56 protein-coding genes and 2 pseudogenes (2 of these 58 running past the window's edge) are annotated in these 55,441 nt (G+C 67.9%); 17 read left to right on the forward strand and 41 right to left on the reverse strand.

Annotated features, from left to right (window positions below; genetic code table 11):
* The 27 genes and pseudogenes from ASG25_RS03315 to ASG25_RS03440 all read right to left on the reverse strand — a co-directional run.
* Positions 1–45, reverse strand: the beginning of a protein-coding gene (locus ASG25_RS03315; protein ID WP_062469211.1) for a HAMP domain-containing sensor histidine kinase. The gene continues 1,368 nt to the left of window position 1, outside the view; 45 of the gene's 1,413 nt are visible here — the first part of the coding sequence; the start codon lies at positions 43–45; its stop codon lies beyond the left edge, outside the window.
* The gene (locus tag ASG25_RS03320; RefSeq protein WP_156379841.1) at positions 42–755 is read right to left on the reverse strand and encodes a response regulator transcription factor; all 714 of its coding nucleotides are present in this window, start codon (positions 753–755) and stop codon (positions 42–44) included. Before ASG25_RS03320 ends, ASG25_RS03315 begins: the two co-directional genes overlap by 4 nt.
* Positions 756–944: 189 nt before the next feature.
* Positions 945–2,522 (reverse strand): Do family serine endopeptidase, encoded by a 1,578-nt coding sequence (locus ASG25_RS03325; RefSeq protein ID WP_062469217.1) that lies wholly within the window; start codon positions 2,520–2,522, stop codon positions 945–947.
* 266 nt (positions 2,523–2,788) lie between these two features.
* Positions 2,789–3,310, reverse strand: coding sequence for a cytochrome c-type biogenesis protein (locus tag ASG25_RS03330; protein ID WP_062469220.1), 522 nt, complete (start codon positions 3,308–3,310; stop codon positions 2,789–2,791).
* Positions 3,307–5,295, reverse strand: coding sequence for a heme lyase CcmF/NrfE family subunit (locus ASG25_RS03335; protein ID WP_062469224.1), 1,989 nt, complete (start codon positions 5,293–5,295; stop codon positions 3,307–3,309). Before ASG25_RS03335 ends, ASG25_RS03330 begins: the two co-directional genes overlap by 4 nt.
* Entirely contained in the window at positions 5,292–5,741 is a 450-nt protein-coding gene (ccmE, locus tag ASG25_RS03340; protein ID WP_062469227.1) for a cytochrome c maturation protein CcmE, read from the reverse strand. Before ccmE ends, ASG25_RS03335 begins: the two co-directional genes overlap by 4 nt.
* Before the next feature lie 56 nt (positions 5,742–5,797).
* Positions 5,798–6,985, reverse strand: a complete 1,188-nt coding sequence (ccmI, locus tag ASG25_RS03345) for a c-type cytochrome biogenesis protein CcmI (protein WP_062469231.1) — start codon at positions 6,983–6,985, stop codon at positions 5,798–5,800.
* Positions 6,986–7,331: 346 nt separating this feature from the next.
* Positions 7,332–7,763 carry a hypothetical protein gene (locus tag ASG25_RS03350; RefSeq protein WP_062469233.1) on the reverse strand — a complete coding sequence of 144 codons (432 nt, stop codon included), beginning with the start codon at positions 7,761–7,763 and terminating at the stop codon, positions 7,332–7,334.
* A 183-nt stretch (positions 7,764–7,946) separates the two neighbouring features.
* Entirely contained in the window at positions 7,947–9,335 is a 1,389-nt protein-coding gene (locus ASG25_RS03355) for a HAMP domain-containing sensor histidine kinase (protein ID WP_062472032.1), read from the reverse strand.
* Positions 9,336–9,369: 34 nt separating this feature from the next.
* A complete protein-coding gene (locus ASG25_RS03360) occupies positions 9,370–10,071 on the reverse strand; it encodes a response regulator transcription factor (protein WP_062469235.1) in 702 nt (233 codons plus the stop codon).
* A gap of 131 nt (positions 10,072–10,202) precedes the next feature.
* Positions 10,203–10,397: a hypothetical protein gene (locus tag ASG25_RS03365; RefSeq protein WP_062472034.1), complete on the reverse strand. Its 195-nt coding sequence runs from the start codon at positions 10,395–10,397 to the stop codon at positions 10,203–10,205.
* 270 nt (positions 10,398–10,667) lie between these two features.
* Positions 10,668–14,528 (reverse strand): glycoside hydrolase/phage tail family protein, encoded by a 3,861-nt coding sequence (locus tag ASG25_RS03370; RefSeq protein WP_062469238.1) that lies wholly within the window; start codon positions 14,526–14,528, stop codon positions 10,668–10,670.
* 2 nt (positions 14,529–14,530) lie between these two features.
* Entirely contained in the window at positions 14,531–14,983 is a 453-nt protein-coding gene (locus tag ASG25_RS03375) for an NlpC/P60 family protein (protein ID WP_062472037.1), read from the reverse strand.
* A 19-nt stretch (positions 14,984–15,002) separates the two neighbouring features.
* Positions 15,003–15,893: a DUF2163 domain-containing protein gene (locus tag ASG25_RS03380; protein WP_062469241.1), complete on the reverse strand. Its 891-nt coding sequence runs from the start codon at positions 15,891–15,893 to the stop codon at positions 15,003–15,005.
* Positions 15,890–16,515, reverse strand: a pseudogene (locus ASG25_RS03385) (DUF2460 domain-containing protein). Before ASG25_RS03385 ends, ASG25_RS03380 begins: the two are co-directional and overlap by 4 nt.
* 60 nt (positions 16,516–16,575) lie before the next feature.
* A complete protein-coding gene (locus ASG25_RS03390; RefSeq protein ID WP_244479301.1) occupies positions 16,576–17,151 on the reverse strand; it encodes a phage tail tape measure protein in 576 nt (191 codons plus the stop codon).
* Between the two features lie 27 nt (positions 17,152–17,178).
* On the reverse strand, positions 17,179–17,403 hold the full coding sequence (locus ASG25_RS22100) for a rcc01693 family protein (protein WP_082475490.1): 225 nt from the start codon (positions 17,401–17,403) through the stop codon (positions 17,179–17,181).
* A complete protein-coding gene (locus ASG25_RS03395) occupies positions 17,400–17,768 on the reverse strand; it encodes a gene transfer agent family protein (protein ID WP_062469244.1) in 369 nt (122 codons plus the stop codon). The genes ASG25_RS22100 and ASG25_RS03395 overlap by 4 nt, the downstream gene beginning before the upstream one ends.
* Complete coding sequence (locus tag ASG25_RS03400) at positions 17,768–18,175, reverse strand: phage major tail protein, TP901-1 family (protein ID WP_062469247.1); 408 nt, start codon at positions 18,173–18,175, stop codon at positions 17,768–17,770. Before ASG25_RS03400 ends, ASG25_RS03395 begins: the two co-directional genes overlap by 1 nt.
* Positions 18,176–18,245: 70 nt before the next feature.
* Positions 18,246–18,677 (reverse strand): DUF3168 domain-containing protein, encoded by a 432-nt coding sequence (locus ASG25_RS03405; RefSeq protein WP_062469253.1) that lies wholly within the window; start codon positions 18,675–18,677, stop codon positions 18,246–18,248.
* Entirely contained in the window at positions 18,674–19,009 is a 336-nt protein-coding gene (locus ASG25_RS03410; RefSeq protein ID WP_062469257.1) for a phage head closure protein, read from the reverse strand. Before ASG25_RS03410 ends, ASG25_RS03405 begins: the two co-directional genes overlap by 4 nt.
* A gap of 2 nt (positions 19,010–19,011) precedes the next feature.
* Positions 19,012–19,581, reverse strand: coding sequence for a hypothetical protein (locus ASG25_RS03415; RefSeq protein ID WP_062469260.1), 570 nt, complete (start codon positions 19,579–19,581; stop codon positions 19,012–19,014).
* 70 nt (positions 19,582–19,651) lie between these two features.
* Positions 19,652–20,920, reverse strand: coding sequence for a phage major capsid protein (locus tag ASG25_RS03420; RefSeq protein ID WP_062469263.1), 1,269 nt, complete (start codon positions 20,918–20,920; stop codon positions 19,652–19,654).
* Positions 20,917–21,492: an HK97 family phage prohead protease gene (locus tag ASG25_RS03425; protein ID WP_062469265.1), complete on the reverse strand. Its 576-nt coding sequence runs from the start codon at positions 21,490–21,492 to the stop codon at positions 20,917–20,919. The genes ASG25_RS03420 and ASG25_RS03425 overlap by 4 nt, the downstream gene beginning before the upstream one ends.
* A gap of 167 nt (positions 21,493–21,659) precedes the next feature.
* Positions 21,660–21,962: a DUF6107 family protein gene (locus tag ASG25_RS03430; protein WP_062469268.1), complete on the reverse strand. Its 303-nt coding sequence runs from the start codon at positions 21,960–21,962 to the stop codon at positions 21,660–21,662.
* A 118-nt stretch (positions 21,963–22,080) separates the two neighbouring features.
* Positions 22,081–23,268, reverse strand: coding sequence for a phage portal protein (locus tag ASG25_RS03435; protein WP_082479874.1), 1,188 nt, complete (start codon positions 23,266–23,268; stop codon positions 22,081–22,083).
* Positions 23,265–23,936, reverse strand: a complete 672-nt coding sequence (locus tag ASG25_RS03440; protein WP_244479302.1) for a glycoside hydrolase family 19 protein — start codon at positions 23,934–23,936, stop codon at positions 23,265–23,267. Before ASG25_RS03440 ends, ASG25_RS03435 begins: the two co-directional genes overlap by 4 nt.
* A gap of 225 nt (positions 23,937–24,161) precedes the next feature.
* Here ASG25_RS03440 and ASG25_RS22565 point away from each other — a divergent pair, with 225 nt between their 5' ends.
* Positions 24,162–24,338, forward strand: a complete 177-nt coding sequence (locus ASG25_RS22565; RefSeq protein ID WP_156379840.1) for a hypothetical protein — start codon at positions 24,162–24,164, stop codon at positions 24,336–24,338.
* 1,151 nt (positions 24,339–25,489) lie between these two features.
* Here the strand turns inward: ASG25_RS22565 and ASG25_RS03445 are convergent.
* The 3 genes from ASG25_RS03445 to ASG25_RS03455 all read right to left on the reverse strand — a co-directional run bounded on the left by ASG25_RS03445 (position 25,490) and on the right by ASG25_RS03455 (position 28,336).
* Positions 25,490–27,094 (reverse strand): terminase family protein, encoded by a 1,605-nt coding sequence (locus tag ASG25_RS03445; protein WP_244479303.1) that lies wholly within the window; start codon positions 27,092–27,094, stop codon positions 25,490–25,492.
* The gene (locus ASG25_RS03450) at positions 27,063–27,707 is read right to left on the reverse strand and encodes a hypothetical protein (protein ID WP_062469272.1); all 645 of its coding nucleotides are present in this window, start codon (positions 27,705–27,707) and stop codon (positions 27,063–27,065) included. The genes ASG25_RS03445 and ASG25_RS03450 overlap by 32 nt, the downstream gene beginning before the upstream one ends.
* Before the next feature lie 161 nt (positions 27,708–27,868).
* Complete coding sequence (locus ASG25_RS03455; RefSeq protein WP_062469275.1) at positions 27,869–28,336, reverse strand: YcgN family cysteine cluster protein; 468 nt, start codon at positions 28,334–28,336, stop codon at positions 27,869–27,871.
* Between the two features lie 273 nt (positions 28,337–28,609).
* On the opposite strand from ASG25_RS03455, the gene ASG25_RS03460 reads away from it, so the two are divergent.
* The 5 genes from ASG25_RS03460 to ASG25_RS03480 all read left to right on the forward strand — a co-directional run bounded on the left by ASG25_RS03460 (position 28,610) and on the right by ASG25_RS03480 (position 33,384).
* On the forward strand, positions 28,610–30,928 hold the full coding sequence (locus ASG25_RS03460; RefSeq protein ID WP_082479990.1) for a PBP1A family penicillin-binding protein: 2,319 nt from the start codon (positions 28,610–28,612) through the stop codon (positions 30,926–30,928).
* A gap of 115 nt (positions 30,929–31,043) precedes the next feature.
* A complete protein-coding gene (locus ASG25_RS03465) occupies positions 31,044–31,400 on the forward strand; it encodes a hypothetical protein (RefSeq protein ID WP_062469276.1) in 357 nt (118 codons plus the stop codon).
* A 2-nt stretch (positions 31,401–31,402) separates the two neighbouring features.
* Complete coding sequence (locus ASG25_RS03470; protein WP_062469278.1) at positions 31,403–32,044, forward strand: PIN domain-containing protein; 642 nt, start codon at positions 31,403–31,405, stop codon at positions 32,042–32,044.
* 148 nt (positions 32,045–32,192) lie between these two features.
* On the forward strand, positions 32,193–32,846 hold the full coding sequence (locus ASG25_RS03475; protein WP_062469281.1) for a DUF1214 domain-containing protein: 654 nt from the start codon (positions 32,193–32,195) through the stop codon (positions 32,844–32,846).
* Positions 32,839–33,384: a hypothetical protein gene (locus tag ASG25_RS03480; RefSeq protein WP_062469284.1), complete on the forward strand. Its 546-nt coding sequence runs from the start codon at positions 32,839–32,841 to the stop codon at positions 33,382–33,384. Before ASG25_RS03475 ends, ASG25_RS03480 begins: the two co-directional genes overlap by 8 nt.
* Positions 33,385–33,598: 214 nt before the next feature.
* Here the strand turns inward: ASG25_RS03480 and ASG25_RS22570 are convergent, their stop codons facing one another.
* Together ASG25_RS22570 and ASG25_RS03490 are read right to left on the reverse strand one after the other, a co-directional pair.
* Positions 33,599–33,799 carry a hypothetical protein gene (locus ASG25_RS22570; RefSeq protein WP_156379839.1) on the reverse strand — a complete coding sequence of 67 codons (201 nt, stop codon included), beginning with the start codon at positions 33,797–33,799 and terminating at the stop codon, positions 33,599–33,601.
* A 423-nt stretch (positions 33,800–34,222) separates the two neighbouring features.
* Entirely contained in the window at positions 34,223–34,504 is a 282-nt protein-coding gene (locus ASG25_RS03490; protein ID WP_062469287.1) for a hypothetical protein, read from the reverse strand.
* A gap of 419 nt (positions 34,505–34,923) precedes the next feature.
* On the opposite strand from ASG25_RS03490, the gene ASG25_RS03495 reads away from it, so the two are divergent.
* On the forward strand, positions 34,924–35,901 hold the full coding sequence (locus tag ASG25_RS03495; RefSeq protein WP_082479877.1) for an SH3 domain-containing protein: 978 nt from the start codon (positions 34,924–34,926) through the stop codon (positions 35,899–35,901).
* A 573-nt stretch (positions 35,902–36,474) separates the two neighbouring features.
* On the forward strand, positions 36,475–37,530 hold the full coding sequence (locus tag ASG25_RS03500) for a DUF2336 domain-containing protein (RefSeq protein WP_156379838.1): 1,056 nt from the start codon (positions 36,475–36,477) through the stop codon (positions 37,528–37,530).
* A 16-nt stretch (positions 37,531–37,546) separates the two neighbouring features.
* On the opposite strand, the gene ASG25_RS03505 is transcribed toward ASG25_RS03500, so the two are convergent.
* From ASG25_RS03505 to ASG25_RS23595, 4 genes are all read right to left on the reverse strand, one after another.
* Positions 37,547–37,894, reverse strand: a complete 348-nt coding sequence (locus ASG25_RS03505) for a DUF1491 family protein (protein WP_062469292.1) — start codon at positions 37,892–37,894, stop codon at positions 37,547–37,549.
* A gap of 155 nt (positions 37,895–38,049) precedes the next feature.
* On the reverse strand, positions 38,050–39,270 hold the full coding sequence (locus tag ASG25_RS03510) for a peptidoglycan-binding protein (protein ID WP_062469296.1): 1,221 nt from the start codon (positions 39,268–39,270) through the stop codon (positions 38,050–38,052).
* The gene (locus tag ASG25_RS03515; protein ID WP_156379837.1) at positions 39,242–40,864 is read right to left on the reverse strand and encodes a HAMP domain-containing sensor histidine kinase; all 1,623 of its coding nucleotides are present in this window, start codon (positions 40,862–40,864) and stop codon (positions 39,242–39,244) included. The genes ASG25_RS03510 and ASG25_RS03515 overlap by 29 nt, the downstream gene beginning before the upstream one ends.
* A gap of 432 nt (positions 40,865–41,296) precedes the next feature.
* Positions 41,297–41,419 carry a hypothetical protein gene (locus ASG25_RS23595; RefSeq protein ID WP_280136445.1) on the reverse strand — a complete coding sequence of 41 codons (123 nt, stop codon included), beginning with the start codon at positions 41,417–41,419 and terminating at the stop codon, positions 41,297–41,299.
* Here ASG25_RS23595 and ASG25_RS23655 point away from each other — a divergent pair.
* Both ASG25_RS23655 and ASG25_RS03525 read left to right on the forward strand, forming a co-directional pair.
* Positions 41,418–41,759, forward strand: a pseudogene (locus ASG25_RS23655) (DUF5330 domain-containing protein); the annotation flags it as partial. The gene ASG25_RS23595 and the pseudogene ASG25_RS23655 overlap by 2 nt on opposite strands.
* 382 nt (positions 41,760–42,141) lie before the next feature.
* Positions 42,142–42,585: a SufE family protein gene (locus ASG25_RS03525; protein ID WP_062469301.1), complete on the forward strand. Its 444-nt coding sequence runs from the start codon at positions 42,142–42,144 to the stop codon at positions 42,583–42,585.
* Between the two features lie 106 nt (positions 42,586–42,691).
* Here the strand turns inward: ASG25_RS03525 and ASG25_RS03530 are convergent, their stop codons facing one another.
* The 3 genes from ASG25_RS03530 to ASG25_RS03540 form a co-directional block, all read right to left on the reverse strand.
* Positions 42,692–43,582, reverse strand: a complete 891-nt coding sequence (locus tag ASG25_RS03530; RefSeq protein ID WP_062469304.1) for a DUF6456 domain-containing protein — start codon at positions 43,580–43,582, stop codon at positions 42,692–42,694.
* On the reverse strand, positions 43,579–44,211 hold the full coding sequence (locus ASG25_RS23375; protein WP_244479304.1) for a helix-turn-helix domain-containing protein: 633 nt from the start codon (positions 44,209–44,211) through the stop codon (positions 43,579–43,581). The genes ASG25_RS03530 and ASG25_RS23375 overlap by 4 nt, the downstream gene beginning before the upstream one ends.
* A 362-nt stretch (positions 44,212–44,573) precedes the next feature.
* Positions 44,574–45,050, reverse strand: coding sequence for a MucR family transcriptional regulator (locus ASG25_RS03540; RefSeq protein WP_082475492.1), 477 nt, complete (start codon positions 45,048–45,050; stop codon positions 44,574–44,576).
* A 656-nt stretch (positions 45,051–45,706) separates the two neighbouring features.
* Between ASG25_RS03540 and msrB the strand changes: the two genes are divergently transcribed.
* On the forward strand, positions 45,707–46,144 hold the full coding sequence (msrB, locus tag ASG25_RS03545; protein ID WP_062469307.1) for a peptide-methionine (R)-S-oxide reductase MsrB: 438 nt from the start codon (positions 45,707–45,709) through the stop codon (positions 46,142–46,144).
* Between the two features lie 188 nt (positions 46,145–46,332).
* Here the strand turns inward: msrB and ASG25_RS03550 are convergent, their stop codons facing one another.
* Positions 46,333–46,992 carry a hemolysin III family protein gene (locus ASG25_RS03550; protein ID WP_062469309.1) on the reverse strand — a complete coding sequence of 220 codons (660 nt, stop codon included), beginning with the start codon at positions 46,990–46,992 and terminating at the stop codon, positions 46,333–46,335.
* A 373-nt stretch (positions 46,993–47,365) separates the two neighbouring features.
* Between ASG25_RS03550 and ASG25_RS03555 the strand changes: the two genes are divergently transcribed.
* Positions 47,366–48,298, forward strand: a complete 933-nt coding sequence (locus ASG25_RS03555; protein WP_062469312.1) for a VOC family protein — start codon at positions 47,366–47,368, stop codon at positions 48,296–48,298.
* Between the two features lie 6 nt (positions 48,299–48,304).
* Here ASG25_RS03555 and ASG25_RS22105 read toward each other — a convergent pair whose 3' ends face one another.
* Entirely contained in the window at positions 48,305–48,667 is a 363-nt protein-coding gene (locus ASG25_RS22105; protein ID WP_082475493.1) for a DUF2798 domain-containing protein, read from the reverse strand.
* 137 nt (positions 48,668–48,804) lie between these two features.
* Here ASG25_RS22105 and ASG25_RS03565 point away from each other — a divergent pair, with 137 nt between their 5' ends.
* The 5 genes from ASG25_RS03565 to ASG25_RS03585 all read left to right on the forward strand — a co-directional run.
* A complete protein-coding gene (locus ASG25_RS03565; RefSeq protein ID WP_062469315.1) occupies positions 48,805–49,815 on the forward strand; it encodes a LysR family transcriptional regulator in 1,011 nt (336 codons plus the stop codon).
* Positions 49,816–49,950: 135 nt separating this feature from the next.
* On the forward strand, positions 49,951–52,056 hold the full coding sequence (locus tag ASG25_RS03570) for a S9 family peptidase (protein ID WP_062469319.1): 2,106 nt from the start codon (positions 49,951–49,953) through the stop codon (positions 52,054–52,056).
* A gap of 130 nt (positions 52,057–52,186) precedes the next feature.
* Positions 52,187–53,470, forward strand: coding sequence for a DUF2254 domain-containing protein (locus tag ASG25_RS03575; RefSeq protein WP_062472064.1), 1,284 nt, complete (start codon positions 52,187–52,189; stop codon positions 53,468–53,470).
* Between the two features lie 170 nt (positions 53,471–53,640).
* Complete coding sequence (locus ASG25_RS03580) at positions 53,641–55,143, forward strand: protein adenylyltransferase SelO (protein WP_244479339.1); 1,503 nt, start codon at positions 53,641–53,643, stop codon at positions 55,141–55,143.
* A 263-nt stretch (positions 55,144–55,406) separates the two neighbouring features.
* Positions 55,407–55,441, forward strand: partial view of a glucose/quinate/shikimate family membrane-bound PQQ-dependent dehydrogenase gene (locus tag ASG25_RS03585; RefSeq protein WP_062469324.1) — the 5' end (the start) only. It continues 2,290 nt past the right edge of the window; the window shows 35 of its 2,325 coding nt (coding positions 1–35); the start codon lies at positions 55,407–55,409; its stop codon lies beyond the right edge, outside the window.

Consider the following 55,441-nt stretch of genomic DNA (forward strand, 5'->3'; position numbering starts at 1 on the left):
CAGCCGCACGGCGGTCGTGCGCATCAGGATGCCGACGCGGCTCATGCCTCGGCGCGCCCTTCGGCCTTGGGCTCGTCCTTGATCATGTAGCCGGCGCCGCGAACAGTCCGCAGCAGCGGCTGGTCGAAGTCCTTCTCGATCTTGGCGCGCAGCCGCGACACATGCACGTCGATGACATTAGTCTGAGGATCGAAATGATAGTCCCAGACATTCTCCAGCAGCATGGTGCGCGTCACCACCTGGCCGGCATTCTTCATGAGATACTCGAGCAGCCGGAACTCGCGGGGCTGCAGCAGAAGCTCCCGGCCCTGGCGCTTGACCGTGTGGGACAGCCGGTCGAGCTCGAGATCGCCGACTCGGTAGATCATATCCTGTTCCGGCGCACCCTTGCGGCGGCCCAGCACCTCGATGCGGGCAAGAAGCTCGTTGAAGGCATAGGGTTTCGGCAGATAGTCGTCGCCGCCGGCGCGCAGGCCCGTCACGCGGTCGTCCACCTGGCCGAGCGCGGAGAGAATGAGGACCGGCGTGTGGATGCCGCGGGCGCGCAGCTCGGTGATGACGGAAATGCCGTCCCGCCGCGGCAGCATGCGGTCGATGACCAGGACGTCGTAGCTGTTCTCGCTCGCCATGAACAAGCCGCTCTCGCCATCGCTTGCATGGTCGCTGACGATGCCGGCCTCGCGGAAGGCCTTGGAGAGATAGGCGGCAGCTTCGAGGTCGTCCTCGACGATCAATATCTTCATATGGCTGACCATAATGCCGGTCCCGTCACTTTCACAATGTTTCCTTGAAAACATCCGGTTTTCCCTGGAAACATCCGGGGTTCCTTGAAACCGTCAGGGTCTCCTCGAAACCATCAGGCTTCGGATGTGGGCTCCTCCAAACGGCAACGCCGCGAAACCTCGTCGATTTCGCGGCGCTGCCTTGCATGTTCGAACGCCGGATCAGCCCTGGTCGATCGGCAGCGCGATGAAGCGGCTGGCATTGTCGGCCTGGATCTGGAACAGCGCCTTAGTGCGACCGTCCTTCTTCGCCTGGCTGATCACCTTCAGGATGTCGTCCGCGGACTTGACTTCCTGATTGTTGACCGAGACGATCTTCTCGCCTTCCTTCAAGCCGCGATCGCTCGCGTCGCTGTCCGGATCGACCTGCGAGATCGTCACGCCTTGGCCGTCCTCGGACGGCGCAACCGTTACGCCCAGGTCCGCCAGGGCCTTCTCGCTTGCCGGCTGCGAAGGCTCTTCCGGCTGAGCCGGGTCGGCGGCTGCTTCCTGCTTGTCGTCCGGCAGGGTGCCGATGACCAGCTTGACGCTCTGCGACTTGCCGTCACGCCACAGCGAGACATCCACCGAGCTGCCCGGCTTCATCGCGCCGATCTTGCGGGCGAGTTCGCGCGGTCCCTTGATCGGGTCGCCGTCAACAGCCGTCACGACATCGCCCTTCTTGATGCCGGCCTTTTCGCCCGGCGATCCCGGCTGCGGCTCGACCACCAGCGCGCCGCTAGCTTCCGCAAGGCCGAGGCTGTCGGCGATGTCCTTGTTGACGGGCTGGATCTGGACGCCGAGCCAGCCGCGCGACACGCTCCCGTCCTTCATCAGATCCTCGACCACGTCCTTGGCCACGGAGGCGGGAATGGCGAAGGCGATGCCGACATTGCCGCCGGAGGGCGAGAAGATCGCCGTGTTGATGCCGACCACCTGGCCTTCGAGGTTGAAGGTCGGGCCGCCGGAATTGCCGCGGTTCACCGCCGCATCCACCTGGAGGTAATCGTCATAGGGGCCGGAGCCGATGTCGCGACCGCGGGCCGAGACGATGCCGGAGGTCACCGTGCCGCCGAGACCGAACGGATTGCCGACGGCCACGACCCAGTCGCCGACGCGGACCTTGCTGTCGTCCGCAAAGCTGACATAGGTGAACTTGCGCTTGTCATCGACCTTGAGCACCGCGAGATCGGTGCGGCTGTCCTTACCGACGAGCTTGGCATCCAGTTCGGTGCCGTCGTTCAGCACGACCGTGAAGGCCGAGCCGTCGCTGACCACGTGGTTGTTGGTGACGAGGTAGCCGTCTTCGGTGATGAAGAAGCCGGAGCCCTGCGAGGTCGGACGCAGGCGGCCTTCGCCCTTGCCATGCGGACCGCGCTCGGCGCGCGGACCGTTCGGACCATGCTGCGGGCCGCCGTTCTGCCCGCCAAACTCGCGGAAGAGGCGCTTCAGCGGATGGTCGTCCGGCAGGTCTTCAAACCCGCGACCGTTGAAGTCGAACGAGAAACCGTTGGAGGCATCTTCCGACACCGGGTTCGCGCGGCTCTGGACGCGAACGGAGACGACGGCCGGGGAAACGGCGTCGACCACGTTGGCAAAGCTGGGAACCTGCTGCGGCGCCGTGATGCGGACGGGCTCTGCAAAGGAATTGGTGATGGCGGCCGGGATGCCCGTCGAGAGCATGACAGCCGCGAGACCGGCGACGCTGGACGTCTTCAGGACGGTCTTGAGGGTGGGGCGGAAAGAACGTGTCGTTGTCATCCTGGTATGCCTTTTCTTCTCTGCTCGGGCTGTGACTGGAGGAAACAGCTGATGACAGTAGAGATAGGCCCGCCCACCTTACGAGGGAATGTCTGGGGCATGAACATTTGGTAATGTTGCCATCGTCGTCGTCCCTCATTGCTGCCTGCGATCGAGGGATGGTCGTCTCACAGTCCCGCGGGTCTCGGCGCATGCGCGAGCGACTGCCGTGACCCCGCATGGGTCGCGTTCCGAAGCACTATCTGCTTGCCGAGGATGGGATCCCGCTACTTCAGGAGCTGGTCCAGCCGCCCCTCTTCTTCCGCCGACAACGGTTCGGCGGCGAGCGGGCGCTGACGGCGGCTGCGGGCGGCGAGCAGCGTGGCCGCCCCACCGGCAACGAGCAGCATGACAGGCGTGCCCCAGAGGATCAGCGTCTTGCCCTCGAAGCGCGGCTTCAGGAGAACGAACTCGCCATAGCGCGAAACGACATAGTCGATGACGGCCGTGTCGGTCTCGCCGCGGGCCAGCCGTTCGCGCACGATCAGGCGCAGATCCTTGGCAAGTTCGGCATTGCTGTCGTCGATCGACTGGTTCTGGCAGACCATGCAGCGCAGCTGCGCCGACAGCGCCCGTGCCCGCGCCTCGAGCGCCGGATCGGCCAGAACCTCGTCCGGATTGACCGCCATCGCCGGCGGGGCGAGCCCCGCAAACCCAGCCGTCAGGAGCGCGAGCAGACAGGCGACATGCAGCCTCCGCGCCGCCCTTGCGCCCCTCAGCGCCGTCGGGATCTGCGGCCGGCTCGTCATTCCGCGGCCTCGGCCAGGGGTCTGACAGGCTTGCGCACCCGCGACGGCGCACCGATGCGCAGGCGCCGGTCGCTCAGGGACACCACGCCGCCGAGCATCATCAGCACGGCCCCGCCCCAGATGCAGAGGATGAAAGGCTTCCACCAGATTCGCACGACGACGCCGCCGTTTGCCTGGTCGTCGCCGAGAGACACATAGAGCTGGCTTGCGCCGAAGGTCAGGATGCCCGCCTCCGTCGTGGGCATGCGCCGCGCGGTATAGAGGCGACGCGCCGACCAGACATCGTCCACGACGACGCCCGCCCGGCTGACGGTGAAATGCCCGCGCTCCTCGCTGTAGTTCGGCCCCTGCCCGGCCTTCAGACCGTCGAAACGCAGCGCATATCCGCCGGCCTCGGTCGTCTGTCCGGGCGTCATTGCCAGGATATGTTCGCTCTGGAACGCCGTTACGGCGACGATGCCGATGACGGTCACGCCGACGCCGGCATGGGCGAGCGCGGTGCCGAAGCTTGCCCGCGGAAGCCCGGAGAGCCGCCGCCAGGCGATCGCCGGCGAGACCTTGCCGAGGCCCGAGCGCAGCACGAGATCGGTTGCCGCGCCGCCGATCATATAGGCGCCGAGCGCGATCCCGAGCAGCGCCAGAACCGGACCGCCACCCTGCGCATAGGCGACGCCCGCGCCGACCACGAGCCCGAAGGCGACGGCGGCAAACAGCCGCTGGCCGGCGGCGAGCAGGTCGCCCCGCTTCCAGGCGAGCAAGGGCCCGAAGGGAACGGCAAACAGCAGCGGCAGCATCAGGAGACCGAAGGTCATGTTGAAGAAGGGCGGCCCGACGGAGATCTTGCTCCCGGTCAGGGCCTCGAGCGCCAGCGGATAGAGCGTGCCGGTGAGGACGGTGGCGGCCGCGGTGGTCAGGATGAGGTTGTTGAAGACCAGTGCCCCCTCGCGCGAGATCGGCGCGAACAGGCCGCCGGCCTTCAGCCGCGCCGCCCGCAGGGCAAACAGCGCCAGCGAGCCGCCGATGAAGAGGATGAGGATGACGAGAATGAAGATGCCGCGCCGGGGATCGGTCGCAAAGGCGTGCACCGAGGTGAGAACGCCCGAACGCACGAGAAAGGTGCCGAGCAACGACAGCGAGAAGGTCATCAGCGCGAGCAGCACGGTCCAGATCTTCAGCGCCTCGCGCTTTTCCATGACCAGGGCCGAGTGCAGGAGCGCCGTGCCGGCCAGCCAGGGCATGAAGGAGGCGTTCTCGACCGGATCCCAGAACCACCAGCCGCCCCAGCCGAGTTCGTAATAGGCCCAGTAGGAGCCCATGGCGATGCCCGCCGTGAGGAAGCTCCAGGCGGCAAGCGTCCAGGGTCGCACCCAGCGCGCCCAGGCGGCGTCCAGACGCCCCTCGATCAAGGCCGCCACGGCAAAGGAAAAGCAGACGGAAAAGCCGACATAGCCGAGGTAGAGGAGCGGCGGATGGATGGCGAGGCCGATATCCTGAAGCACCGGGTTCAGGTCCTGCCCCTCGCCCGGCGCCGGCACCAGGCGCGCGAAAGGGTTGGACGTGAGCAGCACGAACAGCGCGAAGGCGGTCGCGATCACCGCCTGGATCGACAGGACATGCGCCTTGAGCGTGGCCGGCAGGTTGCCGCCGAAGAAGGCGACGAGCGCCGAAAAGAAGGTGAGGATCAGCATCCAGAGCAGCATGGAGCCCTCGTGATTGCCCCAGACGCCGGAAAACTTGTAGATCAGCGGAATGGCCGAATGCGAATTGGCCCAGACGTTCTCGACGGAAAAATCGGACGTCACATGCGCATGCGTCAATGCGGCAAAGGACAGGGCCACGAGAAGGAAGGTCGCATACGCGGCGGCGGTGCCGCTCGCCATCAGCGCCGTGTCGCGCCGGAAGGCCCCGGCCGACGGCAGCGCCGCCTGCAGCAGGCTGGTCGCCAGCGCCAGCACCAACGCATAATGCCCGAGTTCCGCGATCATCGGATCGCCTCCTGCCCGCCGAGCGAGACGCCCTGTGCCTTCAGCCGGTCGGCGACGTCCTTCGGCATATAGGTTTCATCATGCTTGGCCAGCACCGTGTCGGCCACGAACACGCCTTCCTCGTTCATCGCGCCTTCCGCCACCACGCCCTGGCCCTCGCGGAACAGGTCCGGCAGCATGCCCGTGTAGGTGACCGGCACCTTGGCCAGCGTGTCGGTGACGGTAAAGGTCACCGTCGTGCCGGCGCTCCGCTCGACGGAGCCGGACGCGACAAGACCGCCGAGGCGGATGCGCGTTCCCGGCGCGACATGCGCCTTTTCGAGATCGGCCGGCACGTAGAAATAGGCGACCGCCTGGCTGAAGGCAAAGAGCACGAGCAGCACGGCCATGGTCACGAAGCTGACGCCGCCGGCGATCAGGGCAAGGCGTTTCTGCTTGCGCGACATCCTTTTTGCCGAAGATGGCGCCGGATCCCTCGTCGTGCTCCCCGTCGTGGTGTGCGTCATGGCGTCTTCCCCGTGTCGATGCCCAGTTCCGCGGCCAGCGCCAGCAGCTGCCGCCCGCCTGCGCCGTCGCGCGGAAAGGCGGCCAGCCCGTCCTGCAGCGCGCCTTCCGCCTTGGTCTTCTCTCCCAGCACCGCATAGGACCGGATGATGCGCTGCCAGCCTTCGAGGTTATCGGGGGCGTCCTTGAGCTTGGCAGCGAGGCTCGACACCATGCCCTCGATCATCTGCCGCCGATCGTCCGTGCTCATCGTCTGCGCACGGGCGATGGCCGCCGCATCCGGCCCGCCGAGCTTTGCGTCCGCCGCCGGCGCCGGGCCGGACGGCGCGAGCGAGGCGATATGCTGGTTGACGAGCGGCAGCCAGGGCGCGTCGGCCGGCGACGCGGCCACAATCGTGCGGAAGGCGGCCAGTGCCTCGTCCTCTTTCCCGTCCTGCTCCAGCCCCAGCGCGAGATAGAAGCGCGCCCGAGGATCGCGGGGTTCCAGCGCCAGCGACTGTTCCAGCGCCTTTCGCGCCTCCGCCGCGACCAGGCCGCCGGATTGCGCGAGTAGGCTTTCGGCATAACCGCCGAGCCGCTGTGGCGAGGGCCCCTTGAGGCGGATGGCGTTGGAATAGGCGGAGACGGCATCGTCGAAGCGACCGCTGCGATAGTAGATCGGCGCCAGCACGTCGTAGCCGGCACCGTCGTCCGGATGCGCGGCCAGCTGCCGTTCGGCCTGGGCGATCAGGAGTTCGATGTCCTCGCCGGGATTGGCAAGCCGCGCGGCAAGCGGCGCGTCGGGCAGTTCGGGGCTGCCGGTCTTCAGATAGAGACAGAGCCCGACCAGAGGCAGCACCACGATGACGGCCGCCTGCGCCAGCCGGTTGGCCCGGCCCGCGGGAGCCGTGTTTTCGCCAGTCGCCCGGCCGGCATGGGTGTCGCTGCGGTCGCCGGTCGTCGGCCGCTCCGCCTTCGCGCTCGCCGCCAGCAGGCGCCGGGCGATCTCGGCGCGGGCAAGCGCGGCCTCTTCGGGCGCGATCAGCCCGTTCCGGGCATCCCGTTTCAGCTCCTCCAACTGGTCGCGATACACTTCGGCGTCGTGTGCGCCGGCCACGGCCTCTCTCCGGCCCGCCCGCAACAGGGGCACGAGCAGCAGCGCCGCGACGGTGGCGGTCATCACGGCAACGATGATCCAGAACAGCATGTCCAGTCTTTCAAGTCCATGTCCAGCGCCGCGCGCCGGAGATGCCGCACGCCGTCGGCTTCCGTGCAGCCTAGGTGCTTGCTCCGTGCACGACATTGATCGCGATCAAGGAATGCGCCGTCGCCGTGGCGCAGGGCGGCACCCACCGGTCCCCTCCTGCACCCGCACCCCGGACGCGCGCGTCCTCCGTCGCAGCCCTTCCCGGCAGCCATACTATGCAGACGGCCGGCTTCCAATCGCCAAAGCGAGCATGACGAAAAATTGAGGCGGGAAACCGGCGATCGCTTTGGAAAGCATCGGTGGCGACACGCGTGCCCGCGCGGCGGGTCTGGCCGTCAGGGGGCGATCAGATCAACGGCGTCCAGCTGCCATCGGCATTGCGGCAGGCAACGCCGCGCGCCACGCTGTCGGCCGTTCCCGCCGTCACCGTATGGCTGTACTGCCGGCAGTTCTGCGACCCGACCTGATAGGGAGCCGCTGCCACGACCGAACCGCGGACGCCGCTCCCCTGCCAGACGACGGGCTGGCCGCCCGGTGCAGCCTCTAGGGCGCGATACTCCGCTTCGAGCGCACGCTGGCGGTCGGCGGTGGAGAGCTTGGCGCCGGCCACCTGCCCGATGATGCCGTTCCCAAGCGCTGCGATGAAGGAGGACGAGGCCGCGCTGCGCGTCGCCACGCCACCAAGCGATGCTGTCTTTGCGCCGGACGCGCGCGACGCACAGCCGGCGGCCGCGCACAGCGCCACCAGAAGACCTGCGGTTGCCAGCGTCCGGATCATGCGGGGAAAGCGGTGTCTGTCTGTCATGCGCAATGCGGATCCGGCTCAGTTCGACCTGTCGAAGCCTGTATTTTGCACTGCCGCAAAATGCGGGCAACAGCGCAAGGCAAAATAAGCGCGGCCGCCGGCGCATTTCCGGTCGAGCGTGTCGAAAAAGCACCCCGGATCGTCGAACGAGGCGGCTCACGATGCCGCAGGCAGCACCAGCGTCGCCTTGAGACCGCCGATCTCGGCCCGATCCATGGCCAGCGTCCCGTGATATTCGCCGGCGATCTCCCGCACGATGGACAGGCCGAGGCCGGTGCCGGGCTTGCTCTCGTCCAGCCGTCGCCCGCGCTTCATCGCCATGGCGATCTGCTCCGGCTCGATGCCCGGCCCGTCGTCTTCCACATCCACCGTGATCCAGGCGCGCCGCCCCGGATCGAGCCCCTGAACGCCTTCGGCCGAAAGATGCGCCGTGATCCGCACCTCCGTCAGCGCATAGCGCGCGGCATTGTCGAGCAGGTTGCCGACGGTTTCCTCCACGTCCTGCTGCTCCATCGCCAGAACGAGGTTCGGCGGTGAAATCGTCAGGAGGAACGTCTTTTCCGCATGCAACCGCCGCATCACGCGGACCAGCCGCTCCAGCGCCTGCTCGACCTCGGTGCGCGCCAGCACCGATTCGCGCTGCGCGGCGATACGTGCGCGGTTGAGATAGGATTGCACCTGAACCTGCATGGCGTCGGCCTGGCTGCGCACGAGGTCGCCGTGCGGCGGCTCGAGGACGCGCGCTTCGTTGATCAGCACGGCCAGCGGCGTCTTCAGCGAATGCGCCAGGTTTCCCACCTGCATGCGCGCCCGCTCGATGATGCGCCGGTTGCTGTCGATCAGCGCGTTGACCTCGCTGGCCAGCGGCTGGATCTCGCGCGGAAACACGCCGTCCAGCCGTTCGCTCTCGCCCGCCCGGATCTTTTCGAGCGACCGGCGCGCCTGGTCGAGGGGGCGCAGGCCGAAGAGGATGGCGAGCGCATTCATGCCGAGACCGCCGAAACCGAAGATCGCCAGCGCCAGATAGAGGTTGCGGTTGAAATCATTGATGTCGGCTTCGAGCACGTCGCGGTTGCCGGCGATGCGGAAGCGGGCCGTGCGGCCCTGAATGTCGAGCACCACCTCCGTCTCGGCCACCTCGACCTCGTTGCCGAAACTGTCGAGCGTCGTGTAGAACCGCTCGTAGCGAATGTCGAAGGGCACGTCGTCGACGCTGACGATCGGCAGCTTGCCGGAGCCGAGCGAGGTCGAGACGAGCGGCGGCGTGTTGAACTCGCCGATCGGCTCGACGATCCAGTACCAGCCCGTCTGCGGCTGCGAAAAGCGCAGGTCGCCAAGCTGCGGACTTCCCGCCAGGACGCCCTTGTCGTTGACGACGATCGAGTTGATGACGTTGTAGAGCTGCGCGCGCAGCAGATCCTGGAAACCGCGTTCCGAGCCCTGCCGGTAAAGTGTGGAGATCACGACGCCGATCACCACGAGGGCCGCCGCCGCCCAGATGGTGGAGACGAGAAGAACACGCGCCGTGAGGGATTGCAGCCGCAGCATCAGCCGCGCCGGCTTCGGGCCGAGCGGCGCCTCAAGACTTCGCGCCCTTCTCGGCGACGCCCTTTTCGTCGACACCCGGCGCCTGCATGCGGTATCCCAGCCCGCGGACGGTCTCGATCAGGTCGTTGCCGATCTTCTTGCGCAGACGGCCGACGAAGACCTCGATGGTGTTGCTGTCCCGGTCGAAATCCTGGTCGTACATGTGCTCGACCAGCTCGGTGCGCGACACCACCTGGCCCATGTGATGCATGAGATAGGAGAGCAGCCGGAATTCGTGCGACGTCAGCTTCAGCGCGACGCCGTTGACCGTCGCCTTGGAGCCCTTGGTGTCGAGCCGCACCGGCCCGCAGACGATCTCGGACGTGGCATGGCCGGCCGCCCGGCGGATGAGCGCGCGGATTCGGGCAAGCACCTCCTCCACGTGGAAGGGCTTCGTCACGTAATCGTCGGCCCCGGCATCGATGCCGGCGACCTTGTCGCTCCAGCGGTCACGGGCGGTCAGGATCAGCACGGGCATGCGGCGGCCGGCCGCGCGCCATTTTTCCAGCACCGTGATGCCGTCCATTTCCGGCAGGCCGATGTCGAGGATGATCGCGTCATAGGGCTCGCCCTCACCGAGATAATGTCCCTCTTCGCCATCGAAGGCCTGGTCGACGACATAGCCCGCCTCCTTCAGCGTGTCGGCCAGCTGCCGGTTGAGGTTCACGTCGTCTTCGACCACCAGGATGCGCATCCGATACCACTCTCCGTCTGTCCGTCGTCACGGACGTCGCCGGGCACACCGGCAGCCTTGCGTTCATAGCCGGTCTCCACCCCTTGCGGAAGCGGAAGGCCAAGTCGTGCACACGCGACAACCGCACCGCGCTACATCGGCACGCGCATCGTCACCTTTTTCGGCCGCCCGCCATTGCCGGGAATGAGCACGGTCACGACGCATTGTCCATCGGAGGTCAGCTGGACCGACAGGAGGTCGCCGCCGGTCTCCGCGACGACCTGCGAGGCCGCAGCGCTGCAATCGCCCGACACGGGCGCGACCGCCATGGCGGCGATGTCGTCCATCGACGCGCCGGCTCTCAAGGGCGCCGCCGCCGTCGGCAACGAAAGCAGCAGGACGCTTCCGGTAAGCATCGCAATGATCAGCGGTGACGGCATGAAGGCACTTTCGCAGGTCCGAGGTGTTGCGTGTGTATTAGGTGTCCCTGCCTGAATGGCGAATGAATGCGCGACTTACGACACTTTCTCCGCTCCGGATCAAGCCCCGATCCGCCTGCCGGCGGAGGGTTTCGATCGCTCGTCGCGCAATTGGCGACGTCTTCGCCGGGCGCGCGTTCAAACAACGATCGCGGCCTCGGCCGCAAGGCCGAGCGCCACCACCTGCCCCTTCTGCCGCACCCGCACCGACAACAGGCTCTGCCGCGCGCCGAAATCCGCGATTTCCAGCGCGAGCGGATAGGCAAAGTCCGGGCCGGTCGTTTCGCCCGAGCGCACGACCTGCGCGCCCGACAGGATCTCGACACGGTAGGCTTCCTGCGGCTCGTCGAGCGGGATGTCCCCGTCGCGCCAGGCGTCGGCCGCAGCGCGCGCGCACCGGATCCAGCGCAGCGTCAGGTTGCCCTCCGCATCCCGCCGGGCGGCGATGTGCACAGGCGCGAGCGGCGTTTCCGCCCGGAGCCCGCCGGCAAAGGTGACGGTGCGCCCCACGTCGGTTGGCCGGCCCTGCGCCTCGACGCGCCAGTTGAGCAGCTGTCCCGCCTCCGCGCCCGTCAGCCCGAGCGGCTGCACGGCCGCGTCGAGCATCATCACCGCCGTGCCCGCCTCCGCGCCCGCGGCCTGCGCGTCGGTCGATCCGGCAAGCCCGCGCAGCAGGCGCTGCAAGCGCCACCGACCGGGCGCAATCTCCTCGGCGCGACCGAAGCCGAGCACCTCCCAGGCGCCGTTGCGCGACAGGACGGCCAGGCGGTTTTCGCCCCCGAACAGCGCGAGGTCGCTGAGCGAGGTCAGTTCGCCGGCATGGAGATCCAGCACCACGGCCTGCGCACGGTCGAACCGGCCGGACACGCCGGGGCCAAGCGCCTCGACCAGCGTGCCCATGCGCGCCGGCTGCGCCAGCGACAGCCGCGCCGTGTAGCCTTCGCGCGTCGGCGAGGACGACAGCGTCACCGGCGTCCACGGCCGCGCAAACACCGCCGCCCGTGCAAAGCTTGCCGCATCCCCCTCCGCATAGCGCGGCAGATCCATCAGCTGCACCAGCGGCGCAAAGGCCTCGGACGCGCTGTGGCCAACGGCGGGCGTGCACGGCGACGGCACGAACCGGCTGCAGCCGCCGGGCACGATGCCCCGCGCCTCCGCCCGCCGCACGTCGCCATCATCGATCCGCTCGATGAGGAACGGGCCGGTCGGCCCGTCCGCCAGGATCACGATGTCTCCCGGCGTCGGGCCCAGTGCATTCGGCGGCAGCGAAAAGCTGACCTGCCGTCGGCCGGCCTGATGGTCGCGCAGGGCCGCCTCCACGGCGTCGATCGCCGCCGCCTCGTGCAGCGCCCCCGGCAGCGACAGCCGCAGGATGCGCTCGCTGCCGGGGGCCGCCCTGCGCGACCGGGCGGTCGTCCGGCGATAGTCGCTCGACGGGTCGAGATGATCGAGCACCGCCTCGCGGGCATAGTCGCCGGCATCGCCGCGAAGCTCCAGCGTCAGCGGTGCGTCCTTCACCTCCGCAAGCGTGTCGAGCCGCACCGGCGGGCCGGCCTGCAGCAGCCGCGAGCGAAAGACGAGCCTCCCGTTTTGCTCGACCGCATCGATTCCGCCCGCCGCCATCAGCGGCTCGAGCAGATCGCGCGCCGACATCTGCTCGGCCTGCACATAGCCGCCGAGATCGCCGCAGACGAGCGTCGCGTCGCCGTCGTCAAAGTGGTGATCGGACAGGATGGCCGCGATCGTATCGGCCATCGTCGCCGTGCCCAGCCGGCCGTTCAGCCAGTGGCCCGTCTGCCAGGCGCGGCCGTCCGCCCAGGTCGCGAGGTCGCCGGGAAAGGCCGGCTGCGGCCGCGCATCCCAGGTCCAGAGGAACATGTGGTCGGGGTCGACCCCGCTTGGCGCGTCGGCCGCCTGCCAGAGGTCGAGCTGCGCCTCCAGACACCGGCGCTGGATGGCGTCGCTGCGGCCGCCGCCGGAAAAATACGGCACCGCGCTCTCGGACGACTTCGGATCGGAGAAGACGTTCGGCTGGTTTGCACCCTTGTCGATGGCAGGGCAGCCCGTCTCGGTGAACCATACCGGCTTCATGCGCGGCGTCCAGGACGTCGGCGTCGCCTGCTCGACGCCGGCCCTGCGCGCGTGATGCGCGTTCGCCCACCAGCTGCCGATATCCTTGGCCCGAAACATCCAGGGCTTGCCCGCAGAGCCGTCGGTGATCGGCGTGCGTCGGCGGGCGGCACGATCGGCCGGGGTGGCGTAGAACCAGTCGAAGTCTTCCCCGCCCACGGTCATCGCCCGGAACGCCGCCCCGTCCTCCGGTGTCCGCTGGCCGTCCGGATTGCCGTTTTCGACGTCCTCGTCCCGCCAGTCCGACAGCGGCACGTAGGTGTCGATGCCCACCGCGTCGATGTCGGGCGACGCCCAGAGCGGGTCGAGCGGGAAGTGCACGTCGCCCGATCCGTCGTCCGGCTGAAACGCGGCATATTCGCTCCAGTCGGCGGCATAGGTCAGCCGCGTCGCCGGCCCCACCACGCCGCGCACGTCCCGCGCCAGCGCGACCAGCGCCTCGACGAAGGGAAACCCTCCCGTCCCGTCGCGCAGCGTCGTCAATCCGCGCAGTTCCGACCCGAGGATGAACCCGTCCACCCCGCCTGCGTCCCGCGCCAGCCGGGCATGGTGCAGCACGAAGGCGCGATATCGCCCGTCGTCGTTTCCCGCAGCCGTCGCACTGCCGCAGAAGGCGGCGATCTCGGTCCGCACGGCCGGCGTGTTGTCGCTGCTGCCCGGCCGGCCCGGGGCTTCATCGGCGGTGATCCGGCCGCGCCAGGGATAGGCGGGCTGATGCAGGCCGCCATAGGGATCCGGCACGCCATTATCGGCGGCAATGTCCATCATCACGAAGGGATACAGAAACACCGCGAGCCCGCGGGCCTTGAGGTCGGCGATGGCGGCGATCACGCTCTGGTCGGAGGGCGTCCCGCCATAGGCCGGCCCTCCGCCTGAGACCAGTCCGCCGCCAGACACCAGTCCCCCGCCAGAAACCTGTCCGCCGTTGCGGCTGACGAGATGCGCATCGGCGCGCGCGATCCCGGCGACTGACCACGGACGCGTCTCGACGCCGCGGTCGCGCGTTTCCACCCCCGGCAGGATCCGGCACGCCCCGGCGCGCAGGTCCGTGCCGAACCAGGAAACGACCAGCGCCACGCGCTTCAGGTTCGGGCAGAGGGCCTGCAGCTCGTCGAGCGAGGCCTGCCAGTCCGTCTCGCCATGAAAGACGTGGCGGTTGAGGATGCGGGCTTCGCCCGGTCCGGTTTCTTCGCGCACCGGCGCCGGGTCGTAGCCGTGTTCGGTCGCGCCGGGAATGAGGGTCACCGCCCGGATCTGGCGTTCCAGACGGCCGACGGCGCGGATCACCTCGACATGCAGCAGCGGAATGCGGTTGCCATAGCCGCCGAGCGGCAGGCGCTCGAACACGAGATAGGCCAGGCCGCGATAGGCCGGGGTCTCGCCGGACGCCTGTTTCGCCGCGATCAGCGGATCGGGCGCCTGCGTCTCGGTGCCGGTATGGACGCGCATCTCGACCGTCGACAGGTCGAGTTCGCGTCCGTCGGCCCAGACGCGCCGGATGCCGGCGATCGGGCCGTCGCAGAGGCCGAGCGCGAAATTTGCGAAATAGCGGAACGTCTCGACGCGCGGCCCGCTCGCCTTGCCGCCCTGTCGCTCGCGATGCACCTCTTCCTCGAAGCGCGTCGCCCAGATCAGCGTTCCGCCGATCCGCAGCGTGCCGTAGACGCGCGGAATGGCCGTGCCCTCCTCGGCGCCGGGCACCCGGGCGTCGCCGAGCCGTGCGCCGGTCACCGTCGTCATGCCGTTGAGCACCGAGCGGTCGATGATCGAGCCCGCCAACGCGCCTGCGGCGCGCCCGACGATCGCGCCGACCGGTCCGAACACGCTGCCGATCGCGGCGCCCGCCGCCTGCAGGAGAATGGTCGCCATGGCTACAGTCCCTCGGGAAAGCGGAAGACGCCGGCCATGCGCCGTCGCCAGGACGGCACCAGCGGCGACTCCACGACGCTGGCCTGCTCGTAGGCGTGAATGAAGCGCGCGGCACCGGCATGAAGCGGGTCTTCGGCTTGGCTGAGGATGCCCGCATGCTTGGCCGGCATGCCGAGCCGCCATCGAAAGAGGATGAGATCGCCCGGCCGCATCGCCCCGGGGTCGATCGGCGGGCCCATCGCGCGTGTCGCCGCCGCCCACAGCCGGTCCTCGCCGCTGCGCTCCGCCCAGTCCGGCCGGTAGGGCGGCGGCGTCTCGGGTTCCTGCCCGTGGATCTCGCGCCAGACGCCGCGCACCAGCCCGAGGCAGTCGCAGCCGACCCCCTTCAGGCTCGCCTGATGCCGGTAGGGCGTCCCGAGCCAGCCGCGTGCAGCGGCGAGCACGCGCTGCCGCATGGCCTCGCCGGAACTGTCGTCACGCAAACAGCGGTCGTCCGTCATGCACCGTCTCCCCATCCGCATAGCCATAGGAAAAGTCGCTGCCCGGCATGTGCGGGAAGCCGCGAAAGTTGAGCGTGTTTGCAAACCGGTCGCGGCAGGTGGCGAAGCTCTTGTCGCAGCCCATCGTCACGGTGAAGGTGTCGCCGGCCGACAGCGGCAGCGGCGGCGGCAGCCAGAGGGTCAAAAGCGCCGTGCTCGCGTCGGGTCCCGCGACCGCGTGATCCTGGACATCGGTGCTCCACCCGGCATTCGCCCCGCTCGTCATGCGCAGCAGCCCGTACCGATAGGCACCGGCAGCGGCAAAGAGGCCCGACACATGCAGCACCACGTCGCCGGCGCGCGCGCGGATCGTGCCCGCTTCGCTGCGCCCGGCGAGGCTTGCGCCACAACGCGCATCGCCGAAGGCCGCGTCGCAGCGACGCCCGTAGCTGCGGCCCTTCACCTCGCCCAGCCGGTGCGTCAGGCTGCGAAGCTCCGCGCGAAAGGCGCCGCCCGCCCGCGTGACCTCGCCGATCTCCTGCACGGTCAGGCGCACATGCTGGTCCGGCGCCTGCCAGTTGACGAGAAACTGCTCGACGCGCGCGCCGTCATAGCGCCCGGCCGCCACGTCGGCGTCGCTGATCGCAACGCTCGAGAAACCGCCCGTCACCTCGCCGGCATCCGCCGCCAGTCCGGAAGACGCTTCGCTCTCGCTCGCCCGAAAGCCGCTTGCCGCCAGAAACCCGGTGCCGTCGAACGCTAGGTCGCGATCGTGCTCGGTAAAGCCGAGGACCGTGCCGTCGCGACGGGTGACCCGCCAGGCATGGCAGACGGTCGTCGCATCGCCGGCCAGATGCGCCGCCAGCGCTTCGGAAATGTCTCTCATGGCCGGATCTCCACCAGCGGAATGTTCGGGATGCGCCCCGCGCGGAACTGGGCGAGATCGACATCGATCCGGTCGGTGTCGAAGCGGACGGGAACGTCGAATTCGAAGCCGGCCCGCACGACGGCTCCGGCCGGGGGCACATGGCCAGGCGCAAAGGTCACGATGCCCGTGGCCGCATCGAGCGACACGCGCTCGAAGGGGATCGCCGTGCCGTCCACCGAAACCAGCAGCGTGCCCGCCACCGGCTTGCCGATCTCGCGCACGGTGCCGCCACCGGCATCCGCATAGGTCTTGACGAGCGGGAAGCCTGCCGTCTGCCCGTCGCCGGTGCCGATTACCTGATCGCGCGCCGTCACCGCCTGGCCCGGCGAGCCGGAGCGGAAGTCGAGCGGATCGCGGAAGCGGAAGCCGTGCAGCTGCCCGGAGCGGGCCTCGAAGAAAGCGACGACCGCGTAGAGATCGTCGATCGAGCGGATGCCGGATCCCGCATCATAATGCCTGCGCGCAGCGCTCCAGCGGTTGTTGCGGGTCTCCCGGCCGTTGGAGAGGCTGACGATGTCGGTGCGCCGCACCCGAGCGCCAGCCGCAGGGGAAAGCGCACCTCGTGAAAGCCCTGGTCCATGGCTGGTCCTCTTCAGGGTTCGGGTTTCCAGACGTTACCCCGCCTCGACGAAGGGCGGCGTCAAACGCCGCGCCGCCCGCGCCCGACGGTGCGGGTCAACATGGCGGCGATCTGCCCTTCGGAGCGGCGAAAACTGTCGGCATCGCTCGCCGTCACGTTGAAGACGACGTTTGGCGGCGCGCCGGCGCTCGTGTCGCCCCCCGCCCGCAGGCCCGCGCCGGCCGCGGCAACGGCGGCGTCCGTACCGGCGGGGGCACCGCCCTGCGCCGACAGGGATGAAAGAAACCGCGGCGTCGCGAGGCCGCCATGGTCTGAAAAGGGCGCCACGCCGCGTGCCGGGGACGCGTTGCCCGCGGTCGGCACAAGCCCCTCGAGGACCGAGCCGATCCCCGCGGACACCGCATTCTCGAGCGGTTTCAGCCCGGCCGACAGCGCGATGTCGACCAGCCGGAGACCGGCGCTCTTCAGGATGTCGTCGAGCCCTTTTCCCCCGCGCACCGCGCTCGTGAGCGCGCTGGTCATCGCCGCGCCGAAGCGCCCGGCGCTCTGCTCGAGATCGGAGAGCACCGCGTCCAGCGCCTTGCCCTCCGCGATCATCGCGGGAAAATCCCCGGTTTTATCCCCACCATCCGCCATGCCTGCCTCCAGTGTTCGCGGTTGCCGTCACACGGCATCGTCGGGAAATTCCCGCATCATCCGGGCGAGCCCCGCCCGGTCGGGGGCGGCCCCGCTTTGCGCCGAAAGGCCGAGGGCCGAGGCCAGTTCGCGCGGGGTCATCCGCCAGAAGTCGGGGGCCGGCAGCCGCAGACGCGAAAGGCCGGCCTCCATGGCCGCCTCCCAGGGAAAAGGCGCCGGTCCCGCCTTTTCCGCGCCGTCTGCGGCCGTCAGGGGTCCGGCCGGACCGGTGTGTCCGCATCGCTCCCGAATGCCGCGGCGAGAAGGTCGCCCGCAAGGCGCGCCAGGCCGGCAAGCCCGCCCGCGACGCTCATGCCGGCCACGTCTTCGTCGGAGACGATGTTGCCGCCGCCGCGCAGACCGGCGCCAAGGATCACGATCAGATCCTCCGCCTTCAGCCCGCCGGCCGAAAAGCGGCGCGCCAGTCCCGCCAGGCTGTCGGCGGCAAAGGCGGTCTCGAGTTCGGCAAGGCTGCCGAGCGTCAGGCAGAGAATGCGGCGTTCGCCGTCGATGATGGCCTCGACTTCGCCCCGGTGCCGGTTCGCGCGCCCGGTCGCGCCTGTCGCGCGGGGGCGCATCAGGCGGCCACGAAGGTCAGCGGGCCGGCCGATTCCAGCGCCGCCTCGAACTGCACCTCGCCCCGGTGGTCGCCGGAATAGGCCAGCGTGGTCAGCTGGAAGAGGCCGCTGACCGTGCCGAAATCCGGGATGATCACCTGCCAGGCGACGATTGCGCCGGCAAAGAAGGTGGCGCGCACCAGCGCATCGGACGCCTGGTCCTTGAAAAGGCCGGCACCGGAGATCGAGGCGCGCTGGACGCCCGCACCGCCGAGAAGCTCGCGCCAGCGCCCCGTCGATTCGGCGTCGGTCACGTCGACGGTCTCCGCATCGAATGCCAACCGCTTGGACCGCAGCCCGGCAACGGTGGTAAAGCCGCCGCCGCTCTCGATCTTCAACAGGATGTCCTTGCCCTTCTGCGCCACCATCGGCTGATCCCTTCCTTTTGGTTCTGTCGCTGCCGTCCGGCCCGGCATGGCCGAGCACGTCGGCGTTCCGTCATCGGATCTCGTCCATCGGCTCCGTCACGGCCCGGAACCGCATCGCCGCCACATGCCCGCGCGCCTCGGCGTCGCGCGCCGTGCGGGTGCCCTCGTGCCGCAGGTTCACCAGGTGATGGCCGGACAGGAGAAGACCCGCATCGTCCAGGAGCGCCCGCACCCGGGCGGCAATCTCCTGCACGCCGCGATGTCCGCCCTCGCCCCCGCGCACCTCGATCGCCATGTCGTGCGCCTCGCCCGGTTCACTGGCCGTCGACCAGTCGCGGCTCTCGATGCCGGCGAGCCGCAGGTAGGGATGCGCCGGATCGTCCAGCAGCCGGTCGTGAATGCCGCCCGGCCCGAGCATGGCCGACAGCGCGGCATCACCCGAGAGCGCCGTAAAGACCGCCGCCTGCAGGGCGTTCGCCGCGCTTGTTTCCCGCCCGCTCATGCGCGCGCCTCCCGGCAGCGGCAGACGAGGTAGCGCCGCGTCTCGTCCGGATCGAAGGCCGAGAGCACGACCAAAAGCCGCGTCCCCTTGCGAAAGCGCATGCCGGGCGTGACCCCGGTGCGGTGGCGGATCCAGACGTCATGCTCGACATCCACCACCCTCTCGTCGCGCCGGTCGACGATCAGCGCCACGCGCGGCTCGATCAGCGCCCAGAGCGGTCCGGTCGGCACGAAGGTCCGCGACATGCCGCCTTGTCCGTCCGGCGTCTCCACCGGCACCTCCAGGTTCATCCGCGCCGTCATCCGGCCGGGGTCGATCGTGTCGGTGCGCATGGTCAGAGCCTCATCCGGCGAAAGGGCGCGACCAGGCGGTCGTAGCCGGCCGGCACCTCCGCCGGCTGGTCGCCCGGCGAAACCGCGCCGCGATAGGCATGGAGCAGCGCCAGATGCAGGAGCAGTGCGCGCTTCAGCGACGCCGGCACCTCTGCGCCCGTCATGCCGAAGCCGGCGGTGAAATCGATCTCGATGCCGTTGATCGCCCGGGCCGTCTGCGGCGCTTCCGGCAGGAACAGGCGGGCGGGACACGCCCGGCCGTCGAGGACGAAGCCGGTCATGTCGGCCTCGAACGGCGCGCCCAGCGCGTCATATCCGGTGATCGTCTCGACGCTGCTGACCGGCCCGCGCCCGATCTCCAGCACGCGGCCCTCCGGCCAGTCGTCGAGATAGAGGCGGAAGGCGCGGGCGATCAGCACGAGGCCGGTCGTCCGCTCCAGGTGTTCGCGCACGGTCGTGATGAGGTCGGCGATCAGCGGATCGTCGGCGGCATCGTCCACGCGCAGGTGCGCCCGCGCTTCGGCAAGCGTCAGCGGCTCGCCCGCGGGCGGCGCCAGTTCGGCAAGGGTCATGGACATCTCCGGTTGGAAGGGACGTGTGGCATGGGCGGCGGGCTCTGCCGCCGCCGCGGCGCGGTCCCGGTCAGTTGACCGCGAACTTCACCAGCTTGATCGCCTCGAAGTTCTGCACCCCGCCGCCGACGCGCTTGGTGGTGTAGAAGAGGACGTAGGGCTTGGCGGAATAGGGATCGCGCAGGATGCGCACGCCCGTGCGGTCCACCACGAGATAGCCCGCCTGGAAATCGCCGAAGGCGATCGCCGTGCCGCCGCTGGTCATGTCCGGCATGTCTTCCGCTTCGGCCACGGGGAAGCCGAGGAGCGAGGCCGCCTGCCCGACCGTTGCGGGCGGCTGCCACAGATAGTTGCCGTCGGCATCCTTCAGTTTGCGGATCTCGGCCTGCGTCTTGCGGTTCATCACGAAGCTCGCCTTCTGCCGGTGCCCGGCCTTCAGCGCGTAGATCGTGTCGATCAGCACGTCGGAGGGGCCGCTCGGCCGGAAGCCGTTGAGAAGGCCGGTCGCGATATAGCCGAGGCTGCCCCAGCCCCAGTTGGCGTCCGCCACCTGGCCGTAGCTCAGAAACCCCTTCGGCTTGTTGATGCCGTCGCCGCTGACGAAGGCGGTGCCTTCCTGTTCGCTGAAGGCGATGTCGACCTCGTCGGCGATCCAGCTTTCGACATCCACGGCCGCATCGTCCAGAAGCGCCGCCGTGGCCGCCGGCATGGCGTAGAGTTCCATGGTCGGAAAGGTCAACTCCGACAGCTGCGGCGTTGCGGTCTGCGGCCGCGCGGCGGTTTCCGAAACCCAGCCGGAGGCGAGGCCCGCCACGGCGAAGGGCTTTTTCAGCACGCTGCCCGACACCTGCCGCACGGTCGACAGCGCGCGGATCGGCGAGATCACCTGCAGCCGGCGGCCGATTTCCGTGTCGGTCTGGGCGGGCACCAGATAGCCGCCGTCGCTCGCCGAGCCGATCGAGAACGCCTTTTCTTCCAAGGCCCGCAATGCGCCTTCGTCGCCCCGGCGGATATAGCTGTCGAAGGCCGCCTTGTGCTCGGCCGCCTCGAAGCTCATCGCCTCGGCCTTGCCGCCGAGCGCCGGGCGCGCCTTCTTCAGGAGCATCTGGTCGAGCGCGCGCTTCTGCTCGTCCATCCCGCGCGCGATCCGATCCACCTTGTCGCGCGTCACGACATCGGCCGAGAGCTTGCTCTCGATCTCGCCCAGCCGCTGGTCGTTCGCTTCCTTGAAGACCTCGAAGGCGCCCATGAAGTCCTCGAAGGCCGAGGCCATGGTGTCCGGGATCGTCTTGATCTCGGGCGCCGTCCTGCCCGGTGCCGTCGTCACTGGATTGGTCATCGGAAAATATCCTTTCGTTCCACCATCATCCGGGCCGCCCGCCGCATCGTGCGCACGAGCTCCGTTTCCCTGTCGCGGAAGAACCGCGCATGCTTGACGTTCGAGACCCGCGCCGACGGCAACATCGGAAAGGTCACGACCGAGATTTCCCAGAGGTCGGCTTCGAGCACGCGGCGGACGCCGCTCTTGGCGTCGGTGCGCGCCTTCACGGTCTGGAAGCCGATGGAAAGCCCGTCGAGCGCGCCGCCCTTCATCAGCTGATGCACCTCGCGGGCCCGCGCCACGCCGGGAGACAGCCGCCCCTCGACGAACAGCCCGCGTCCGTCCTCGCGGATCGTCGTCCAGGTGCCGATCGGCTCGTTCGGATCGTGCTGGAACAGCATCCGCACGCCGCCCGCCCCCCGCTTGGCCAGGGAGTGCAGAAAGGCGCCGCGCTCGATCGTGTCCTTGCCGAGATCGATCTCGCCGAACACGCTGGCATAGCCCGAAAACCGCCCCTCGCCTGTCGCCCCGGCCAGCGTAAGCCCGACAACCGCCGTCGCCCGCCGGACCGCATATCGGTCAGTCGCCATGGAATTCTCCGATGCTGTGATGTGATGTGATTAAGGCCGTTTGCGCGACGGGCGTCGAAAGGCGGGGAGCGCCTCTTTGGACCCTTTGTCCTGTGGGCCCTCTTCCCGCTATGCCGTGCCCTGGGCGCCCTTGTCCGCTCTGCCGTGGCCTGAGGAGCGGCCGTCCGTTATTTCTGCCCGTAGCGCCGGGATATCCGAACGGCGGCGCCGAGCGCCCACCAGGCCATAAGGCTGGCCGCCGCCGATCCGGTCAGCAGCACCTCCGCACCGGACACGAGCCCGGAAATGCCCAGGCGCTCGACCGCCCAGACGCCGGTCGGCCCGCCGAACACCAGCCCGCAGACCGTGCCGGTCAGAAACCGCGACGCCGCTTCGTGCCGGCTGCGGGGCAGGAGGTAGATGAGCGACACCGCCGCCCCCGCCACCGCCCCGATCCCCCGCGCGATCCAGAGGTGAGACTCTTCCGCCATCGTCCTGTCCTTCCGTGTTGCGCTTCGTCCTGCCAACCACCGTGTGCCAGCCACCGTTCGCCAGCCACCGTTCACCAACCGGCCTTCGCCGGCTGGCGTTTGCACGCCTGCGATGGTCTCAGTATCCCACCGCCGCCCGCTTCTCCGCGTCGGTCAGGAAATCCGCCGCGCCGAGCCGCGCCCAGAGTTCGCTGCGCTCGCCGGCAAGCCCGCTCACCTGGTCGAGATCGGCGCCGAGCTGCAGCGGCGTGTCGAAGCGGTCGGAGAGAAAGGCGGAGAGCGCCGTCGCCGTGCGGTTGATCAGCGGCAGCACGGTCAGCCGATAGAAGGCGCGATGCGCCTCCTGGTAGTTCGCATAGGTGTTGTCGCCGGGAATGCCGAGCAGCATCGGCGGCACGCCGAACGCGAGCGCGATGTCGCGCGCCGCACCGTTCTTGGCCTCCACGAAGTCCATGTCCTTGGGCGAAAGGCCCATCGCCTTCCAGTCGAGCCCGCCCTCCAGCAGCAGCGGCCGTCCGGCCCGCATCGGCCCGCTATAGCCCTCGTCCAGCTCGCTCTTCAGGCGGTCGTACTGGTCGGGCGAGAGGTTGCCGCCCTCCTTCGGCTGGTAGACGAGCGCGCCGGAAGGCCGGGCGGAGTTGTCGAGCAGCGCCTTGTTCCAGGTCGCCGCCGCGTTGGACAGGTCGAGCGCCGTCTGCGCCGCCGCCAACGGCGGAAAGCCGAGATGGTCGTCGAGCGGGTGAAACAGCTTCAGGTGCAGGAGGGTCGTTCCCGCCGCATAGCGCCGGACGATGCCGCCCACGCGATATTCGTAGAACTCCGGCCAGCCGTCGCGCCCTTCGAGCACCCGCACCCGGTCGGGCCGCAGCAGGTGCAGCTCGCGGGTCTCGGTGCCGATCATCACCGCCTCGACATAGGCATTGCCCGACAGCAGCAGATGGCCATAGAGCGTTTCGAGAAAGTCCGCCGCCGCCATCTGGGCGTTCGGCCGCGTCAGAAGGCGCAGCACCGGATGGTCCGTCACCTCGCGTCCGGCGCGATAGACGAGCAGCGGCACGGCGGCGGCGGCCTCGGCGATCATCCGGACGGTCCGATAAGCCACCGGATTGCGCAGAAAGCCCTCTCGCGCCAGCGCGGCATAGGATCGGCCCGTCCAGTGCGCCCGCCCCTCCTGCGCGATCGCCACGAAACCGGCCGCCTTGCTTTCGCGCCCCGGCGCGGCGTCGGCCTCGGGTTTCGGCGGCGGCGCGGGGCGTCCGGCGTCCGTCGCAAAGCGGGGTCTTTTCAGGCCGAAGGGCATCTTCATGACGTGGCGATCCTTCTGAAGGAGGGGTGACCCGCAGCCTCGAGCGCCGCGTGATAGGCCCGGGCGTCGGCCGCGATCTCCACGGCCCGGTCCCGCCCGTTGATGATGCGCCGCGCCGCCACCCAGTCGGTGCGCGCGGCATGGAACATGTCGGCCAGCGACACGCCGGTGAAGGCGCCCGTCTCCATGCCGACGTAAAGGATCTCGACCGCCGTGCCGCGGTCCATGGCACGATCGGGGTCGGCCAGAAGGTCGATGCCGATCCGCCGCGACATCGTCTCGTAATTGCGCCGGTGCGTCAGCTGCACCAGCCCGCGGCCGAACCAGGCCTTGCCCTCCGCATCGCGCCGCCAATAGGGCACGCGCACCGCCGGCAACTGTCCCGCAGAGAAAGCCCGGTCCAGCCGGGCGATGGCCTGGGCATCGGTTGCCGCCATCGTCTCGCGCACAGGCTGCATTTTTCGCCCGGTTTCGTGCTGCACGGTTGCCAGGAGATAGGCAAGCCAGCGCCCGTCATACGGCACGGGATGCGCTGACCCCGATGGCCCGCCCGCCTGCCCCGTCTCCGACCGGTCGAGGATCGCGCCGATGCCGGTCACCTGGTCCGGGTCCAGATGCCCTGTAAACAGCGTCCGGCGGACGATGCGAAAGAAGATTGCCCGGTCCATGCATCCGTCCATGCATCCGTCCATGCTCTCGCTCCTTCTTCGGGCGATCCGCGCAGACGCCCGGTTGTCCCTGAAATCCAAGAATTCAATCGATTTAGAAAATCTAAATCGTTTAAATGCCCTAAGCCCATGATTTACTTTTCGTTTAGCATCTGCCAGCGTAAGCCCACGACAGGAGACCGACCACTTTGGGTCGAATTTTAAACAACAGGACGGAGAGACGGCATGACCTCGACCATGAAGACGCAGACCACCGTTCGCGAAACCATCCCGCCGCATCTCCTCAGCCGCATCGAAAACGAATGGCAGCAGATGCGCTCGGTCGCCGTTGGCGACCGCCGCACCGAGATCCGTCCGGAGAACCGTCCGTCGGCAGCGCCGGTGTCGTCCACGCGCGGCTAAGACGTCGCCTTCCGGAAAATTTTCGCGGAACCTTCGTGTCCAATGTGCGTTTTTGTCGCACTCAACCGTCGCGTTAAGGAGAGACCATGACCGTGAAGACGATTTCCCAGAGCCTTTTCGAACGCTTCGAGAACGAATGGCGCCAGATCCGCACCGCCGCGACCCAGCCCGCCAAGCCCCAGCCGGCGAGCGCCAAGTAGCGCCGGACAGGCGAAGACGACTGCAGGACATGATGAAGGAGGCGCACTTGGTGCGCCTCTTTTCGTTGATGGAGCGGTTTTGCCCGTCATTGCCCCTCATCCGCCTGCCGGCACCTTCTCACCGCGCGCGGGGCGAAGGGAGATGGAGGATAGCGCTCGCTCCAAGTCCCTTCTCCCCGCAGGCGGGGAGAAGGTGGCGGCAGCCGGATGAGGGGCCGTGACGGGCGAAACCGTTCCACCATCATCCGCCCCGCCCCGCGTCANGCGCGCGGGGCGAAGGGAGATGGAGGATAGCGCTCGCTCCAAGTCCCTTCTCCCCGCAGGCGGGGAGAAGGTGGCGGCAGCCGGATGAGGGGCCGTGATGGCATAACCGTTCCACCATCATCCGCCCGGAAACCGCGCCGCCTGAACCGATGCGCCGCTGTCCCACCCGGCAGCCGCACATGCACCTGGCCCTGCCTCTTCCTGACCTCACCGATCCTGTCCGCCCCTCATCCGCCTGCCGGCACCTTCTCCCCGCGCGCGGGGCGAAGGGAGATGGAGGATAGCGCTCGCTCCAAGTCCCTTCTCCCCGCAGGCGGGGAGAAGGTGGCGGCAGCCGGATGAGGGGCCGTNGCGCGCGGGGCGAAGGGAGATGGAGGATAGCGCTCGCTCCAAGTCCCTTCTCCCCGCAGGCGGGGAGAAGGTGGCGGCAGCCGGATGAGGGGCCGTGACGGCATAACCGTTCCACCATCATCCGCCCGGAAACCGCGCCGCCTGAACCGATGCGCCGCTGTCCCATCCGGCAGCCGCACATGCACCTGGCCCTGCCTCTTCCTGACCTCAGCGATCCTGTCCGCCCCTCATCCGCCTGCCGGCACCTTCTCCCCGCAGGCGGGGAGAAGGTGGCGGCAGCCGGATGAGGGGCCGTGACGGGCGAAACCGTTCCACCATCATCCGCCCCGCCCCGCGTCACACCATCCGCAAGCGCGGCTCGCCGCCGCCGTCCAGCATCAGCGCCGTCAGCGCCCAGACCAGCGCGTCCAGCCGGTCGGGCGAGCGTCCCGAGGAGAGCCCCTCGGCGCCGAAGTCGCACATCTGGTCCTCGAGCGCCGGAAAGGCGCCGGCATGGACCACGCGGCCCTGTTCGTAGAGCGCGGCGACGGGTTCGGCGCGCAGCCATTTGCCGCGGCTGGCGCGGACATTGGTGATCGGCAGGCGCGCATCGATCCCGCGCAGGACGGCGGCGACCATGTCACCGCCCTGGTTGATTTCGGCGACGATCCGGTCGGCATCGAAGCGGCGGAAGGCGCGCACCACCGCCGCCGCCCATCCGGCGGGGCTTGCGCCCTCCACCGAGCAATCGGCCAGCACCACGGCCCGTCCGCGGCCGTCGATGCCGGCAACCACGATGCCGCAGCAGCTGTCCGGCCCCGATCCGGCCGGCGGATCGACGGCCACGACGATGCGGCCAAGGGGCCCCGTCTCCCGCAGCGAGCCGCCGTCGCGCAGGGTCAGCGCCTCGATGGCCGCCCGGTTCCAGAGCGCATCCTCCCGGTCGGCGATCATTTCGCCGTCGAGTTCCTGCCGCCCGAGCCGCGTGCCGCCATAGCGGCCGTCCATCGCCCTCAGGAAGCCCGGCGCCAGATTGCCGGCATTGTCGGCCGTGCGGATGCGGCGGAGCACCGTGGCCGGGTCCGCGGCCAGCGCCTTGAGGATCGGGATCGGCCGTGGTGTCGTCGTCACCAGGATGCGCGGGTCGGCCCCCAGCCGCAGCGCGAACTGCAGCATGTCGAAGGTGGCCTGGGCATGCTTCCATTTTCCCAGTTCGTCGCACCAGGCATAGTCGAATTGCGGCCCGCGCAGGCTTTCCGGATCTTCCGAGGAGAAGATCTGGGCGATCGTGCCGTTCGGCCACACAAGCCGGCGGCGCGAGACCTCGAACTCCGGGCGGTGCCGCGTTGCCACCCGGCAGATGCCGGAGACGCCGTCGATCATCACCTCGCGCGCATCGCCGAGCGTCTCCGCCACCAGCGCGATCCGAAGCCCCGGCCGGGCGCCGGGCGCGGTCGCCAGGTCATGGACCCAGTGCGCGCCCGCTCGCGTCTTGCCGGAACCGCGGCCGCCCATCAGCAGCCACACCCGCCAGTCGCCGGGCGGCGGCCGCTGCTCGGCCCGCCCGGTCAGCCGCCAGTCCGAAGCAAGGCGCGCGAGATGCACCGGCGGGAGATCCCCGACCACGCTCTTCAGCCAGGATGCGACCCCTGCCGTCCGCGGCGTCTCCGGCATCGCCTGCATGTCGGGCGTCACCTCCGCCGATCCCCCCCGATCCGCCGTGCTGCACGGCCGGTCGGCCGTATCCGCGCTGCCGGCAGGAGACCGGCTGGCGATCTCCCGGCTGAGGGCGCCCAAACGCGCCATGGTGCTCCCGTAATTGTCGCTGATCCGCCCCACGCCACCCTCGAGACTGAAAATGATCGCCGTGAAGAGCGCCGCATGCGCCGCGTCGATCCGCAGGCGCTGCGCGGCGCGCGCCAGATCCGCGTCATCCGTAGGGCGGGAGGGGTCTCTCGCCATGGCAGACTCCGGGCACGGCATCGTCGCCAGAAAGAGCGGGCGGGCGTCCGGCTGCGCCGGGTTCCTCCACAGGGGCGCCGTCTGCAGGCTTTCCCGTCCGCGCCGCCGGTTCGGCCTCGCGCTCCCGGAAACGCTCGACAGCGCGCTGCTCGATGACAGCCTCCAGCTTGACGAGAAGAGAGTGATAGCCCGCATCATCGAGGGTCTCCGCATCGAGCCGTTCCCGGTCCTGCGCCAGCGTCCGGTGCAGGCTGTCGATCTTCTCCAGCGTCCGCACGATCAGCGACATCGCCTCGATAGAGGCCTTCGCATCGGCCTGGGCCACCTTGCGGTCGATCTCCTCGCCCGCCTCCATCTTCTGGCGGTCGGCCTGCTGGCGCAGCATCTGGAACATCTGCATCTGCTCGCGCAGCTCGCGCGTCATGCCGTTCAGCATCTCCAGGAGCGCATCGCCGGCGGGCATGTCGGCCGCCTTCCGGTCGAGGAACAGCCGGATCTCGCCGGCCGTGAGCTTGTCAGCCGTGGGCTCGGCGTCGACGGCGAGCGCCCCGTCATACACACAGCGCTTCGGCCACGCGCCAAACAGCGCCGGATCTGCCTGTCCGTCGATCATCGCATCGTCCTGTCGTGAGAAAGGGTGGAAGCCGGAAGTGGGGAAAAAACGCCGGGCCGTGCGCCGCGGCCCCGCCGCACCCGCACATCTCCGACCATACATAAAACCTACCGGAACACCGTCACGCCGTCAAGGACTATTTTCCTATGACGAGAAAATAATCAGGTTTCCGAGCGCGGATGGCCGTCCGTCGGCCAGTCGGCCAAGAAATCCTCGAAGTCGTCGATATCGACATCGTCCTCGCTGATCGTGCGCCCGCGGGCCGAAATGCCGGCGATGTGCACCGTCTCCGGGTCGCCGGACACCAGCGGGTGCCACCAGTAGAGGTCCTCGCCGTCGCGCACGAGCCGGTAGCCGCAGGTGGGCGGCAGCCAGGGAAGCTCGCGCACTTGCTGCGGCGTCAGCTGGATGCAGTCCGGCACGGTCGCCTGCCGATTGGGGTAGTCGCGGCAGCGGCAGGTGTCGCCGTCGAGCAGCGTGCAGCGGATCGAGGTCCAGGCGATCTCGCCCGTGTCCCAGTCTTCCAGCTTGTTGAGGCAGCAGAGACCGCACCCGTCGCAGAGGCTTTCCCACTCCGCGCCGTTCATCGTCTCCAGTGTCTTGGTCTTCCAGAAAGGCACGTCGCCCATGGATCCGTCCTTTCGTCGTGGAAAAGTCCGTCGCTGCCGACGCATCGGCTCGAAACCGACGTCTCAGCGTCAGGTCCGTCTGCACTAGGTAAGCGTCCATTTCCAGATTTTTAAGGCTGTTCCGTCATATCCCCGTGGAAGGGAATGCCGCCCCGTGGCAGTATAGTCTCATCCCGCGCGAAAAAAGCCTGCTTTCGCCAGCAGCCTGTGCGACATCGAAACACCGCGCGAGATTGAGGACGGTCCGAAGCGTTGACAAGCCCGATCGACGACATGCCCGAGAGGACCCCGCGCCCGGCGACCCCGGACGAGGCGGCATCCGCCCTGCCCGGCACCCCGCGGCAGGCGGCATCCCTCCCCGCGCCATCCGAACCCGTCCCGTCGGAACCCGGCCCGTCCGAACCCGCCCCGGCCGAACCCGCGGCGGCCCGGCCGGAACGCCCGAAGAAGCGCCATATCCTGCTGCGCATCGATGCCTTCATCGATTCGACCGTCTGGCATGCCGGTTTTCGCCTTGCGGAATGGTGGGAGGACGTCACCATCTTCTTCCGGCGTTTCCGCATGCGCGGATGGAAGCGCGTCGTGTTCGAACTGCTCGGCGAAGGCATGACCTGGGGCACGGTCGGGGCTGTCCTGCTCCTGGCGCTCGCGCTTCCGGCCTTCCAGGAGACCAAGGGCAACTGGCTGGCGCAGAGCGATTTCGCCGTCACCTTTCTCGATCGCTACGGCAATGAGATCGGCCACCGCGGCATCATCCACGAGGACAGCGTGCCCGTGGACGAGCTGCCGGATACGCTGGTGAAAGCGGTGCTGGCCACCGAGGACCGGCGCTTCTTCGACCATTGGGGCATCGATTTCCTCGGCTTGGCCCGCGCGATGACCGTCAACGCCCGCGCCGGCGGCGTCGTGCAGGGCGGCTCGACGCTGACGCAGCAGCTCGCCAAGAACCTGTTCCTGTCCAACGAGCGCACCTTCGAGCGCAAGATCAAGGAAGCCTTCCTATCCGTCTGGCTGGAGTGCAACCTGTCGAAGAAGGAGATCCTGCGCCTCTATCTCGACCGCGCCTATATGGGCGGCGGCACCTTCGGCGCGGCGGCGGCCTCGCAGTTCTATTTCGGCAAGGCCATCACGGATATCAATCTGGCGGAGAGCGCCATGCTGGCCGGCCTGTTCAAGGCCCCGGCCCGCTACGCGCCGCACGTCAACCTGCCGGCCGCCCGCGCGCGGGCCAACGAGGTCCTGACCAATCTCGTGCAGGGCGGGCTGATGACGGAGGGCCAGGTAGTCGCCGCGCGTCTCCATCCGGCAAGCGTCGTCGATCGCGCCGAGGTCACAGCGCCCGATTTCTTCCTCGACTGGGCCTTCGACGAGGTCCAGCGCGTCGCCGCGCCCTTTGCCCAGCACTCCCTCATCGTGCGCACCACCATCGACATGAGCCTGCAGCAGGCGGCGGAAGATGCGATCGAATCGAGCCTGCGCCAGTATGGCGAGAGCTACCGTGTCAGCCAGGGCGCGCTCGTGATGATCGAGACCGGCGGCGCCGTGCGCGCCATGGTCGGCGGGCGCGACTACGGCGAGAGCCAGTTCAACCGTGCCACCAAGGCGCTGCGCCAGCCGGGCTCGTCCTTCAAGGCCTATACCTATGCGGCCGCCATGGAAAAGGGCATGACGCCGGAGACGACCATCAGCGATGCGCCGATCACCTGGGGTCGGTGGTCGCCGCAGAACTACGGCCGCAGCTTTTCCGGCAAGGTCACGCTCCTCAACGCCATCGCCCGCTCCATCAACACGGTGCCGGTGCGGCTCGCCAAGGAGACGCTCGGCATTCCCCGCATCGTCGAGCTTGCCAAGGCTTTCGGCGTGGAAACCCCCATCCGCCCGGACAAGACCATCCCGCTCGGCACCTCCGAACTGACCGTCATGGACCAGGCGACCGGCTATGCCGTCTTTCCCGCGGGCGGCCTGCAGGCGCGCCGCCATGGTCTCAGCCAGATCCTGAACTATGACGGCGACGTGCTCTATGATTTCAACCGCGATGCCCCGCCGGCCCAGCGGGTCCTCAGCGAAAAGGCCACGGCCTCGATGAACTACATGCTGACGCAGATCCCGATCATCGGCACGGCGCGCAAGGCGGCGCTCGACAACGGCGTCGTGGCCGGCGGCAAGACCGGCACCACCCAGTCCTATCGCGATGCCTGGTTCGTCGGCTTTACCGGGGACTACACCGCCGCCGTCTGGTTTGGAAACGACGACTACACCTCGACAAACAACATGACCGGGGGCTCGCTGCCCGCCATGGCCTTCAAGCGGCTGATGGATTACGCCGAACAGGGCATCGACCACCGCCCGATTCCGGGCATTGCCCCGCCGCCGGCGGCCCGCAAGCCGGCCACGCCAGCGGCCGTCGCCAAGACCGACGAAAACGCCCTGCCGCCGCTCGTGCGCCCGCGCATGCTCTCCGGCGACGTCACCCGCCTCCTCAAGGCGCTCGGCGCCCGCTTCGAAACCGCGCCGCCGCTGGCGGTCGACCCCACGGCCCCGGGAAAGGTCGCAAGCGCGGCGCCCAAACCCACTGACGCCGCCAGCAATTGATGCCGAGCCGATGTCCAGACGTCGTCCTTCCCGACGGCGCATCGCGTTCCACGCCCGTTGTCGGTCCATGGCCGCTCGGCTATATAGAAACGATGTATGTCTATAGGAGCGTGCAGTGTCCTCCACGGTTTCGGCAAATGTCGACGGCAGAACGGCCTCGAAATTGAAGCGGGTCGCGTCGATGGAAAACAGGTCCGTCTCGAACGCGGTGTCCAGCGCGATCACCGTCTTCGTCGGGCTTCCCAAGGGCGTGCGCGATTTCCTGCTCGAGCTCAACGCCGAGAACGATCAGGACACCATCGTCCGCCTCGGCCGCGAAATGATGGCCGCCGCGGCGCGGGTCCGGCTCGAGAAGGCCACGGGCGCGCTTGCCTCCGAGCACCGGTTCGGCGGACCGGACGACGCATCCAGCGAGATCGACATCATGGAGGAGGCAACGGTTCTCGCCCGTGCTGCGAGACACCGGACGTAACCGTGAACCGTCCCGTCCGCGTCGTCCTGGATGTCAACATTCTCGTGGGCAACATCATGGCCCATGATCGTGGCCGCAGGGGCACTGCAACGCAGACTTTGGTATCGATGGTCGCCGGCCAAACTTGGGGCCAGACTTGGGGCCAGACTTGGGGCATCGGCGGCAAGGCGCAGCTGGTCATCTCGCTCGATATGATCGAAACCCTTGAAACGGTGCTGCGCCGCTTGCAGTTCGCCGACGACAAGATCAAGGCATATTCCGGATCCATGATCGACATCATGCACTACGGCCCGGAAGCGCTGGATCCTTATCTCGTTCTGGGCGGAGAAGAGCGCTTCGCCATGCCGGATGCGGAGGATGCCGGCGTGCTGGCGACCGCCATCGCCGCGAAAGCCGATCTTCTCGTGACCGACAATCTGCGCGATTTCGCGACCAAGGATGCCGAGATCATCGACACGCAGGTGATCGAGACGACCGCGTCGGGCCAGAGAACCCTTCAGGCGCTGCGGTATCGGATCGGCGGCGCGGATCTCATCGTCGCGCATCCGTTCGATATCATGCACTGGATGCGCCTCGGCTATGATTTTACCCCGGAAATCCTGTGGAACGCCCTTCGCACACACGGAAGCGGAAGCGTACGATGACGGTTGACAACAGCCCGATGTCGCGGCTTCGGTGCCACCTGCGCGACTTGTCCGCGCAAACCGCCCCACCCGCACCCCTTATGCCCGAACCGCTTATGCCCGCACCTCTTATGCCCGCACCTCTTATGCCCGAAAGCCGCCAGTCCTGATGTTCCGCGTGCCCATTCTCGTTGCGCTCACCCTCTGCGTCGCTTTCGGCGGCGGCATCGCCGTCAGCAATATCGCGCTGAAGGCATCGACCGGGTTTGGCGCCATCCAGCTCGGGCCCTGGGTCGCCTATCCCAATGCCCAGACCGCCGACACCGATCCCTATGCCAAGGCGCATCGGGCGCGGGCCGGGCGGCTGCTCTACGGCAAGGCCGAAGGCATGCGGTTCACCGCCGATACCGACGATGACGGTCGTCCGCTGGCCGGTGCCTGCCGCTACGATATCGTCGGCAATACGCCGGCGGCCCGCTTCTGGACGCTCTTTGCCACCGATACGTCCGACCGGCCGCTGACGACCTCGCAGACGCTGCCGGTCGCCCTCAATGCCTGGACCGTGCTGCGCGCCACCGATACGTCCTTCGTCATCCATGTCGCGCCGGACGCCCAGCCGGACAACTGGCTGGCGATCACGCCGGCCGAGGATCCCTCCGCACGGACCGCGTCCGCCTCCGCTGCGGACAAGGCCCTGCCGCCCCCGCCGGTCGGCCGGTTCCGCCTGGTCTTGACGCTTCTCGATGCGCCGACGGCCAATTCCTCGGGCGCCATCGAGCTCGTGATGCCGTCGATTGTCGCGCGGGGATGCGGCGATGCGTAGCGTGCTCTATGCCCTCCTTGTCGGCATCATCGGGGCCGGCCTGCTGCACATCGTCATCATCCTCGCCTTGCCGCGTTTCACCGCGGAGGATGCCTATAGCCGGGTTCTCGGGCTCTATGAGATGGACAGCTTCTTTCCGCTGACCCCGGCGCCGGGGCCGACGGGTCTGTCCAACGACGATCCCTATCTCCGGGTCGCGGTGTGCGGGTTCTCGGTGCTCGGCGGGCCGGTGCGCTTCACGGCGGCCGGCGACGTGCCGTTCTGGTCGCTGGCGATCTACGATTCCGGCTCCAACGAGATCTTCAGCATGAGCAATGCCACGTCGGTCGAGAACAGGGTCGACGTCGTGGCAGCCACGCCGCTGCAGCTGGTGGAACTGCGCAAGCAGCCGGCCGAGGCGATCGGACAGACCATTACGGTGGAGATGCCGGATGACGAGGGCTATGCGGTGCTGCGGGCGCTCGCCCCGCTCGGCAGCTACGAGGCCGCGGCCAGCCGCTTCCTGGCGGAGGCCGGATGCGAGCCGCTGTCGCGCTGAGACTGTCGCGCTGAGATTGTCGCGCTAAGCCTGGGGCACTGAAACCGGGGCGCTGAGACCGGGACGCCATCGCACCTGGCATCGTCGGGTCCGCGTCGCGCCGCGTGCGTCGAGGACGCTACAGGCTGCGGTTCTTAACGATCGGTGATCGGATCCCGGAGCGTCGGAGCCAGTTCTTCTGATCTCGCCGCTTCTGGCCTCGGTGCTTGGTATCTCAGTGCTTCTGGGTCGAGCTGTTCAGCGGCTTGACGGCCGACGCCTTGGCGAGAGGGCCGCTCGTCACCGGCGTGCCGTCCATGCGCTCGTAGCGGATGCCGGTAAAGAGCAGGATGGTCGCGTCCTGTCGTGCTCCGTCCGCGCCTGCCTTGCGGCCGCCGCGAGGTCGGCGGTCCTGAAGTCTGATAACATCTGCCATGCTCGTCTCCAATGGTCTGGATGAGACGGATGAACTTGAAACAGATCTCATCCTGCCCTCGTCGGGCTGGCGCTTCACCGCTCCTTGCGGGGCGGACATGAGCGCCGTTCTCGTGGCTCCTTCTCCCGGATGATCCCGGATGTCTTGCGGTTCGTTTCGCACGGCCAGCGGCTCGTTTTCGGCACACCGTCCTGCACGTGGATTGGGCCATAGCTTAGTTAACATGGCCTTAACTTTCGAAACCCCAAACCTAGCGATGGAAAACATCACAGAAACCTGCCGCTTACCTAGTTGAACCCGTGATTCGCATGTGATTCGGTCATTTCAGCGGAAACGACCGCGTTGTTCCAGTCGCAAACAGCCGCAACATCCTTTCGGACGATGCGGCTGCAGCGGATGTCTTTGAGGTGACGGACGGCGGCGTCAGCGGCGGGCGAGAAGACCCAGCACGAAGGAAACGCCGGCGATCGTCAGAAGCGTGGTGACCGGCTCGTCGCGAACACGATCGCGCAGGCGCTCGGTGAGCACTTCCGCTTCCGACTGGACGACGGCCTTGGCGCCGCTGCCGATGGCGGAAACCGAATCCGTCAGGCGGGCGATTTCGGCACGCAGATCCGAGATCTGGCTGTCGAGTTCGCTCTTGGCGACGCTGGCTTCGACTTCGGCTTCCGTGCTGGAAACAGTGGCGAATTTCTTATCGATCATTGTCCGGGGCTCCTGTTCGAACTGCGGCGTTAACGGCCGATGCCGTCTTTTGTTCCCGGACGGACCGCCTGACCCGACATTTGGGGTCGTTTTTTAAGGCGCCGCTCCTTCAGCGTTTCGGCGGGAAAGCATGCGGGTTCCGCCGGCCTCCCGTCGCCTCCCTGCCCGTTCAGGATCCGTTCAGCCCGGCGAACCTAGGAACAAAGGCAGGCAGAAGCTTGTTTCTGCTCCGTCACACACCCGTGTGTCGGCAAGTCTCCGCGGCGTGGCCTGGTTGTCAGGCACGTCCGGTCACGGCACCCGCGCCTGTCGGGCGGTGCCGGAGGCCGGATGTCGGCAGGCCGCGGGCCCTGCCATCATATGGACGCGTTTTCGTTTGCTCATCATCCGGCTTCATCTGCGTCCCCCGCCTGCAGATCATGAGCCGAAGCCTACTGGAGGACCCCGAAGTGTATTCCGTCAAATCCATCCTGTCCGGCCTTGCGCTGGCCGCCACGCTGCTGACGCCGGTCGCAGCCAGCGCTGCCGAGGGCTTTGCCACCGCCAATGTCAACATGCGGTCCGGCCCCAGCACCCGCTACCCGGCCGTCGTCATCATCCCCGTCGGGGCCCCCGTCGAAATTCACGGCTGCCTTGCCGATGCCAACTGGTGCGACGTCTCCTTCGCACGCGGTCGCGGCTGGGTCTCGGGCTCCTATGTCCAGGCCGAGTACCAGAGAAGCCGTGTCTATGTCGCGCCGCGCTATTATCGCCCGCTCGGCATCCCCACCGTCACCTTCGAGCTCGGCAACTACTGGGATCGCAACTACCGCAACCGCGACTTCTATCGCGACCGCGAATATTGGCGCGGCGGCCCGGATCGCTTCGACCGGGACCGGGATCGGGACCGCCCCCGTTTCGACCGGGATCGCGACCGGGATCGGGATCGGGACCGGGATCGCGTTGAACGCGAGCGCGACCGCGTCGAGCAGGATCGCTTCCGGATCGAGCAGGACCGCAACCGGATCGAGCGCGAACGCGAACGTGATCGCGACCGGGAACGCTTCCAGCGCGAACGCGAGCGTCAGCGCTTCGACAACAACAACGATTTCGACCGCAACGGCGACCGCGATCGCCCGCGCTTCGATCGGGACCGCGACGGAAACCGTGATCGCCAGCAGTTCGATCGCCAGCAGTTCGATCGTCGGGACAACGACCGCGACCAGCGTCGTGACAATGACCGCGACCAGCGTCGCGATAACGACCGCCGTGACAACGACCGCCGTGACAACGACCGGCAGAACATGGAGCGTCAGGATCGGGACAATCGCGGGACGAACGGCCTGAACGAGGACCGCCGCCGCGACCGTCGCGAACAGCGGGCCTGCGAAGCCGGCGAACCCGGTTGCACGCTCTGAAGGCTCTGGCCCGGATATGCGGATCCGGGCACACCGGGTCCTGACCTGAGAACGGCGGCGCCAGCAAAAGGCGCCGCCGGAACCGCAGACACCCCTCCGGGCAAGCCGTCAGCCCGAGGCGCACCTCTCCCCCGGCGTGACGCCGCTTTCCGCTCTCACGCGACCTTCAGCCCCCCCTCTGCACCGGCTGCGCCCTCTCGAGACGGCCGCCGTCTTGCCGCCTTACACCCGCGACGACGATGCCAGGCAGAGGTTGCACGGTGCCTGCGCCGATCCGGCACGCCCTTAAGCCGATGTTAACCACGTCGTCATAATCTCCGTCTCATGGCGCGCTCGTTACCATCGCTGCAACATCTGCCTTCGTCAATCCGAGACACATCAACGCCTTCTGCCGCGATGTTCAGGAGACGCATGAGCTGGAACCGGCGGCGAGAGGCATGTTTTCGAGACGTCCGGCTAGGGTTGCCCCCGGGTCGGGATGCGTCGGTGTTTTGCGTATGAGGTGGACGTGTGGCGGACCGATTTCGTGATTTGGAAAGACCTCGCAATGGCCGTGTGAAAGACGCGGTCCTGATGGCGACCGTGTCGAGCTTCGAAGGGCTTCGCCAGCCGCGGTCCGCAGACCTTCGGCAGTTCTGCGAGCTGTTCGAGCCGCTGTTTGCCGCCTCCAGCGACGAGGCGCGCCGCCAGGCGGCCGCAGCCCTCGCCAGAAGCCCCCATGTGCCCTCGTCCGTCGCGCTCCAGATCGGCAGCGCACCCATCGCCATCGCCGCCCTGTTCCTGACGCGGGCCATGTCGATCGACGAACGTGTCCTGCTCGACATTATCCGCAACCAGAGCGCGGCCCATGCCAGCGCCATTGCCCGCCGCGACAATCTGAGCGTCCGGGTCGTCGACGCCCTTGTCGAAAAGCGCGACAGCGCACCCGGTCGTGAATTCCCGACGCGCGGGGAGAACCCGGCATCCGAGATGCCGGCTCTCGAAAACTCACCCCTGGAGACCACGGCTGCCGAGACCGCCGCCATCGCCGCACGGGCGCGCGAGGAGCGGCGGCGGGCGGAGCTGAAGGCGCTTGCCCGCTCCGTCGGCCAGCCGAGCCAAGCCCCGGCCGCCCCGGCCCGCCGACCGCTTCTGGCGCTCGACGCCACCCATGAAGCCCTGCTGGTGCGCTTTTCCCGCTCCGGCGAGGTCAATCTCTTCGCGGCCACCCTGTCGCACGCGCTCGACTGTTCGGCCGTGTTCGGCGAGCGCCTGGTCCTCGATGTCTCCGGCTGGCAGCTGGCCGTCACCCTGTCGGCGCTCGGCACCGACCGCGCCGAGATGGTGCGCATGCTGACAACGCTCTATCCCTATCTGGCCGAACGAAGCGGTGCGGGCACCCGCTGCGACGCCCTGCTCGACGGCATCGACTCTCTCGAGGCACGCGCCCGCGTCGAGGGCTGGATCGCTGCGGACGATGCGCGGCGCGACGGGTCCCATCGCCATTCCCCCGTGCTCGGTCCGGAGCGCGCCACCGATCCGCGCCAGCCGTCGAGCTACCCTGCCTCCGCCAACCAGACGCCTGCCAACCAGACACAAGAGGTCGTATCCACCTTCTACCGCCGCTCGCTCGGCCGCGGCGCGCGCTGAGGCCGGCGCGCCGCGATCACGCGTCGGGCGTCGTCGTTTCGAAGAGATCGGCAATAACAGAGGTTTCCAGCTCCACCACCCAGCAGTCGGGATCAAAGCGGATCTCGCGGGCAAGCGCAGCGTCCACGGCCTCGGGATCGGCGGCCGAGAGCCGGCATTCGAAAAGCCGTTGCCCTTCATCCTCGGCGGTCACGAGGCTTTGCGGCGCCGGCCCGAACAGCGTTTCCCGTCCGTCACGCGCCCGCTGGCGGATGAAGATCGCACCGGCCGCATCGGACCCCTTGCGCAGCACGGCCGCCATCTCGCCGCGCGCAAAGACGCGGCGGGTGATGGCGGACACGAAGATGTCGGAGCGAAGGCGCATGGTGTCTTCTAGCCCGGTCGGACAACGGCGTCTATCGCTGTTGTCTCAGAGCGTTGCATGTCGGATCTTCCACCGCCGCGCGAAGAGCCTCGCGCGCTGAATCGAAAAGCAGCGGGAAACCCCTGCCGAGACTGCCGTTTTGGGTTCGGCAGAGGTCAGATCGCACCGATTTCCTTCATTTTCTTCAGAAGCGCCGGGCTCGGCTCTCCGGTCTCCGGCAGGCGGTAATGCTTTTCGAAATGGCGGATGGCGAGGCGCGTCTGGTCGCCCACCACGCCGTCGATCGACACGTCGGAATAGGCCAGATTGGAGAGCCCGCGCTGGATGGCCATGACCATGGCCGCGCTGTCCTCGGCACCGGCACCCGCACCGGCGCCAGCGTGCGGGGCCGTCACGTCGGCGGAGGCCGTTTCCGTGGGTCTCGGCGCCTTCGCGGTCCGGGCTTCGGCCGGCTTCGGCTTGCGGTCCGTGCCGCCTTCCGCCGCGCGGATCGCCGCGGCGATGGGGTCGATCTCGGGCGTTGCACCGGCTGCGGGGTCGGCCGGAAACGCAACGGCCGTCGGACGCGGGGCGGGCCGGACGTCGGCAAAGCCCGATCCCGGCGCACCGGACGATGACGTGCCCCGCAGCGCGGAAAGCAGGCTCGGACGGACGATGCCGGTCTGCGGACGGCCGCTGGCCTGTTCGAAGCGGCGAATGGCAGCCGTGGTTTTCGGTCCGAGGCGGCCATCGGCCTCCCCATCGTAGAATCCATGCCGGGCAAGCTCGGTCTGCACGGCGCGCACGAGGCCGGCGGCGTCGAGGTCGGCGTCCGCATCGGCCCGCGGCACGGGATCGCCGGGCAGCGTCGCCAGCGCATCGGGGGCCGGGACGCTTGCGGTGCGCTCACCGGTCGGAAGGGCTTCGGCCGGCATCTGTGCCGGTTCGGTTTCCGCCGTCTCCGGGTCACCTTCGCCGCCCTCGCCTTCCCGGCGAATGACGAAGGTCGTGACCTTGCTCGGGTCCGGCGCATCCTGCGGATCGCGCAGCGACACGCGCGACGGGTCGGGATGGGTGAACGGCAGCCGGGTGCGCAGCAGCGGCGACGGATGGTGTCCCGGCTGGTACCAGAGCGCATTGGCGGCCACGAAGCCGAACACGACGGCAAAGGCGGCGGTGCCGCCGAAGATGGCGGGATTGCGCAGCGCAAGGCCCAGCAGGCCGGAGGCGGCCCGCAGCACGATGTTCGGGCGCGAAGACCCCGTGCGTTTCAGCGCGGTCGCGCCTCTGGCACCTGCCTTGCCGCCTGCACGCGGTGCCGAGCCTCGCGTCGGCTGCGGCTTGGTGGTCGTGGGGGATTTGCGTCTGTCAGGCTGTTTTCGCGTAGGCTTCGCCATCTGCCGCACCTCCTTTCTCGGACCCGAACCTGCGGTTCGCCGTCGCCACGGAGGGGGACGTCAAGGCCGCTTCGGTCGGGCGCGGGTCGTGGCTTTTCAGGCGTGGCGGAAACTCCGCGACGCCGGCGGTCTCGTCGACCTGGTCGACATCGCGGATGCCCGAGCCGTCGAGCGGCAGGCTGATGCGGATCGCGGTGCCTTCCCGCACGCGGCTCGAAAGGTCGAAGCCGCCGCCGTGCAGCGCCACGAGGCCCTTGACGAGCGCGAGGCCGAGGCCGGTGCCCTCGTAGGCGCGGGTATATTCGTTCTCGACCTGCATGAAGGCCTGACCGAGATGTGCGAGCTTTTCGGCCGGAATCCCGATGCCGGTGTCGCTGACCGTCAGCCGGAGATCGGCACCGCAGACCTCGGCATCGATGGTGACGATGCCGCCGGCGTCGGTGAACTTGATGGCGTTGCCGACGAGGTTGATGAGGATCTGCTGCACGGCGCGGCGGTCGGCATAGATCTCGCCGACGCCGCGCAGGATGCGGCTCGTCAGCTTCACGCCCTTGGCCTCGGCCTGCAGGCCGAGCATCGCCTCGCAGGCGGAGACGGCATCGGCGACGACGAAGGGTTCGGCGATCAGTTCGTAGCGCCCGGCCTCGATCTTGCTCATGTCGAGCATCGTGTTGACGACGGAGAGGAGATGGGCGCCCGACTGGTTGATCAGGGCCACATATTCGCGCTGGCGATCGTTCTCCAACCGGCCGAAATATTCCCCGGACAGGATATCGGAAAAGCCGAGGATGGCATTGAGCGGCGTGCGCAGCTCGTGGCTGACGGCGGCGAGGAACCGGCTCTTCGCCTCGTTTGCGCTCTCGGCCGCTTCGGCCTTGGAGGCAGCGTCCGCCTTGAGCGCGACCTCGGCCGAAATGTCGCGGGACTGCACGAGAATGCCGTTGAGGACGCCGTCCTCCACGATGCCGGCAAGCTCGCACCGGATGTGCAGGAGCTGCGCGCCGCCTTCCGTCATCGAGCCGCGCTCCAGCCGGACCTCCACCGTTTCGCCGGCAGCGCCGAGCCGGACGGCGTCGATGGCGCGCAGGAAGGCGATGCGGTCGGAGACATGGATCTGCTCGATGAAACCGCGGCCTGCGGGATCGCGCATCCAGGCGAGAAAGCCTGCGGCATCGCGTCCGTGCACCGCGGTGACCGAGCCGCGCAGATCGTGCAGCGTGACGAGGCCGGCAAAGAGATCGTAGGTCGGCGCAGCGGGTGCGACCGAAGGTGCGGCCGGTGCGACGGCCGCGGCCGGGCGACCGGCAAGGCCGACGGCCGCAAGACCGCCGACGAGGCTGAGGGCACCGACGAGGCCCGCGCCCACGGGCAAGGCCAGCGACAGCGGCAGCACGGCGGACAGAGCGAGCGGCGCGACGGGAAAGGCGATGAGAGCAGAGGCGGCCACGGTCCGGATCGCGGACAGCTCGCGCGCGGTCGGTGCCGGACGCGGCAACCAGAGCCTGGCGGCATCGTCCACGCGGGACGCAAACCTTCCAGCGATGTTCCGCACAATTGTCACGCCCGACCCTGCATTTTTCGTTGCCCGGAACATCCTGCCCCGGTCTCATGAAGTGCCGCTCCGATCGTTTCCACCCTCCTGAAGAGGTGCTGGCGATCGTCGTCGGCATGAGGGCGAATGTCTCACCGGCGGCTTAATGAAACTCTAAGTGACGACGCCCGAACTGTTGCAAAACGGCGTCACCGGCCTCGCGGCGCCGAAATCGGACGCCGTTCGTTTGTTGTGGTTAACGGCGCGTAACCGTTGAAATATTGGTGTTTTTCGGGTTAATTTAACGACTGTGGCAGCGGGTGCTATTGCGGGATGCCGCGTTTGCAGGGGTCATGGGGCCGGGCACCGCCTTGACCCTTAACGGCATTGGCTCAAATGCCCCTCAAATGCGTGTCAAAAGCGGATCGATCGAATTTTACGAAAAATCGCGTCAAATACGGTTCTCGTTTTCAAAGCCGTGTTGGAAGAGGCGCTCTAGGGTGATGTCCAGCCGCCATGGTCCACCGCATCGGCAAGGCCCGGCAACGGGACGCCGGCGGACGATGCGAACAGGGCGCGCGGGACAGTTGCGTGAACGTCAAGAACGGGGTCGACCATGTGGTTTCTGATCAAGGCAGCATTCTGGTTTTCGCTGGTGCTCGTCCTGCTGCCGATCTTCGGCACGGAGGATGCGACCCAGACGCAGACACGGACGACCGCCGGCGTCGATATCGGAGAAACGGTCTCCGCCGCCAGCGAGGCGATCGGCTACATCAGCGCCATCTGCCTTGAGAAGCCCGATGTCTGCACCAAGGGTGCGGAAACCTTCAACGCGCTCGGCCACCGCGCCAAGGACGGCGCCCGCATCGCCTACCAGCTGCTCGAGACCCAGTTTGCCGACGAGAAGACGGCGCAGGCCGCAGCACCGGGCGGCGACGGCGTGACGACGGGAACCGTGCCGGCTGCCCGGGCGCACGCACCGGATCAGGCTTTCCCCGCGGCGGCCGCGACAGCTGTGGCCCCGACATCTGTTGCCGACACGCCCGTCGCCGGGCGCCCTGTGGAGAACGTGCAGGGGGACATCGGGCAGACCGAAGATCTCGGCTTCACCCGCATTCCTGTGCCGGAAAAGCGCATCCCGCCGAAGCCGCATCGCGCCTCCTGAGAGGCTCGGTGCCGATCACCGGACCCTGTGGCCGGAAACGGCACCCGTGTCCCCTGACCGTGGCCCCCTGACCCTGGGCCCTGACCTTGGCCCTCCCCCGAGACAGACCGTCGCAGCATCGTCTGCCCGCGCGACCCGGCTTCTCATTGCGCGTGCGATCCCCTATAGAGACGGCATGACCGATGCCGCTGCCTTCACGCCGACGCCCCTTTCCGAGATTCTCGAGAATTGCGCCTATCTCGACGACTGGCAGGACAGGATGAGCTATGTCATCGAGCTCGGCCGCACCCTGCCCGTCCTGCCGGACGATCTGCGCACGGCCGAGAACAAGGTTCAGGGTTGCGCCAGCCAGGTCTGGCTCGTGACGCATGCGGAGGCCGGTGCCGATCCGGTCCTCACCTTCGAGGGCGAGTCCGACGCCCATATCGTGCGCGGCCTCGTTGCGATCGTGTTGTCGATCTTTTCCGGCAAGACGGCCTCCGAAATCGTGGCGACCGACGCGCTCGACCTTTTCAGCCAGATGGGCCTCATCGAATTTCTCACCGCCCAGCGCGCCAACGGCTTGCGCTCCATGGTCAAGCGTATCCAGGACCAGGCGGCACTTCGACGCAAGGCCTGAGCGTCCCGCCCGCCGAGCGCCCCGCCCGCCAAGCGCATCGCCACCCGGGCGCACATGGGGCAAAGCCGGCCGCAGCTGGCGTCGCATGACGGCTTCCAGCCGTCCCTCATCCCTTTTGCCCTCTTGCGCCTCCAAGATCGGGCCGGAAGCCGTCTGCACCCCAGGCATGGGTGCGGCGCGTCTGTGCGGGCGGCGGCGGCGCGTAGTGGCGGGCGAGCGCCATGAGCGCGGCGCGCAGCAGGAGCTTGGCCGAGCGCGCCGGCCACTGGCGTTCCCGCTCCACCGTCTCCAGCCCTTTCTCAAAGCCGCAAACATCGATGGCGACGCCGCAGAGTTCCGGGCCGATCGCCTCCAGCGCGCACGCCACCCGGCTTCGCGCAGCCAGCGCGCTGTCGGCGATCTCGCCCCCGCCGCCGCTTCCCTTCGTCCGTGTCGAAAGCCGCGGTTCGTACGCCATGGTCATGCGCGGCTGCAGCTGAGCGCGGGTGAAATCGCGGTGCAGGCGCTGGCCGGCCTCCAGGGCTTCCGGCGGCAGGAACGGCCGGCCGGACTTTTCCTTCAACCGGCCGATATGGGCGAGCGGGGATTCGGCAAGGTTGATCTCGACCGCCTGCCGGCCGGCTGCGGTCTCCACCGACGCGGACGCCATGTGCCGGTGCTGGCCGGCAAAGGCGTCCTGCGGATCGGCGAGCGCCCGCTTGAGAAACGCCACGGCGGGCGGAAGCAGGCGATAGTAACCGGCCTTGTCCGGCCCGCCGACGAGGCCGAGCGCAACGGCGCGGCCCAAGGCGGCCGGGGGCACCGCACGGGTCGCGCCGTCCGGCCGGGTGACGACGAGCTCCGCTCCCTCTGCCGCGATCGTGAACCGCGCCATGCCCGGATCGGCGTCGTCCGCCATCGCCCGCTCCCGCCTGTCCCGACGGTCCCCGAGGAGATGGCGAACGAGACGGACGAGGCCGGCGCGACCGTCTGCGGCGTCGTTCGCGCCGCCGGTCATGTTCCGTTCCTCTGGTCGGCGATGGCGGCGGGCGGAAAGACGGCGCCGATCACGCGCTCGATGACGGAGACGAAAGCGTCGAAGTCCGCGTCGTCGCGCCGATCCTCCACCACATGGCAGGAATAGCTGACGGTCGAGCGATCCCGTCCGAAGGCGAGCCCGATATCGGTCATGGTCACCTGCAGCACGACATGGCTGACATACATCGCGATCTGGCGCACATGCACCATCATGCGCCGGCGGTCGCGCCGCAATTGCGGGCGGTCGCCAACCATCATGGTCAGTTCCTCGACCACTTCCGCCACCATCCGGCAGCGGGCCTGCGCCCGCGGATCCGGCGCACCGCTATCGGGAAGACCGGAAATCCGGGAGAACGGAGCGGCGTCCGACGGTTCCGACCCGGCCCGGATCCCGAGAGGCGCACCGGCCGGGATCGCCTTGCATTCGGGCGCGCGTGTCGGCACCGGCTGAAGGAGATGCACCGCCTGTTCAAGGGGGAGCGCCTCGACCCGGGCGAACCGTACGGAGGGTGGATCCCGCAGGAGGCGTGAGGGAGAGCTGGCGAGAATGGTCGAGGGGAAAATGGATAGGGGTGTAGAGGGTCCGGCAGGTGCATGGGGCATGGTCATCGCAGGTCTCCGTCATAGGAATAATTTCATATACCCTATGCCGAACGAGCCGCGAGCGCTACATGTCGACTACAACTTTCTGGCGAGCGAAGCAAGCTTTCGCGTAGCCCACTGAATCATATAGGCATTTTTTCCTTATTCGCGCTTGCGCATAAGCAACGTCGGTCCAGACGCGAAAAAGCCGGGCCGGAAAGGATCCGACCCGGCGCGACAGAGCGTCCGACGATGGCTGAGATGGCGGTCCTGCGCCCCCGCCGCGCCTGCATCCGGCGCAAGACGCCCGGGCAGTCGCGGGAACGGTCAGGCAATGGCGGGCACTGGCGGGCGAAGACCCGACCGTTCGCGCCGATCCGCCGGATGTCTTACTTGGCGGCGCGCTTGCGGCGCTGGCCGAGACCCATTTCGCGGGCAAGGCGCGAGCGCGCTTCGGCATAGGCCGGGGCGACCATCGGATAATCCTGCGGAAGTTCCCACTTTTCGCGATAGTCTTCGGGCGACAGCGTGTGGTGCGTCATCAGGTGGCGCTTCAGCGACTTGAAGTTCCCGCCGCATTCCAGGCAGGTGATCTGTCCGTCCTGCACCGACTTGCGCACGGAAACGGCAGGCTTCGGCTTTTCGACAGCCGCCGCGACCGGGGCCGGCGCGCCCGTATTGTTCAGCGCATTGTGCACGTCGCCGATCAGCGTCGGCAGTTCCGAGACCGGCACGACATGATTGCTGACATAGGCTGCGACGATTTCGGCGGTCAATTCCACCAGCAGATCGCTGCCGTGTCCTGCCAGGCCATGCCCTGCCGCACTGTGCCCGGTTGCACCCTGTCCTGCCAACTGTTCGCTCATTTTTTTCTCCTTTCGGGCGATGTTCTCGTTTCACCCGCTGATCCGCAGGCGCGTGCACTAAAAGTACCAATTTTTCCCACGGAGACGCCATCGATTCCGGCGCAAACCGGGGCGATGGCATCACAAGGGAACGACCGAGTTACTTGCTTGAAGCTTTTGCATGTCCCGTCGCATCTCTTGACAGACCCTGGGAAAGACGACCCAATTCTGTCGAATTATTGTGGCGGCGGCATCCTGCAGTATGTTCAGTCTCAGACACTTTGCTGATATTCGAATAACATTCACCCCAAAAATGTCAAACACGTTTTTCAATAGTCGCAAGACTTGATGACGAAATTCCGCATCGGCATCGCAGTTACCCGAAGCAATCACCGTATATATGTGCGTTTTTATCTATCAACACGCGCGCGGGGCGGCAAGTTCTGCGCGTCCACCTTCGACAAACGCGTAAATCCTCTGCAACCGCTGATTCTGTCTCCGATTCGGGGCGGGTGTATCAGCGACGGTTACTATGCAGAGCGTGGTGTGCACCCAATCCGGCAACGCTCCGGTCTCGGTCGCATACGCTCCGGGCGCGCCAGCCTTGGCCAGACCGTGCGGCGTTCCTATATGAAGCCCGACGCCGAAAGGCCAGATGTGAAGATGAGGAGCACGCGATGCGCGAACATCACCCGAATGCCGCCGGACAGGATGAAGCCACCGGCCCGAAGGTCGTGAAAAGCGATGCCGAATGGCGCGCCCAGCTGACGCCCGACCAGTACCGCGTCACCCGCCAGCACGGAACGGAGCGGGCCTTTTCCAGCCCGGACTTCGCGCTCGGCAAGCCCGGAACCTACCGGTGCGTGTGCTGCGGCAATGCGCTCTACGACGCCCGCACGAAGTTCGATTCCGGCACGGGCTGGCCGAGCTTCTTCCAGCCGGTCGATCCGAACGCGGTGACGCAGGTGACGGACCGCTCCTACGGGATGACGCGGACGGAGGTGAAATGCGCCGATTGCGACGCGCATCTCGGCCACGTGTTTCCGGACGGCCCGGCCCCGACCGGCCTGCGCTACTGCATGAACGGCGTGGCGCTGACGTTCGACCCGGCCTGAGGGCTAGCTTGAGGGCTGGCCAGTTCGCTGGCTCGTTGGCTGACTTGATGCCGACGGCGGAAAGCACGTCATCCAGCACGGCGCCCTCATGCACGTCGCCCGAAAATGTGCAGCCGTTGCGGGAAACGACCTGCATCAAAACAAGACCTTGAAGCGCGTTGCGTGAATCCTTTTTCACGCAACGCGCTTCAGGCGGCGCCGTTGCCGATCACGGAAAAGACGGCCGAGAAATGCACGGCGGCGGCGGTCACGACGAAGCCGTGCCAGATCGCATTCTGGAAGCGCAGGCGCTCCCAGACATGGAAGATGACGCCGGCGGAGTAGAGAATGCCGCCGACCAGAATGAGCAGCATGGTCGCTCCGTTCAGCGTGGCCAGCAGCGGCCCGACGGCCAGCACCCCGCTCCAGCCCATGGCGAGATAGAGCACGATCGCCAGCCGGTCGTAGCGGCCGGGAAACAGGCATTTGAGCGCAACGCCGAGCGCGGCGATCAGCCAGATGCCGAACAGCATCACCGCCAGGAACGGATCATCCCAGCCGCTTTGCAGGAAGGGCGTATAGGTCGCCGCGATCAGGACGAAGATTGAGGAATGATCGAACCGACGCAGCAGCCATTTGGTGCGGGAGACCGGCCACATGTTGTAGACGAAGGAGATCGACAGGGTGGCAACAAGGCCTGCGCCGTAGATCGCGGCTGCAGCGATCTGCCCGGCGGTGCTCGCCGCACCGGCATGGACGAGCAGGATCGTGACCCCGACGACCGCGCAGGCAAGGCCGATCCCATGGACGATGCCGTCCGCGATCATTTCGGTCCGGTCGTAATTCCACTTGATGCCCTTGATCTCCACGCGCGCTTCGTCTCCCGATCGTTCCCGGCGTCAGGCTACGCATGCGCCGCCCGTTTGGCGAGCCCCTTTGCGCGGCCCGCCGCTGCTTTGTTGTGACGAATCGACCATGGCGGCGGATGCAGGCAGGAGCGTGGCGGCCGTGAAGAGATCGTCGACGAGCGTGACAAAGCGGGATTGTCAACGCCGCCGCGACGATCCTTCGCCGATCCCGCGCATTTCGCAAGCGCCCGGGGCGGTGCATAGTCCGCACCAACATCGACTTAGACATAGCCACCGACGACGACATCGCCAACGGGGCCAACGGGGAGAGCGAGAACGGGCGCGGCACGGTCCGGGGCTCCGATCCCTGCCCCTTTCTGCCGGAGCGACCGACATGACCCTTGCCTCATCCGCCTCATCCGAACACGGCGCACTGCCGCATCCCGGGCCCGAACACCCGCTGTCCATGCCGGCCTTCGTCGATCATGCCCGGCTGGTGGTGCGCGACCTGCCGCTCGTGTCGTCCTGGTATCAAGCCGTCATGGGGCTGCGCGTGATGGAGCGGCGGCCGAGCGGCGAGACGCTCGGCGTCGGCGGCCGGCCGCTCCTGACGCTCACCACCTCCAACCATGCCGCGCTTGCGCCGCGCAACGCGCCGGGCCTGTTCCATACGGCCTTCCTGGTGCCGGATCGGCCGGCACTGGCGCGCTGGCTCGTCCATGCCGCCCGCCAGCAGGTGGCGCTCGACGGCGCCTCCGACCATCTGGTCAGCGAGGCGATCTATCTGGCGGATCCTGAAGGCAACGGCATCGAGATCTATCGCGACCGGCCCCGCGCCGACTGGACGACCCTGCCCGACGGCATGGTGAAGATGGCGACGCGGCCGCTCGATCTCCAGTCGCTCTATGCCGAGGGCCTGGCGCTTGGACCCGGCCCGGCAAGCGGGGGCGGTGCAGGGTGGGCCGGGATGGAGCCGGGAACGGCGCTCGGCCACCTCCATCTGCAGGTCTCCGACCTCCCGGCTGCCAACGGCTTCTTCCGGGACGTGCTGGGGCTCGACATCATCTCGACCTATCCCGGCGCGAGCTTCTTTTCGACCGGCCGCTACCATCATCACCTCGCCGCCAATGTCTGGAACACGCGCGATGCGCCCCGTCGGTCCGCCGACATGACGGGTCTCGGCACCTACACGCTGCGCTTCACCGACGGGACGGCGCTCCAGACGGCGCTTGCCGCGCTCGACCGGCTGGAGATTCCCACCACGCGCCATGGCGACAGCGTCTCCCTCACCGACCCCTTCGGCATCGGCCTGACGCTGTCGACGTGACCCGCGTCAGCCGGCCCGCCGGATGACGAGAGAGGTGAGCCGGAGCGCGACCGGGCGGACGATCAGCACGCTGACGAAGGCGGCCGGCATGGCGATCGCATAGGCGGAGAACACGCGCCGCGGCAGGCCGGCATCGATGCCGCTATTGGCCGACACGATGATCCAGCACATGATGAAGGCCATGATGCCCGCCATGAAGAAGGCGAAGGCATAGGGCGTCAGGACCGGCGGCAGCCCGGCTTTCGGCAACCCGCCCGGCAACTTGCTCGGTGGGTTCGGCGTTGACGTGGCGGAGGCCGGTACGGCCGGCGTGGCAGCGGGGGTGGATGCGGCGGGCGTGGATGCGGTGGGTGTGGATGCGGTGGACATGACGTCTCCTGTCGTTCGTCGTTCGAATGCCTCTACCCCTGTCCTACGCCGTTCGGCGATCCTTGATGAGAGGCTTGCAGGCTTCATCAATCTGAAGCAAAACTTTCGAATGGGTGCGAACGACAGAGGGCAGAGCTATGGATAGCCTTCGCGGGATCGAGAGTTTCGTGCGCAGCGTCGAGATGGGCAGCATCGCCGCGGCCGCCCGGCACCTCGGCATTAGCGCGGCGGCGGCCAGCCAGAACATCGCGCGGCTGGAGCGCGACCTCGGCGTGCGCCTGCTGCAGCGCACGACCCGACGGCTGGGGCTGACGGACAGCGGAGAGGTCTATTTCGCGCGGGTCCGCCACGTGGTGCACGAACTGGAGGCCGCGGCGACCGCCGTTTCCGCGCTCAACGATATGCCGCGCGGCCGGCTTACCATCTCGGCGTCGGTCGCCTTCGGACGCCATGTCATCGCGCCGCTCGTTCCGGGCTTTGCCAGCCTCCACCCGCAGCTCTCCGTCGAGCTCGTCATCACCGACAGGGCCGTCGACCATATCGCGGAGGGCATCGACATCAGCGTGCGCTTTGCCGAACAGCTGGAGCCCTCACTGATCGCCCGCAGGCTCGCCACCGTGCCGATGATCATCTGCGCGGCGCCCGACTATCTCGCCCGGCGCGGCCACCCGCAGATGCCGGAGGATCTCGTGCACCATGATTGCCTGATCTACCGGCTGGCGACCCACGGCCGCCTGTTCCGCTGGACCTTTCTGCGCGACGGCTCGCTCTACGAGCCCGACCTCAAGCCCCGGATCGTCAGCAACGACATCGACACGCTGACCTCGATGGTGTTGGCCGGGGCCGGCATCGCCCGTCTCGGCGCGTTCATCGCCGACGACCTGATCGCCAAGGGCCTCGTGGTGCCGCTGTTCGGCAAAGCCGCGGCGCAGGCGCGCCACGGGAGCAGCGCAAGCCAGGGCATCAGCGCAAGTAACGGCAGCAGCGCCGGCCACGACGCCATCGCGGCGCATACGCCGTTCACCTTCTATGCCTGCATGCTCGACCGCCATAGCGCCACCCCGAAGATCCGCGCCTTCATCGATTACGCGGTGGCAGCACTCGCGTCGCGCTGGCGCGCGCCGGCGTCAGCCCATGCGTCGCCGTGAGGCCGCGCATTCCGTCGCGGCAAACTGTCCCGCGCTTTGCCGCTTGAATGCGCCGGCTGCGGCATCTATGTCCGGGGCACCCCAGAGCCTTTCCGGCCGTGCCGGAAAGCGTTCTCCAACCCCCCGGAGATCGCCTTGTCCGACCAGACCCCCGTATTTTCCGACCTGCCCGCCCCGCCCGTCGCGCCGAAAAAGCCGCGGGGCGACACCCGGCACGGCATCACGCGCACCGACGATTATGCCTGGCTGCGCGCCGACAACTGGCAGCAGATGTTCAAGGATACCTCCATTCTCGATCCGGAGATCCGCGCCCATCTGGAGGCCGAGAACGCCTATATGAAGGCCGCGATGGCCGACACCGAGGCGCTGCAGAAGACGCTGTTTGCCGAGATGAAGGGGCGCATCAAGGAAGACGACAGTTCGGTGCCGATGAAGGACGGACCCTTTGCCTACGGCACGTCCTTCGTGACGGGCGGCGAGCAGCCGCGCTATTTCCGCGAACCGCGTGACGGCGGTCAGCGCATCGTGCTGCTCGACGGCGACAAGGAGGCCGCGGGCAAGGACTATTTCCGCCTGTCGGGCCTCGACCACTGCACCGACCATTCGCTCGGCATCTGGGGCTATGACGACAAGGGCTCGGAATATTTCACGCTGCGGGTCCGCGATCTCTCGACCGGGGCCGACCTCGACGACGTGGTCGCAAACACCGGCGGCGGCGGCGCCTGGGCGCCCGACGGCCGCAGCTTCTTCTACACCGTGCTCGACGAGAACCACCGTCCGTCGAAGATCTTCCACCATGTCGTGGGAACGGCGCAGGAAGCAGACCGGCTGGTCTACGAGGAAGAGGATGCCGGTTTCTTCATGGGCGTCGGCGCCTCGATGCTCGACGACGTCATCTACATCGACATCCACGACCACGAGACCAGCGAATACCTGCTGATCCCGACCTCGGACCTTCAGGCCACGCCCAAGCTCGTCGCGGCGCGCGAAACCGGGCTCGAATACGCCCTGACGGAGGGCGGCGACGTCTTCTACATCCTGACGAACGCGGACGGCGCCAAGGATTTCAAGATCATGGAAACGCCGTTCGACCGCCTCGAGCGGGAAAACTGGCGCGAGGTGGTGCCGCACACGCCGGGCCGGCTGATCCTCAACCACATGGCCTTCGCCCGCCATCTCGTCTGGCTGGAGCGCGAGAACGGCCTGCCGCAGATCAAGATCCGCGACCGGCGCACCGGCGAGGAACATGCGATCGCCTTTGCCGAAGAGGCTTTCTCGCTCGGGCTGTCGGGTGCCGGCGAATACGACACCGACGTCATCCGCTTTTCCTATTCGTCCATGACGACGCCGAGCCAGCTCTACGACTACGACATGACGACGCGTGCACGCACGCTCCTGAAGACGCAGGAGGTGCCCTCCGGTCACGACCCCGAAGATTATGTGACGCGCCGGGTGTTTGCGCCCTCGCACGACGGCGCGTCCGTACCGGTGACGCTGCTCTATCGCCGCGACACACCGCTCGACGGCTCCGCCCCGTGCCTGCTCTATGGCTACGGCGCCTATGGCATCTCCATTCCGGCCTCGTTCAACACGAATTGCCTGTCGCTGGTCGATCGCGGCTTCGTCTATGCCATCGCCCATATCCGCGGCGGCAAGGACAAGGGGTTCGCCTGGTACGAAGACGGCAAGATGGAGAAGAAGACCAACACGTTCAAGGACTTCATCGCCGCGGCCGATTATCTCGACAAGGAGCGCTTCACGTCGTACGCGAACATCGTCGCCGAGGGCGGATCGGCCGGCGGCATGCTGATGGGGGCGGTCGCAAACATGGCGCCGGACAAATTCGGCGGCATCATCGCGGCCGTGCCCTTCGTGGACGTGCTGAACACCATGCTCGACGACACCCTGCCGCTAACCCCGCCGGAATGGCCGGAATGGGGCAATCCGATCGAGGACGAGGCCGCCTATCACCACATCGCCAGCTATTCGCCCTACGACAATGTGGCGGCGAAGCCTTACCCCGCTTTGCTGGCCCTGTCCGGGCTCACCGACCCCCGCGTGACCTATTGGGAGCCGACCAAGTGGGTGGCGAAGCTGCGGGAGACGACCACCGGCGACCAGCCAATCCTCTTGAAGACCAATATGGGCGCCGGCCACGGCGGCGCCTCCGGCCGCTTCCAGCGCCTGGAGGAAATCGCCTTCGAATACGCCTTCGCGATCAAGGTGGCGCGAAAGATGTAGAGGGCGGACGACGGCCGCACCCCGTCGTCCGGATCCTGCCGCCGGACTCACGTCCGCTGTCGAAAAAAGGCCGCCGCGCCCTATCATCCCCGTGGCGGCGGCAATCCCGGTCGCCGGTTCAGGGGATCTCATGCTCAGGTCGAAACGTCTCTGGCAGGTGGTGCGGCTGTCGCGGCGGCTGTGGGTGCGGGCGACGCTCTATTGCCTCGCGGGCGTCGCGACGGCGCTGGTCGCCGTGCTGCTTGGGCCGTTCATCCCGCAGGAGATGACGAAGGCCTTCGGGGCGGATGCGGTCGATCCCATCCTCAGCATCATCGCCTCCAGCATGCTCGCGGTCACCACCTTCTCGCTTTCGACGCTGGTGGCCGCGACGTCGGCCGCCGCCAGCGGCGCAACCCCGCGCGCAACAAGCCTGCTGCTCGAGGACACCACGGCGCAGCGGGCGCTCTCGACCTTTCTCGGCACCTTCCTGTTTTCGCTGGTCGGACTGATCGGGCTGCATGCCGGCCTTTATGGCGGCGGCGGGCGGCTCGTGCTGTTCGTCGTCACGCTCGGCGTCATCGCCGTGATCGTGCTGACGCTGTTGCGCTGGATCGATCACCTTTCGACCCTCGGGCGCGTCAGCGAGACGATCGACCGCGTGAAGACCGCGGCGATCTCGGCCATGCGCGATCATCTCGAGGATCCGCTCCTCGGCGGCGCGCCCCTTTCCGTCCTCACGCCCGGCGCGGGGCCCGGAAGCGGCCCACCCGGGGCCGTGCCGGTCTCGCCCGCGACGGTCGGATATCTCCAGCATATCGACATGCCGCGCCTGCAGGCGCTTGCCGAGGCGGGCGATCTCGATCTGCATCTGGCCGCGCGGACGGGCAGCTTCTGCGCGCCGGGAACGCCCGTGCTGTTTGTCCGGCCGCGATCGGGCGGCAGGCTCGATGCGGCGGCGCAGGAGGCGCTGCTCGCGGCGCTGACCATCGGCGCACGCCGCACCTTCGAGCAGGATCCCCGTTTCGGCCTGATCGTCCTCGCCGAGATCGCCTCCCGTGCGCTGTCGCCGGCCATCAACGATCCGGGAACCGCCATCGACGTCATGACGACGATGGTCGAGGTCTTCGCGGTCGAGCCGCGGGCGGACCATCGGCGCGAGACGCCGGACTTCCCCCGCGTGCACGTTCCCCCTCTGACCCTGCGCGACATGTTCGAGGATGCGTTCCTGCCCATCGCCCGCGATGGCGCCGACAATCCCGAAATCGGCATCCGCCTGCAGAAATGCCTGCGCGCGCTCGCCCGCCTGCCCGGCGGACGCCTGCACACGATCGCCCGCGAGATTGCCGCGACAAGTCTTGCGCGCGGCCTGGACGCTCTTGCCTTCGAGGGCGACCGAACCCGACTGACGCGGGAGGCTTTCGTCGAGGTTTGACCCCCGGGTCTGCGCAGACGCGATCGTGCCTTAGACCCTCGCGTTCGCTTGCCCGACGCGACAAGCAAGGCCCGACGACCCTTTCAGCGCGCTGCCCCGCACCCTATCTACAAAGCTCGGCCCTGCGACCGGACCGAGGATGACGGATCAGACACGACGCGGAGGCGATGATGGCGGCAACAAGCACAACGCGGGTGGAAGCGGCGCCCATCCCCTTCGACAACAGCTATGCCCGGCTGCCGGACAGTTTCTTCACCCATGTCGATCCGACGCCGGTCGAAGCGCCGATGCTGATCCGCTTCAACCGGGCGCTTGGCGAAGAGCTCGGGCTCGACGTCGCGACGCTCGAGGCCGAGGGTGCGGCGATCTTTTCCGGCAATGCGCATCTGCCCGGCGCGCAGCCGCTCGCCATGGCCTATTCCGGCCACCAGTTCGGCGGCTTCAACCCGCAGCTCGGGGATGGCCGGGCCATTCTGCTCGGCGAAGTCGTGGACCGCGACGGTCGGCGCCGCGACATCCAGCTGAAGGGTGCGGGTCCCACGCCCTATTCGCGCCGCGGCGACGGGCGCGCGGCACTCGGGCCCGTGCTGCGCGAGTACATCGTCAGCGAGGCCATGCATGCGCTCGGCCTGCCGACGACCCGGGCGCTCGCAGCCGTCGTCACCGGCGAACCGGTCTACCGCGAGACCGTGCAGCCCGGCGCCGTGCTGACGCGTGTGGCCGCCAGCCATATCCGGGTGGGCACGTTCCAGTTTCATGCCGCGCGTGACGACCAGGCCGGCGTCAAGCGGCTTGCCGACTATGCGATATCGCGGCATTACCCCGCGCTTGCGGACGATCCACAGCCGTATCTCGCCTTTCTCCTCGCCTTTGCCGACCGTCAGGCCGCGCTGATTGCCCGCTGGCTGTCGATCGGCTTCATCCACGGCGTGATGAACACCGACAATGTCGCGATCTCGGGCGAGACCATCGATTTCGGCCCCTGCGCCTTTCTGGACGCCTATGATCCGGCCAAGGTGTTCTCCTCCATCGACCGCAACGGCCGCTATGCCTATGCCGCCCAGCCCGGCATCGGACAATGGAACCTCGCCCGCCTCGCCGAAACCCTGCTGCCGCTGCTCGACACCGACGAGGAGGCCGCGGTCACCGCGGCGAACGGCGTGCTGAAACAGTATGGCGAGCGGTTCCAGCATCACTGGATGACCGCCATGCGCGCCAAGCTCGGCCTGTCTACCAGCGAGGGCGGCGATCTCGACCTCGTCCAGGACCTGCTGACGCTGATGCACGCGGAAGAGGCCGATTTCACGCTCACCTTTCGGCGGCTGGCCGACGTCGCGGCCGACCCGGCGGCGGAAAACCGATTTACCGAACGGTTTCGCACGCCGGCGAGCACCAGCCTCTGGCTCGACCGCTGGCGTCGCCGGATCGCCGCCGAGCACCGGGGCCCCGCCGACATCGCCGCGGCGATGCGCGCCGTCAACCCGGCCTTCATACCCCGCAACCACCGGATCGAGCAGGCGATCGCCGCCGCCCAGACGGACGCCGATTTCGCGCCGTTCGATACCCTGATGCAGGTGCTCGCCCGTCCCTACGACGCGCAGCCCGAACGGGAGGCCTATGCCGAGCCTCCGGCCCCGGGCGAAGAGGTGCTGCGGACGTTCTGCGGGACCTGAGATCGTACGCATCGGACACACGCTGTGCTCCGAGATGGCCACCCTCGCCCGGCTTTCCGGGAGAGGATACGTGCTGCCCACGCGTCCGCGGGTTCCCCCCGTTCGTTGCGCCGACGCCATGGGGAACCTGTCCATCGATTGTGCGTTGCGGCATTGACCCGGCTCTGGGCTGCCCTAATTTCGCCATGACGGGTCCGGATCTCCACCGGTCTCCCTTTATCGAAATTGACGGGGCGCCCTTCGCGGCGCCGGGAGTCCCTTCCATGATCATGTTTACGTCTGTCCTTTTTGCGCTGAT

Origin of the sequence: Rhizobium sp. Leaf384 (assembly GCF_001424065.1) — a bacterium.
Classification (GTDB): domain Bacteria; phylum Pseudomonadota; class Alphaproteobacteria; order Rhizobiales; family Rhizobiaceae; genus Ferranicluibacter.

Bases quoted from the DNA above. Each gene is read 5' to 3' on its own strand.
- ASG25_RS03320 (WP_156379841.1), bottom strand. From the start codon at position 755: ATGGTCAGCCATATGAAGATATTGATCGTCGAGGACGACCTCGAAGCT.
- ASG25_RS03325 (WP_062469217.1), bottom strand. From the start codon at position 2,522: ATGACAACGACACGTTCTTTCCGCCCCACCCTCAAGACCGTCCTGAAG.
- ASG25_RS03330 (WP_062469220.1), bottom strand. From the start codon at position 3,310: ATGACGAGCCGGCCGCAGATCCCGACGGCGCTGAGGGGCGCAAGGGCG.
- ASG25_RS03335 (WP_062469224.1), bottom strand. From the start codon at position 5,295: ATGATCGCGGAACTCGGGCATTATGCGTTGGTGCTGGCGCTGGCGACC.
- ccmE (WP_062469227.1), bottom strand. From the start codon at position 5,741: ATGTCGCGCAAGCAGAAACGCCTTGCCCTGATCGCCGGCGGCGTCAGC.
- ccmI (WP_062469231.1), bottom strand. From the start codon at position 6,985: ATGCTGTTCTGGATCATCGTTGCCGTGATGACCGCCACCGTCGCGGCG.
- ASG25_RS03350 (WP_062469233.1), bottom strand. From the start codon at position 7,763: ATGATCCGGACGCTGGCAACCGCAGGTCTTCTGGTGGCGCTGTGCGCG.
- ASG25_RS03360 (WP_062469235.1), bottom strand. From the start codon at position 10,071: ATGCGCATCCTGGTGGTCGAAGACGACGTGAACCTCAACCGGCAGCTG.
- ASG25_RS03365 (WP_062472034.1), bottom strand. From the start codon at position 10,397: ATGGACGACATCGCCGCCATGGCGGTCGCGCCCGTGTCGGGCGATTGC.
- ASG25_RS03370 (WP_062469238.1), bottom strand. From the start codon at position 14,528: ATGGCGACCATTCTCCTGCAGGCGGCGGGCGCCGCGATCGGCAGCGTG.
- ASG25_RS03375 (WP_062472037.1), bottom strand. From the start codon at position 14,983: ATGCGGCAGCGCGTGCTCGCCGCTGCACGCGGCTGGCTCGGGACGCCC.
- ASG25_RS03380 (WP_062469241.1), bottom strand. From the start codon at position 15,893: ATGAGAGACATTTCCGAAGCGCTGGCGGCGCATCTGGCCGGCGATGCG.
- ASG25_RS03390 (WP_244479301.1), bottom strand. From the start codon at position 17,151: ATGGCGGATGGTGGGGATAAAACCGGGGATTTTCCCGCGATGATCGCG.
- ASG25_RS03395 (WP_062469244.1), bottom strand. From the start codon at position 17,768: ATGCGCCCCCGCGCGACAGGCGCGACCGGGCGCGCGAACCGGCACCGG.
- ASG25_RS03400 (WP_062469247.1), bottom strand. From the start codon at position 18,175: ATGGTGGCGCAGAAGGGCAAGGACATCCTGTTGAAGATCGAGAGCGGC.
- ASG25_RS03405 (WP_062469253.1), bottom strand. From the start codon at position 18,677: ATGAGCGGGCGGGAAACAAGCGCGGCGAACGCCCTGCAGGCGGCGGTC.
- ASG25_RS03410 (WP_062469257.1), bottom strand. From the start codon at position 19,009: ATGCGCACCGACACGATCGACCCCGGCCGGATGACGGCGCGGATGAAC.
- ASG25_RS03415 (WP_062469260.1), bottom strand. From the start codon at position 19,581: ATGACCCTTGCCGAACTGGCGCCGCCCGCGGGCGAGCCGCTGACGCTT.
- ASG25_RS03420 (WP_062469263.1), bottom strand. From the start codon at position 20,920: ATGACCAATCCAGTGACGACGGCACCGGGCAGGACGGCGCCCGAGATC.
- ASG25_RS03425 (WP_062469265.1), bottom strand. From the start codon at position 21,492: ATGGCGACTGACCGATATGCGGTCCGGCGGGCGACGGCGGTTGTCGGG.
- ASG25_RS03430 (WP_062469268.1), bottom strand. From the start codon at position 21,962: ATGGCGGAAGAGTCTCACCTCTGGATCGCGCGGGGGATCGGGGCGGTG.
- ASG25_RS03435 (WP_082479874.1), bottom strand. From the start codon at position 23,268: ATGAAGATGCCCTTCGGCCTGAAAAGACCCCGCTTTGCGACGGACGCC.
- ASG25_RS03440 (WP_244479302.1), bottom strand. From the start codon at position 23,936: ATGGACCGGGCAATCTTCTTTCGCATCGTCCGCCGGACGCTGTTTACA.
- ASG25_RS22565 (WP_156379840.1), top strand. From the start codon at position 24,162: ATGACCTCGACCATGAAGACGCAGACCACCGTTCGCGAAACCATCCCG.
- ASG25_RS03445 (WP_244479303.1), bottom strand. From the start codon at position 27,094: ATGGCGAGAGACCCCTCCCGCCCTACGGATGACGCGGATCTGGCGCGC.
- ASG25_RS03450 (WP_062469272.1), bottom strand. From the start codon at position 27,707: ATGATCGACGGACAGGCAGATCCGGCGCTGTTTGGCGCGTGGCCGAAG.
- ASG25_RS03455 (WP_062469275.1), bottom strand. From the start codon at position 28,336: ATGGGCGACGTGCCTTTCTGGAAGACCAAGACACTGGAGACGATGAAC.
- ASG25_RS03460 (WP_082479990.1), top strand. From the start codon at position 28,610: ATGCCCGAGAGGACCCCGCGCCCGGCGACCCCGGACGAGGCGGCATCC.
- ASG25_RS03475 (WP_062469281.1), top strand. From the start codon at position 32,193: ATGTTCCGCGTGCCCATTCTCGTTGCGCTCACCCTCTGCGTCGCTTTC.
- ASG25_RS03480 (WP_062469284.1), top strand. From the start codon at position 32,839: ATGCGTAGCGTGCTCTATGCCCTCCTTGTCGGCATCATCGGGGCCGGC.
- ASG25_RS22570 (WP_156379839.1), bottom strand. From the start codon at position 33,799: ATGGCAGATGTTATCAGACTTCAGGACCGCCGACCTCGCGGCGGCCGC.
- ASG25_RS03490 (WP_062469287.1), bottom strand. From the start codon at position 34,504: ATGATCGATAAGAAATTCGCCACTGTTTCCAGCACGGAAGCCGAAGTC.
- ASG25_RS03495 (WP_082479877.1), top strand. From the start codon at position 34,924: ATGAGCCGAAGCCTACTGGAGGACCCCGAAGTGTATTCCGTCAAATCC.
- ASG25_RS03500 (WP_156379838.1), top strand. From the start codon at position 36,475: ATGGCGACCGTGTCGAGCTTCGAAGGGCTTCGCCAGCCGCGGTCCGCA.
- ASG25_RS03505 (WP_062469292.1), bottom strand. From the start codon at position 37,894: ATGCGCCTTCGCTCCGACATCTTCGTGTCCGCCATCACCCGCCGCGTC.
- ASG25_RS03510 (WP_062469296.1), bottom strand. From the start codon at position 39,270: ATGGCGAAGCCTACGCGAAAACAGCCTGACAGACGCAAATCCCCCACG.
- ASG25_RS03515 (WP_156379837.1), bottom strand. From the start codon at position 40,864: ATGTTCCGGGCAACGAAAAATGCAGGGTCGGGCGTGACAATTGTGCGG.
- ASG25_RS23595 (WP_280136445.1), bottom strand. From the start codon at position 41,419: ATGGTCGACCCCGTTCTTGACGTTCACGCAACTGTCCCGCGCGCCCTG.
- ASG25_RS03525 (WP_062469301.1), top strand. From the start codon at position 42,142: ATGACCGATGCCGCTGCCTTCACGCCGACGCCCCTTTCCGAGATTCTC.
- ASG25_RS03530 (WP_062469304.1), bottom strand. From the start codon at position 43,582: ATGACCGGCGGCGCGAACGACGCCGCAGACGGTCGCGCCGGCCTCGTC.
- ASG25_RS23375 (WP_244479304.1), bottom strand. From the start codon at position 44,211: ATGACCATGCCCCATGCACCTGCCGGACCCTCTACACCCCTATCCATT.
- ASG25_RS03540 (WP_082475492.1), bottom strand. From the start codon at position 45,050: ATGAGCGAACAGTTGGCAGGACAGGGTGCAACCGGGCACAGTGCGGCA.
- msrB (WP_062469307.1), top strand. From the start codon at position 45,707: ATGCGCGAACATCACCCGAATGCCGCCGGACAGGATGAAGCCACCGGC.
- ASG25_RS03555 (WP_062469312.1), top strand. From the start codon at position 47,366: ATGACCCTTGCCTCATCCGCCTCATCCGAACACGGCGCACTGCCGCAT.
- ASG25_RS22105 (WP_082475493.1), bottom strand. From the start codon at position 48,667: ATGTCCACCGCATCCACACCCACCGCATCCACGCCCGCCGCATCCACC.
- ASG25_RS03565 (WP_062469315.1), top strand. From the start codon at position 48,805: ATGGATAGCCTTCGCGGGATCGAGAGTTTCGTGCGCAGCGTCGAGATG.
- ASG25_RS03575 (WP_062472064.1), top strand. From the start codon at position 52,187: ATGCTCAGGTCGAAACGTCTCTGGCAGGTGGTGCGGCTGTCGCGGCGG.
- ASG25_RS03580 (WP_244479339.1), top strand. From the start codon at position 53,641: ATGGCGGCAACAAGCACAACGCGGGTGGAAGCGGCGCCCATCCCCTTC.